Below are 57,671 nucleotides of genomic sequence, written 5' to 3'. Positions count from 1 at the left end.
GCATCGGTGCGGGCCAGCGCCGCCAGGCCGAGCCGGCCGAGCTTGTGCTGGACATCCTCTGCGGTGAGGGCGGCGCTGCCGGTGCCGTAGACCTCGATCCGCCGCGCGCCGGCCAGGGCGGCCACGGCGCGCTCGAACACGGCCGGGTGCAGCCGGTCGCGCAGCCCGATCAGCGCCGAGATCGAGTTGTCGAAGATCTTGCCGATCCGTTCGGCCGCAGGGTCGTCGGCGCTGACTTCGCGGTGGGCGACCTTGGTGGTGCCGGACAGGCCGGAGCCCAGGCGCAGCTTGAAGTCCCCCAGTCCCTTGAAGCCCAGCGAGCGGCAGAAGCGCATCACCGTCGGTGTGCTCACGCCGCAGCGCTCGGCGATGCGGGAGATCGAGTCGCTCATCCATGCCCGCGGCGCCGAGAGCAGGTCCTGCGCGACCAGGCGCTCGGAGGCCGAGAGCTTGTCCATGGACGCCCGGATGTCCACCAGCAGCGGGCCGGCGCCGTGGTCGGCGGTGAGGTGGTCGTCGAGCATGGCCGAGGCGCCGCGCAGCCCCGCCCGCGGCGCCGTGACGATCCACGTCGGCACACGGGCCAGCCAGGACTGGAAGCGACCCTTCTCCTCGAAGCGGGCGCGGAACGCCGATTGCGCGAAGAATCCGGCGATCTGCGGCACGATGCCGCCGCCGATGTAGACCCCGCCCTGGGCGCCCAGCGTCAGCGCCAGATTGCCCGCCGCCGTGCCCAGCATGGCGCAGAACATCGACAGCGCCTGCCGCGCCACCGGGTCCGGTTCGGCGGCCAGCGCGGCGGCCGAGATCTCGGGCGCGCTGCGGCGTGCAGGCTGGTGGCCGATGCGCAATGCGAGCGCCTCGTAGGTCAGCTCCAGCCCCGACGCCGAGATCAGCCGCTCGCCGGAGACATGGCCGTAGCGCTGGTGGGCGTAGGCGACGACAAGTGCTTCATCGGCATCCTGTGCCGGGTAGCTGGCATGGCCACCTTCGGTGGTGAGGCTGACGTTGCGGTCCTGGAACGGCACCAGTGCCGACACGCCCAGGCCCGTGCCGGGTCCGATCACGCCGATCACGGCACCGGGCAGCGGATCACCGCCGCCGATCTGGATGCGCTCGTGGGGATCGAGGCGTGTCAGGCCCATGGCCAGCGCGGTGTAGTCGTTGATGGCCAGCAGGGTTTGCAGGCCCAGTGCACGCCGCAGTGTCTCGACCGAGAACTCCCACGGGTGGTTGGTCAGCTTGATCTGGTCGCCGGAGATCGGGTTGGGCAGCGAGAGTGCTGCGTGCCGCACGCTGGCGAGGTTCTGGCTCTGAAGGAACGCGCGGATGGCCGCTGCCAGGCTGTCGTGCGCTGCGCATGGCAACACGGCCGTGCTGCCGAAACATGCCGGCGCCATCTCTAGCGCGAATCGGATGTTGCTGGCCCCGACGTCGGCCAGCAGGCGCGGGCCGTCGGGATAGGGCAGGGCGGCTGGATTGGGATTCATGGTGATGAATGGTAATGAAATTACATTGAAACTCAAGAGCCATGCGATTCCTGAGTTCGTGTTCATTTGACGCATCCCGAGGAGTGCAACCGAACGCAAACGATACCGATGTCACCGAAAACGATTGAGGTGCTTAATTTTTGAGCGTCAAATCTGAGGGTTTTCACCAGTTTTAGGATTGCTGTAAGAAAATTACATTGTTGTCCGTGGCGTGAATTGCCACGGACAACAGGAGACAGGCCATCATGTCCATCACTTACAAGCAAGTTGCCGCGGGCATCGCCCTGGCGTTCGGCGGGCTGGTCAGCGCACACGCTGCCACCATCACGATCTCGTGCGGCAACAACGCTGCCGACGTCGAGTTCTGCGGCAAGTTCGCCGAGGACTGGGGCAAGAAGAACGGCCACACGGTCAAGATGTACACCCCGCCGGCCAGCACGACCGACAACCTGGCCCTGCTGCGCCAGCAGTTCGCGGCCAAGTCGTCGGACCTCGACGTGATCATGATCGACGTGGTGTGGCCCGGTGTCATCAAGGACCACCTGGTCGACCTGAAGAAGTATTCCAAGGGCGTCGAGAAGGAGCACTTCCCGGCGATCGTGGCCAACAACACCGTCGACGGCAAGCTGCTGGGCATGCCCTGGTTCACCGACGCCGGCCTGCTGTTCTACCGCAAGGATCTGCTGGCCAAGAACGGCCTGAAGGTACCGCAGACGTGGGAAGAGCTGGCCGTTGCGGCCAAGAAGATCCAGGACGGCGAGCGCGCCACCGACAAGGACTTCCAGGGCTTCGTGTTCCAGGCCAAGGCGTATGAGGGCCTGACCTGCGACGCGCTGGAATGGGTCTACAGCTATGGCGGCGGCACCATCGTCGACGGCAAGGGTGACATCACCATCAACAACGCACAGGCGGCCAAGGCGCTCGACGCCGCTGCCTCGTGGATCGGCACCATCGCTCCGCAGGGCGTGATGAACTACGGCGAAGAAGACGCCCGTGGCGTGTGGCAGAACGGCAAGGCCGCGTTCATGCGCAACTGGCCGTACGCCTGGTCGCTGGGTCAGGCCGCCGACAGCCCGATCAAGGACAAGATCGGTGTGGCCGCACTGCCTGCCGGCACCGGCCCGGGCGCCAAGAAGGCCGCCACCCTGGGTGGCTGGCAGCTGGCCGTCAACAAGTACTCCAAGAACGTCGACGCCGCCGCTTCGCTGGCGCTGTACATGACCAGCGCCGACATCCAGAAGAAGCGCGCCGTGGGTGGTTCGTACAACCCGACGATCCCGGCCCTGTACAAGGACGGCGACATCGCCAAGGCGAACCCGTTCATGGTCGAGCTGCTGGACGTCTTCACCAACGCAGCCGCCCGTCCGGCCACCGCCACCGGTCTGAAGTACCCGGAGGTCTCCAATGCGTTCTGGGACGCAGCGCACGACGTGCTGGAGAAGAAGTCCACCGGCGCCGAAGCGGTCAAGAAGCTGGAAGGCAAGCTCAAGCAGATCAAGAAGGCCAAGTGGTGATCTGGTGACCCGGTGATCTCGGTCTGACCGAGACACCGTGCCCCGCCAGGGGCAAAGCTCCCGACGGGGCGTCTGCCATGGCTGCCGGCGCCCCGTTCCTGTTTATCCGGTCTGGACACTCCTGGACACCCCATGAAAAACCGCACCCGCATTGCCTGGACCTTCCTGGCGCCGATGCTGATCCTGATGGTGCTGGTGGCCGGCTGGCCGCTGGCGCGGTCGATCTGGTTCAGTTTCACGGACACGAACATCAACAACATCGCCGAGTACAACTACGTCGGCTTTGACAACTACTTCTCCGAATACGGACTCTTCGGTTTCTCGGTCTTTTCGGCGGATTTCTGGGCGACCGACTGGGGTGTGTCGATCAAGAACACCTTCCAGTTCTCGTTTTTCTCGGTGATCCTGGAGACACTGGCCGGCCTGGGCGTGGCGATGCTGCTGAACCAGGAGTTCAAGGGCCGCACGCTGGTGCGCACCGCCGTGCTGGTGCCCTGGGCCATCCCGACCATCGTGTCGGCCAAGATGTGGGGCTGGATCCTGCATGACCAGTTCGGGCTGATCAATCAGCTGCTGGTCGACTGGGGCTTCATCGCCCACAAGATCGCCTTCACCGCCGACCCCGCCTATGCGCTGTGGACAGTCGTGGCCGTGGACGTGTGGAAGACCACGCCTTTCATGGCCCTGCTGATCCTGGCCGCGCTGCAGACGCTGCCCAAGGACTGCTATGAGGCCGCGCGCGTCGATGGGGTCCATCCGCTGCGCCTGTTCTGGAAGGTGACGCTGCCACTGATCAAGCACCCGCTGATGGTCGCGGTGATCTTCCGCCTGCTCGACGCGCTGCGCATCTTCGACCTGATCTACGTGCTGACGTCCAACAGCGGCTCCACCATCAGCATGTCCGGCTTCGTGCGCCGCGACATGGTCGACAACGGCAACCTGGGCTCCGGCTCGGCGGCCTCGACCTCGCTGACGATCATCATCTTCCTGGCCGCGCTGCTCTTCATGCGCGCCGCCCGCGTCAAGCTCAACGAGGAGTCGAACTAATGAACCAGCGTCCACTCTGGGGCTCGATCGTCCTGTACCTGTTTGCAGGGCTGGTCGTCGTGATGTCGGTCTACCCCTTCCTCTATACCGTCACCACCTCGCTGAAAACCGGCACCGCGCTGTTCAGCACCAGTCTGCTGCCTGATGCGCCGACGCTCAGCAACTACGTCGCGCTGTTCAACGGCAAGCAGCCCTTCGGCACGCAGCTCGGCAACTCGATCATGGTGGCCACGGTCACCGTCGTGATCTCGATGCTGATGGCCATCACCGGTGCTTACGCCCTCGGCCGGATCGAGTTCAAGGGCAAGAGCGCGCTGCTGCTGGCGATCCTGGCGGTGTCGATGTTCCCGCAGGTGGCGGTGCTGTCGGGCATGTTCGAGCTGATGCAGATGCTGGGCCTGTACAACCGCTCGATCGGTCTGGTCGTGCCGTACACGGTGTTCACGCTGCCGTTCACGGTCTGGATGCTGACCACCTTCATGCGCGGCCTGCCCAAGGAGCTGGAAGAGGCGGCGATCATGGATGGCTGCGGCCCGCTGCGCATCATCTTCGAGGTCTTCATGCCGCTGCTGGCGCCGGCGCTGGTCTCGACCGGGCTGCTGGCCTTCATCGGCGCGTGGAACGAGTTCCTGTTCGCGCTGACCTTCGTGACCGACGACTTCAAGCGCACCGTGCCGGTCGGCATCTCGATGATCTCGGGCGCCACCGCCTACGAGATTCCCTGGGGCAGCATCATGGCCGCGTCGGTGATCGTCACCGTGCCGCTGGTGTTGCTGGTGCTGGTGTTCCAGAAGAAGATCGTCTCGGGTCTGACGGCTGGGGCCATCAAGGGTTGACGCGATGAAGGCATCCAACAGCAACTGGTGGCGCGGCGGGGTGATCTACCAGATCTACCCACGCAGTTACCAGGACAGCAACGGCGACGGCGTGGGCGACCTGCCGGGCATCACGCGCCGGCTTGACCACATCGCCGCACTGGGTGCAGACGGCATCTGGTTGTCGCCGTTCTTCAAGTCGCCGATGAAGGACTTCGGCTACGACATCAGCGACTACTGCGATGTCGATCCGCTGTTCGGCACGCTGGCGGACTTCCGGGTGCTGGTGGATCGGGCGCATGCGCTCGGCCTGAAGGTGATGATCGACCAGGTGTATTCGCACACGGCCGACCAGCACCCTTGGTTCCAGGAAAGTCGCACCAGCCGCGACAACGCCAAGGCCGACTGGTACGTCTGGGCCGACGCGAAGGACGACGGCAATCCGCCGAACAACTGGCTGTCGATCTTCGGCGGCTCGGCGTGGCAGTGGGACACGCGCCGTCGCCAGTACTACCTGCACAACTTCCTGACCAGCCAGCCGGACCTGAATTTCCATTGCCCGGACGTCCAGGACGCGGTGCTCGGCTGCGTGAAGTTCTGGCTCGATTTCGGCGTCGATGGCTACCGGCTGGACGTGGTGAATTTCTACTTCCACGACCGCCAGTTGCGCGACAACCCGGGCCGCGGCATGCCCGACGGCAGCGACCCGGCGGTGAGCCCCGTCAACCCGTATGCCTGGCAGTGGCACCACTTCGACAAGAGCCAGCCGGAGAACCTCGTGTTCCTGCAGCGGCTGCGTGCGCTGGTCGATCAGTACCCCGACACGACGATGGTCGGCGAGATCGGCGACGACGACGGGCTGGCGCGGGTCGCCGAGTACACCGGCGGCGGCGACAAGCTGCACATGGCCTACTGCTTCGACCTGCTCGGCGAGCCGCACGGCGCGCCGTATCTGCACGGTGTCTTCACCCGCTTCAATGACGTGGTCGGCAGCGGCTGGCCCTGCTGGGCGATCACGAACCACGACATTCCCCGCGTGGCGACGCGCTGGGGTGGGGCGAATCCGCCTGCTGGCCTGCTGCGGGCGGCGGCGGCGCTGCAGCTGAGCCTGCGCGGTACGGCGTGCATCTACCAAGGTGACGAACTCGGCCTGCCGGAAGCGCAGGTCGCGTTCGAGGATCTGCAAGACCCCTACGGCATCACGATGTGGCCGGAGTACAAGGGCCGCGACGGCTGCCGCACCCCGATGGCATGGGAAGCCGACGCGCCCGACCTGGGTTTCGGTGCGGCCGGCGCCACGGTCAAGCCTTGGCTGCCGGTGTCCGAAAGCCACCGCGCACTGGCCGCCAATCGGCAGGACAGCGATCCCGCGTCGCTGCTGTCGCACTACCGGCAGTTGCTGGCGTGGCGGCGTGGCGTGCCGGCGCTGGTTCACGGCGACATGACGCTGCTGCCGGTGCATCCGCAGGTGCTGGCCTTCGTGCGCGAACACGAGGGCGAGCGGGTGCTGTGCGCCTTCAACCTCAGCGACCAGTGGGCCGCGCTGGAGCTGTCGGTTGTCGGCCAAGTGGCCGAGGTCTGCACCGACAGTGGCGTGCAGGGCGCAGTGGCCGCCTATGCGCGGGCGAGTTTTGAACCCTGGGGTGTTCTGTTCGCCCGCTTGAAACCCCTTTTCCCATGAGCCGCATCCAGTCTTCCGACAAGGCCCCCAACAGCGGCTGGTGGCGCAGCGGCGTGATCTACCAGATCTACCCGCGCAGCTACCAGGACAGCAACGGCGACGGCATCGGCGACCTGCCGGGCATCACCCGCCGCCTCGATCACATCGCCCGCCTTGGCGCCGACGCAGTCTGGTTGTCGCCGATTTTCAAGAGTCCGATGAAGGACTTCGGCTACGACGTCAGCGACTACAACGACATCGACCCGATGTTCGGCACGCTCGCCGACTTCCGGGCGCTGGTCGATCGGGCGCACGCACTCGGCCTGAAGGTCATCATCGACCAGGTGCTGTCGCATTCGTCGGACCAGCACCCGTGGTTCAAGGAAAGCCGCCAGAGCCGCGATCCCCACATCAACCCGAAAGCCGACTGGTACGTCTGGGCCGATGCCAAGGACGATGGCAACCCGCCCAACAACTGGCTGAGCGTGTTTGGTGGAAGTTCATGGCAGTGGGACACCCGGCGCCGCCAGTACTACCTGCACAACTTCCTGACCAGCCAGCCGGACCTGAACTTCCACAACCCCGAGGTGCAGCAAGCCTTGCTGGATTCGGTGAAGTTCTGGCTCGACTTTGGCGTCGATGGTTACCGGCTGGACGCGATCAACTTCTGTTTCCACGACGCCGAGCTGCGCAGCAACCCCGGCGCCGGCATGCCCGACGGCAGCAACCCGACGGTGGCGGCGAGCAACCCGTATGCGTGGCAGCACCATGTGTACGACCGCAGCCGCCCGGACGCGCTCGGTTTCCTCGAACGCCTGCGCGCACTGACCGACCAGTACCCCGACACGATGATGGTCGGCGAGATTGGCGACGAGTCCGGCATGGCGATGGTGGCGCAGTACAGCAGTCCCTCCGCCGACGGCGCCGAGCGGCTGCACATGGGCTACTGCTTCGACTTGCTGGCCGATCGGCATGACGCGCCTTACCTGCACGAGGTGATCGCCAAGTTCGAGCGCGTCGCCGCTGAAGCGGGTGGCGGCTGGGCCTGCTGGGCGCTGTCGAACCACGACTGCAAGCGCATCGCCACCCGCTGGGGCGGCGAACACCCGAACCCGGCGCTGCTGCGGCTGGCTCCGGCGCTGCAGCTCAGCCTGCGCGGTGCGGTGTGCCTGTACCAGGGCGAGGAACTCGGGCTGCCCGAAGCCGACATCGCCTACGAGGATCTGCAAGACCCCTACGGCATCACGATGTGGCCCGAGTTCAAGGGCCGCGACGGTTGCCGCACGCCGTTCCCCTGGGACTCGGCCGCGCCGGACCTGGGCTTCGGTGCGCTGGCCACGGACGGCAGTCAAGTTCGCCCGTGGCTGCCCGTGGCCGAGTCGCACCGCGCGCTGGCGGTGGATGCGCAAGAGGCGGATCCGGCCGCGCTGCTGCACCACTACCGCCATCTGCTGCAATGGCGCCGCACCCAGCCTGCGCTGGTGCTGGGCGACCTGACGCTGTTGCCCGTCGATCCGCAGGTGCTGGCCTTCGTGCGCCGCCACGGCGACGCGCGGCTGCTGTGCGCGTTCAACCTCAGCGCCGAACCGGCGACGCTGACGCTGCCCGACGGAGACCGGGTCGATGCGCAATCGACCTTGTCCTTCGACCCTTTTGGCGTGCTGTTTGCGCGTCTGACCCGAGTCTGACCCCCTCGACTCTCTTCCTTCGCAAGGGACCGCCATGTCACGCATCGATTTCAAGAACATCGGCAAACGCTACGCCCCCGGCTTGCCGCTGACGATCAACAACGCCAACATCACCATCGGCAAGGGCGAGTTCTGCGTCTTTGTCGGCCCGTCGGGCTGCGGCAAATCGACGCTGCTGCGCATGGTCGCAGGGCTGGAGGACATCACCTCCGGTGACCTGTCGATCGGCGGCGTGCGCGTCAACGATCTGCCGCCGGCCAAGCGCGGCGTGGCGATGGTGTTCCAGAGCTACGCGCTCTATCCGCACATGACGGTGGCCGAAAACATGGCCTTCGGCCTGCGCGTGCTCGGCGCCGACAAGGCGGCGATCGAGCAGAAGGTCAAGAAAGCCGCCGACATCCTGCAACTCACGCCCCTGCTGGACCGTTTGCCCAAGGCGCTCTCCGGCGGTCAGCGCCAGCGGGTGGCCATCGGCCGCGCCATCGTCAAGGAGCCGGAGGTGTTCCTGTTCGACGAGCCGCTGTCGAACCTGGACGCTGCGCTGCGCGTGCAGACCCGTCTGGAGATCGCCAAGCTGCACCACGACATCGGCACCGCCAGCATGATCTACGTCACCCACGACCAGGTCGAGGCGATGACGCTGGCCGACAAGATCGTGCTGCTGCGCTCGGGCCAGGGCGTGCAGGACCACGGCAGCGTGGCGCAGTTCGGTTCGCCGATGGACCTCTACCATCGCCCGGAAAACCTCTTCGTCGCCGAGTTCATCGGCAGCCCGAAGATGAACGTGCTGCCCGGTCGCCTTGTGCGCGCCGAGGCCGACCACGCGGTGGTCGAGGTGCATGGCGAGCAGATCACCGTCGCGGTGGACGCCCGCCGCGCCAAGGCCGGCGACCCGGTGTCGCTGGGCATTCGCCCCGAGCATCTGCTGGCAGGGGACACCGGCGTCGGCTCGCCGCTGCACGCCAAGGTGCGCCAGATGGAGCGGCTGGGCGATTCGTCGATGCTCTATCTCGACATCGCACCCGATGCACCGATGGTGACGCTGCGCCTCGAAGGCTACGCGGGTCACTCGGCGGGTGACCGCATCACGCTGCGGATCCGCCCGGAACACGGCTACCTCTTCGACGCGGCCGGATTGGCCTTTGCGCGCACCGTGCAACTGCCCGCCTGAACCCCCGACACGCCCGCCGACCATGACCGCACGCCCCGACCGCGACTGGTGGAAACAGTCCGTCGTCTACCAGATCTACCCGCGCAGCTTCTGCGACAGCAATGGCGACGGGGTGGGCGATCTGCCCGGCATCACGTCGAAGCTGGACCACCTGCAGGCGCTCGGCGTCGATGTGGTCTGGCTGTCGCCGGTCTACGCCTCGCCGCAGGACGACAACGGCTACGACATCAGCGACTACCGCGCCATCGCGCCCGAGTTCGGGACGATGGCCGAGTTCGACGAGATGCTGGCGCAGATGCACGCGCGGGGCATCCGGCTGATGATGGACCTCGTGGTCAACCACAGTTCGGACGAGCACGCCTGGTTCCGCGAGGCCCGTAAAAGCCGCGACAACCCGTACCACGACCACTACATCTGGCGTGAACCCCAGCCCGATGGCTCGCCGCCGACCAACTGGGAAGCGGCGTTCAATGGCTCGGTCTGGGAGTGGAACGCGCCGACCGGCGAGTACTACCTGCACATGTTCAGCCCCAAGCAGCCGGACCTGAACTGGGAGAACCCGGCGCTGCGCGCCGAGGTGCACGAGGCGATGCGCTTCTGGCTCGACAAGGGCGTGGACGGTTTTCGCATGGACGTGATCAACATGATCTCGAAGCCTTGGAATGCCGATGGCAGCCTGCCGGATGCGTCGGTCGTGCGCGAGGGCTTCCTGCAGCCGGGGTTTGCGCTGACCTGCAACGGGCCGCGGCTGCTGGAGTTCCTGCGCGAGATGCGCGAGCAGGTGCTCGACCACTACGACACCATCACGGTGGGCGAGGCGCCGCTGGCCACCATCACGCAGGGCCGCGAACTGACGAATCCGCAGACCGGCGCGCTGAGCATGCTGTTCCAGTTCGAGCACATGGACCTCGACAGCGTCGGTGGTCACATGAACGGCAAGTGGGCGCTGAAGCCGCTGGACCTGCGCGACCTGAAGGCGACGATGACGCGCTGGCAGGACGCGCTCTACCAGCAGGGGTGGAACAGCCTCTACCTGAACAACCACGACCAGCCGCGGCCGGTGTCGCGCTTCGGCGATGACGGGGCGCACCGGGTCGTGTCGGCCAAGATGCTCGGCACCTTCCTGCACGGGATGCAGGGCACGCCCTACGTCTACCAGGGCGAAGAACTCGGCATGACCAACGTGGGCTTCGAGTCGATCGAGGACTACCAGGACATCGAGATCCGCAACATGTACCGCGTCGCCACCGAGGAGCGCGGACAGGATCCCGCCGAGGTGATGCGCTCGATCCACGCCAAGGGCCGTGACAACGCGCGCACGCCGATGCCCTGGGATGGCTCGCCCAACGCCGGCTTCACGACCGGCACGCCCTGGCTCAAGCTGAATCCGAACTTTCCGCAGATCAATGCCGCGCAGGCGGTGGCCGATCCGGACTCGGTGTTCCACCACTACCAGCGCCTGATCGCGCTGCGCCGCGCCCATCCGGTGCTGGTGCATGGCCGGTATGACCTGCTGCTGCCTGACCATGCCCAGATCTACGCCTACACGCGGACCCTGGACCTCGAACGGTGGTTGATCGTCTGCAATTTCGGCGGGGAGACGCCCGTGTTCGACCTGCCTGCCGAGGCTGCGGCCAGCGGCTGCGACTGGATGCTCGGCAACTGTCCGCCGTGTGAGGGTGATCCGCTGCACGGCTCGCCCCTGCGGCCGTGGGAGGCGCGGATGCTGCGTCTGCATGCCTGATCCCTACTGTCCCCAGAACCGACTCACTGACAAGGAGGCCGCCGTGGCCACCGACACGATTTCCGGCCCGCGGGTGACCGGACGCCCCATCCCCGCCTGGGTCACGCACGACGAGCAGCTCGGCCGCCTCTGGCAGACGCTGCACAGGACGCTGGCGGGCGAAGCCCACTGGCCCGCGTTCGACCAGCGCGTCCGCACCCACCTGCAGACGCTGCGCAGCGAGCTGCTGCCGCTCTACGGCGACCGCGCCGACTTCGAGGACTTCCTGGTTCGCCTGCTGCAGACCACCTTCGAGGCCTGGCGCGACCGTGCCGACGACCTGAAGGCGCTCGACGCCCAGCGCGAGCACGACCCGGACTGGTTCCAGTCGCAGCGCATGCTCGGCGGTGTCTGCTACGTCGATCTGTTCGCAGGCAACTTCAGCGGCATCGAGGCGCAGATCCCGTACTTCCAGGAACTCGGCCTGACCTACCTGCACCTGATGCCGCCCTACCTGTGCCCCGAGCCGCACAGCGATGGTGGTTACGCGGTCAGCAGCTACCGGGCCACCAAGCCGTCGCTGGGCACCATCGACGAGCTGCGCCACCTGTCGGAAAAGCTGCGCGAGGCGGGCATCTCGCTGGTGCTGGACTTCGTGTTCAACCACACCTCGGACGAACACGACTGGGCGGTCGGCGCGCGGGCGAACGATCCCGCTTACCAGGACTACTTCTACCTCTTCCCGGACCGCACCCAGCCCGACGCCTACGAGCGCACCGTGCGCGAGATCTTCCCGGACGAGCACCCGGGCGCTTTCTCGCAACTGCCCGACGGCCGCTGGGTCTGGACCACCTTCCACAGCTACCAGTGGGACTTGAACTACAGCAACCCCGAGGTCTTCCGCGCGATGGCCGGCGAGATGCTGTTCATCGCCAACCTGGGCGTCGAGTTCCTGCGCATGGACGCGGTGGCCTTCATCTGGAAGCGGCTGGGCACGTCCTGTGAAAACCTGCCCGAGGCGCACCACCTGCTGCGCGCCTACAACGCGGTCTCGCGCATCGCGGCGCCGGCGCTGCTGTTCAAGAGCGAGGCCATCGTCCATCCGGACGACGTGGTGGCCTACATCGCGCCCACCGAGTGCCAGATCTCCTACAACCCGCTGCAGATGGCGCTGCTGTGGAACACGCTGGCCACGCGCCAGGTGGACCTGCTGCAAAAAGCCCTGGCCGAGCGCCACCACATCGCCCCCGGCACCGCCTGGGTCAACTACGTGCGCAGCCACGACGACATCGGCTGGACCTTCGCCGACGAGGACGCGCTGCAGCTCGGCATCAACGGCTTCCACCACCGCCAGTTCCTCAACCGCTTCTACGTCAACCGCTTCCCTGGCAGCTTCGCCCGCGGCGTGCCGTTCCAGGACAACCCGGCCACGGGCGACTGCCGCATCTCCGGGACGGCCGCCTCGCTGTGCGGGCTGGAACAAGGCGACGCCCATGCGGTGGCGCGCATCCTGCTGCTGTACGGGGTGGCGCTGTCCTCGGGCGGCATTCCGCTGATCTACCTCGGCGACGAGGTGGGCACGCTCGACGACCATGGGTACGTCAACGACCCCGGCAAGGTCAGCGACAGCCGCTGGGTGCACCGCCCGGCGCGTGACGAGCGCCGCTACGCCGAGCGCCGTGACCCGAGCACCGACGCAGGGCGCCTGCACGCCGGGATGCGCCACCTGATCTCCCTGCGCCGCCATCTGCCGGCGCTGGCGGGCGGTCACCTGGTGCCGTTCTTCACCAAGAACCCTGCCGTGCTCGGCTATCTGCGCGACGGGACACGCATCGGGCAGGGCAGCGTGCTGGTGCTGGGCAACTTCAGCGAGTTCCCCCAAACCATCGCCGCCGACGTGATGTCGGCCATGCCCGCCAAGCTGGTGGACCTCATCGGCCAATCGGCCTTCGATGCACGGTCGGCTGTCACGCTGGCGCCGTACCAGATGGTGTGGCTGGTGCCGCGCGGCATGTGAATTGCTAAAGTGGAGTGACCGTTCGGGTGGATCCCCTCCTGCGCGGGGATGACAGACGACATGAGCACACACCCAAATTCCAGGACCGCACCGCGCCTTGAGGCACTCCAGGCCCTCACGCAGCAGGCGCGCACCGTCATCCTGTCGCGGCAGGATCCGATCACCGGCCTGCTGCCCGCCAGCACCGCCATCACGGTGCACGGTGACTACACCCACGCCTGGGTGCGCGACAACGTCTACAGCATCCTGGCGGTCTGGGCGCTCGGCCGTGCCTGGCGTGCCACCGATCCGGCGCAGGCCGATGACCTCGACGCCGCCACGACCCGCCTGATGCGCGGCTTGCTCCTGGCGATGATGCGGCAGTCGCACAAGGTCGAGCGCTTCAAGCGCACCCAGCACCCGCACGACGCGCTGCACGCCAAGTACTCGACGCAGACCGGTGAATCGGTGGTGGGCGACGCTGCCTGGGGCCACCTGCAGATCGACGCGACCGCGATCTTCCTGCTGATGCTCACGCAGATGAGCGCCGGCGGCCTGTCGATCGTGCGCGACCGCGACGAGCTGAACTTCGTGCAGAACCTGGTTTGGTACCTCGCGCACGCCTGGCGCACGCCCGACTACGGCATCTGGGAGCGCGGCCACAAGCGCAACGACGGCCAGGCGGAGGTCAACGCCAGCTCGGTCGGCATGGCCAAGGCGGCGCTGGAGGTGGTCAATGGCGCGCAGCTCATGCCCGGTGCGGACAGCCCGCGCATCCACGTCCCGGCCGACGCCATCGCGCAGGCCCGCCACACGCTGGAAGGCCTGCTGCCGCGCGAGTCGGAATCCAAGGAGACCGACGCTGCGCTGCTGTCGATCATCGGCTTCCCGGCGTTCGCGGTCGGCGATGCGGTGCTGGTCGAGCGCACCCGCGCCGAGATCATCGGCAAGCTGCAGGGCCGCTATGGCTGCAAGCGTTTCCTGCGCGACGGCCACCAGACCGTCACCGAAGACCACAGCCGCCTGCACTACGAGCCGGGCGAGCTGAAGCAGTTCGAGCACATCGAGTCCGAGTGGCCGCTGTTCTTCTGTTACCTGCTGATCGACGCGGCATTGCGCGGTGATCAGATGGCAGCCCGCGACTACCGCACGCGGCTGGACGCACTGATGGTGGAGCAGGACGGTGTACGCCTGCTGCCAGAGCTGTACTTCGTTCCGGCCGGGCTGGTGGACGCCGAGCGGCTGGAACCCCGCAGCCAGCGCCGCGAACCCAACGACAACGTGCCGCTGGTCTGGGCGCAGAGCCTGTACCTCGTGGGCGTGCTGGTGCACGACCGCTACGTGACGGCGCGCGAACTGCTGCCCCGCGGCCGCGGTCCGAGCGATGCCGCGTCCAAAGCCATGATCGAGGCCGCGCGCGAGCAGGTGCGGGTGCAGGTGGCCGTGCTGGGCGCGGACCGGCTGGTGCAGGCGCGGCTGGCCTCGCACGGCATCGCCTGCGAGACCCCCGAACAGGTGCAGCCGCTGCAGGTGCGCTATGCCGACGATCTGGCGCTGGCGCTGGCCGAGCTGGGGCGGGTGGACCGCCTCGGGCTGACCGGCCGGCCGATCGAGCGCCTCGACAGCCTCGTCACCAGCCAGGTGTTCACGCTGGCCGCTGCAGGCGGTGCCGGGGAGCAGACGATCGTTTTCCTGCCGTCGTTCTACAGCCGCCAGGGCTTCTACCTGACGCTGGACAACCGGCTGCTGGTCGACGAGATCCGCGCCGAGATCGCCGGCCTGCGGCGCCATTGGCAGGTGCGTGACCAGCAGGGGCAGCCGCTGCTGCTGCTGCTCATCGGCGAGCCGATGCTGGGCGCCAACAGCGCCGAGGTGCTGCTGAATTTCCTGAAGGAACTCGGGCGCGACGCCACGGCTGGGGTCGAAGTCGGGCCGCTGGCCACGCTGCTGCCGCGTGTGCGCACCACGCGCATGGACTGGCTCGACGCGGCGCCCTGGGCAGCGACGGCCGAGCTGCCCGCCACCGCGGACACCCGCTTGCCGCCTGATCTGCGCTGGGAAGAAGGCTCGACCCGACCCCTGACGCCCGCGCGCGCTGCCGCGCTGGAGCACGAGGTCGATCCGCAAGTGCTGCTCCACCGGCTCGACCGCAGCCGCAATCCCTACGAGCAGATCGAGATCCTGGGTCTCCTGGTGCGCCGGGGTGGCGCGCAGTGGGGCACCGACCGGGGCTGCTCGGTCGCACAGACGGTGCTGGATTTCCACGCCCGCGCCTGCCATGGACGCAAGTGGGGCCTGATCCGCCGCTCGGCCGGCGTGCTCGACCTGCACGACGACGCGCTTGAAGAGGCGGTGACCCAGATTGTCGTCCGGCAAAAGCGTGTCGCTGTCGGCCGTGCCTACGGCGAAGGCGCCGTGATCGGCCGACCGATGGGCAGCGCCGATATCCACGCACGCATCAGCCGCTACGGCGGCGACGATCCGCGGGCGCGGGTGCTGCTGCAGGAGATCGTGTTGCTGCTGGGCGTGCTGATCAAGGCGGACGCCGCGCTGTTCAAGGGCACGCTGACGCTGCGCGCCTGGTACCTGATCCTGCTCATCACCGGCTGGCTGGCGCGCGAACACGCGCTGACGCAGGCCGAGGCCTTCGACTTCCTGCTCAGCCTGAGCCCGCACGCCATCCTCACCCGCCTGCGTGAGGTCATCGCCCACGAGCAGGACATGAACCGCAACCTGCTGCGCCTGCAGTCGCTGCATGGCCGCATCAGCCACGACGGCAGTGGCAGCGCCGCCGGGCTGGCGACGGTGCATTTCCCCGCGTCGGCTGACCCGGTGCTCGACCAGAGCGTCGGTGGCTGGCTGGCCTGGCGCGAAGTGCAGGGCGTCATCACGCGCTTGCCCGAAGACTTCTACGCCCGCGTCTGGCAGGTGCTGCGGCACTTCCCTGGTCTGGTCATTGGCGACCAGCTCGACAGCCGCAACCAGATGGACAGCCGCGTGGCGCGGGCCGACATGACGCCGTCCGAGCGCGGCTTTGCCCTGCAGGTGGAGGATCTGCTCAACAAGATCCAGGCGCCCGAGTACCGCCAGCTCACGATCGAGGCGCTGGTGGCGGTGTCCGACATCTGCCGCGCCAATCCACAGTTGCGTGCCGAGCGGCTGCTGGTGATGGATGTCCTGGTGGGGGTGGCCGTGCGCGTGGGCTGGACGCAGACGCTGCCGGTGCGTGAACCCGATGTGCCGGCACCGGACTACAACGAGCACCGGGGGGCGGCGTGGTCCGCGTTCTACGCCAGTCCGCCGCACGCCGTGGCGCAGTGGGTGATGGCGGCGCTGGCCTTCCTGATGACGCCGGAGCCGGTCGGGGTGGAGTGAGCCGAGCCGGCTCAGGTCGGCGAGAAGCGCAGCGTGCGGCCCTCGGCGGCGCTGCGCATCGCGCAGTCCATCACCGCCATGACGTGCAAGGCCTCGGTGGCCGGTACCGGATTCGGGCCATTCCCGCGCAGCGCATCGCGGATGCCCAGGTAGTACTGGCGGTAGTCGCCCCGCGGTCGCGGCACGGGGACCGGTTCGGCCGTGCCGATCACCAGCAGCGCGGGGCGGCTGTCGTCGCCCCAGCCCGGTGCGCCCGGGGTCATGCCGGCCTTCAGCTGGTCTTCCTGCGTGTCCAGCCCGGTGGAGAGCCAGCTCCCGGCCGTGCCGTGCAACTCGAAGCGTGGCGAGGCCCAGGCTGCCAGCCGCGTGACATGCAGCGTCACCCGGCGTTGCACCCCCTCAGCCTCGTAGCCGAGCACCACTTGCGCCCAGTCCACCACGCCGACTGCACCGTCACGCAAGCCCGCCATGTCCGCCATGACCGTCTGCGGTGGCCCGAACAGGCACAGCGCCTGGTCGACCACATGCGGCCCCAGGTCGAACCACAGGCCTGAGCCGGGTCCGGGACGCTCGCGCCAGCGGTCCCGCGGGACGGGGGCAAATCGGTCAAAGCGTGAGATGCATTCGCGCACGTCGCCCAGCGCGCCGCTGTGCAAGGCCGCCTGCGCGCCGAGGAAATCGCCATCCCAGCGCCGGTTGTGGAACACCGAGAGCAGACGCCCCCGTGTCTCCGCCAGTTCCACCAGATCACGCGCCTCGTCCATCGAGACGGTGAACGGTTTGTCGATCACCACATGCTTGCCCGCCAGCAGCGCAGCACACGCTAGCGGGTAGTGGCTGTCGTTGGGGCTGGCAATGACGACGAGGTCGATCGCCGGGTCGGTGGCGGCGGCCAGGTAGTCGGCGGTGACCCGGACTTGTGGCCAGCGGGCGTGGACCTTGCCGGCATCGCTGGAGGCGATCAGCGCGAGTGACAGGCCCTCGACGCTGTCGATCAGCGGGGCATGGAAGGTCTGGCCGACATAGCCGAATCCGATCAGCGCGACATGCAGCGTGGAAGGTGTGGGCGACATGGACGGGATGGTTCGTTCAGGCATAAAAAAAGGTGAGCCCCCATCGGGAGCCCACCAAGAAAGGGTGGCAGCACTCTATGCCACCCCCTCAGGACCACTAGAACCGTGGACCCCGAAATCGCTGATTCCACTGCCGCAAGGGCAGCAGGGATCAGAAAGCGTAGTTGACGCGGACGCGCAGACCAATGCGCTTGGCTTCGCCGTCGGCCTTGCTGTACGAAGCAGCCGGGGTGACGGTGGCGCCCGTGTCGAACAGCGGCAGGCTGTAGGCGGCGTAGAAAATGTTTTCCTTGGCCGAGCCGGTCTTGTCCATGATGTAGCCGAGACCAGCTGCACCCATCGTGGCGTTCAGGCCCAGGCTGGAGCCCTTGACCGAAGCGGAACCAGCGGCAGCAGCGGTGGTCTTGCCCGAGCCGTAGCTCAGGTTCAGGCCAGCACCAGCCATCGTGGTGCCGACGGTGATGCCAGCGCCGCTGACCTTGGCGCCAGCAGAGTTCTTGCCGTTTTCGAAGCCGACCTTGGCGGTGAAGCCGTCCACGCCGAAGCTGACGACCGGGCGGATGCCGGTGTTCTTGGCAGCGGCCATCAGGCCCAGTTCGAAGCCGACGCCACCACCAGCGTTCAGGGTCAGCGCAGCGTGTGCATCGCTGGTACGGCCTCGGAAGGCGTTGGTGCGGTAGCCGCTCGGAGCGCCGCCGTCTTCAACGATGGTGTCCTTGCCGGTGGGGAACAGGTCCGCAGCTTCGAAGCGGCCCAGCTTGACATCGCCAGCGGCATTGCCGATCTGGACCCACATGTCGTCGATGGCAGCGGTGCCGCCCTTGGTGGCCAGGTAGCTGGCGCGGCCAGCGACAAAACCGCCGCCCTTGTCGGTCTTCGAGAAGGCGTTCAGTTCAACGCGACCACCTTGGCTGGCGCCACGGTTGTTGTTCTGGTAGGTGGTGTCCATTTCGACGTTGGCATCAAAGGCCACGGCGGCGAAAGCCGGAGCGGAGATCAGGGCGGCGATGGCCAGGGCCAGTTGGGATTTGCGGATCATGGTCAGACTCCTCTTTCGTTGCGGGAAGATGGCCGAATGCTCGACCTTGGGTGATGCTTGGTGATGAACAGTAGCGACTATTCAATTCCAATTTACCTGAGGATGACCCTTGGTAAACCAGTGTGTCGCGCCGGTGCAACATTCGCTCGGTGCCTGAATTGTGTGCTGCACCGTCGTTGAGAGGTAGTGCAGCGCGTTCAGACAACAGACCGGTTACGTCGGGTTTCTTGCCTGTGAATTTATGCCAAAACACAGCTTCACAGTAGCGCCGTAAACGTTTGCGTTTTTACCGCACCCTGATTTAGGCGAAAACCTAGGGAACATCCTTGTCGCAATTACGCGACGTTACAGCGCCACCATCCATTCGTGGGCTGGATCGTTCTTGAAATGCCAGAGCCTTCCCGGACCTGCCATGACATTCAGGTAGTACAGGTCGTAGCCATGCGGCGCGACGCAGGGGTGATACCCGCGAGGAACCATCACGACGTCGTGGTTTTCCACGGCGCAGGCCTCGTCAATACTGCGGTCGTCGGTATAGACACGCTGAAACGCAAAACCCTGCGGCGGATTCAGTCGGTGGTAATAAGTTTCTTCGAGCAGGGTTTCTTCCGGGGGCACGTCGCGGTCGTGCTTGTGCGGCGGATAGCTGCTGGAATGGCCGGCAGGAGTGATCACCTCGACCACCAGCAGGTGGTCCGCCCCCGGATCGTCCTGGGGCAGGATGTCGCACACATAGCGCGTGTTGGAGCCTTTTCCGCGCACGCTGCGGCGCAGGGTGCTGCCATCGATGCGCCGCACGGCGTGGCCGCCCTTGCTGGGTGCGCTGCACAGCGCGACTTCGGCATTTCGTGTGGCCGTGACCGTCAGCGTCTGGCCGCCGGGCACATACAGCGCGTCCGGTGACTGTTCGGCGAACACGCTGTCGCGCGAACCCAGCCCCGCGAACACGGTATCGCCGACCCGCACTTCGACGGTGCCGGTCAGCACCACGAGGCACAGTTCGCGTGCGCCGGTGTCGAGCGTTTCATGGTCGCCCGCCGCCAGCCGCAGCGCACGGAAGCCGACGTGCGTCCAGCCGGCCCGCTCGGGCGTGATTTCGCAGATTTCCCGCCCGGAGGCGGCCTTGACGAGCAGGCCCATGGTGTTCAGCTTCCCAGTCGGTTGACGATGGCCCGCAGCGTGTCGTGGCCCTTCTTGGCGTAGGCGTAGCTCGGGGCCACGGCGGGATCCTGTTCGGCCTCGACGACCAGCCAACCCTCGTAACCCGCGTCCTTCAGCGTCGTGAGCACGGCGTCGTAGTCGATCACGCCGTCGCCGGGCACGGTGAAGGTGCCGTTGATGACGCCGTTCAGGAAGCTCCAGCTGTCGTTGCGCGCCTGCGCGATGACGGCCGGGCGCACGTCCTTGCAATGCACGTGGACGACGCGGCTCAGGTGCTTCTTCAGTGGCACGAGCGGGTCAGTGGCACCCCCGAAATAGGCGTGGCCGGTGTCATAGAGCAGGAAGACCTTGGCCGGATCGGTCAGCGCCATGAGCTGGTCGATGTCGGCGGGTGACTCCACATACGCGCCCATGTGGTGGTGGTAGGCGAGCTTGATGCCGTAGGTGTCGATCAGGTGCTGGCCGAAGGCGTTCAGGCGCTCGGCGTAGGCCTGCCAGGCGGCGGCGTCGCGGAAGGTCGGGCGCTTGCTGACGGGCGTGTCGATCTGGCCTTGCACGGTGCCCGCGCACTCACCGTAGACGACCACGTTCGCGCCGTTGAACTGCAGCTTGGCCATGTGCGCGACGCAGCGGGCCACCTCGGCTTCCACCGTGTCTTCGGCCAGGAAACCCGAGTACCAGCCTGAGACACAGGCCACGCCGAACTCGTCGAGTTTTGCCTTCAGGCCGGGGCCGTCCTTGGGGAACTTGTTGCCGAGTTCGAAGCCTTCGTAGCCGATCTCGGCGCCTTCGGAGAGGGCGGTTTCGAGCAGGGTTTCGCCGCCGAGGGCGGGCAGGTCATCGTTCATCCAGGAGATGGGGTTGATGCCGATGCGGACGTTCCAGGTCATGTGCGGTTCCAGTGATTCGGGTTCAGTCGGGGTCAGTGAAATTGTTTCTTCTTGGCTTCGACATAGCGGGCCTGCGCTGCCATCGCCTCGGGGCGCGGTGACACCTCGGGCAGCGCCACTTCCCACCAGGTGCCGCCGTCGTTCGTCGTCCGGCGGTGCGTCGTGTCGATCACGAGCACCTGCGATTTCGTCGCGGCGCGGGCGCGGGCCAGCTCGCGGCGCAGCTCGGCCACGTCCTGGACATGCACCGCGTCCGCGCCCATCGAACGGCCGTGCATCGCGAAGTCGATCGACGACGGCTGGCCCCCTTCCGGGATACAGTCGTCGAGCATGTTGTTGAAGCTCGCGCCCCCCGAATTCACCTGCAACCGCTCGATGCAGCCATAGCCGCGGTTGTCGAGGAGGACGACGATGATCTTCTTGCCGAGCATCACCGAGGTGGCGAGTTCGGCGTTGAGCATCATGTAGGAGCCGTCGCCGACGAGGACGAAGACCTCGCGCTCGGGGCGGGCCAGCTTGGCGCCCAGGCCACCTGCGACCTCGTAGCCCATGGTCGAGAAGGCGTAGTCCATGTGGTAGTTGCCGGGCAGGCCGCTGCGCCAGAGCTTGTGCAGCTCGGCGGGCAGCGTGCCGGCGGCGCAGACCACCAGATCCTTCGTGCCGCTGTCCAGCCCGACATCCGCCGCCGATTCGCGCACCGCGCCGATCACCTCGGCGTCATAGGGCAGCGTGTCGGTCGGCACGTTCAGCGTCAGCTCGGTCACGCGGGCAACCCACGCGGCGGCGCGGGTACGGCACAGCACGGTCCAGTCCGTGTCGGCGCGCCAGTCCCCCAGCGCGGCCGACAACTGCGCGAGTCCGGCGCGTGCATCGGCGACCAGCGCCTGACCACGTTTCTTGCCGGCGTCGAAGGGCTGCACGTTCAGGCTCAGCAACTTGGCGTGGCTGAACAGCGCATGCGAGCCGGTGGTGAAGTCCTGCAAGCGCGTGCCGACGGCGAACACCACGTCGCACTCGGCCGCCGCCGCGTTGGCTGCGGGCGAGCCGGTGACGCCGATCGCGCCGAGGTTGAGCGGGTGGTCCCAGGCGAGGCTGCCCTTGCCGGCCTGCGACTCGACGACGGGGATGCCATGCGCCTCCGCGAAGTCGCGCAGCGCCGCCCACGCCTGGCTGTAGAGCACGCCACCGCCCGCCACCAGCACCGGCTTGCTTGCCGACTGCAGCAGCGCCACGGCCTCGTCCAGCTCGCGCTGTTCGGCGGGCGGGCGGCGGAAGCGGATCACCGCCGGCTCGAAAAACTCCGCCGGCCAGTCGAACGCGAAGGTCTGCACGTCCTGCGGCAGCGCCAGACACACCGGCCCGCACTGCGCCGGATCGGTCAGCACCTGGATCGCCCGCGGCAGCGCCACCAGCAACTGCTCGGGGCGGGTGATGCGGTCGAAGTAGCGCGTCACCGGGCGGAAGCAGTCGTTGGCGCTGACATCGCCTTGCTCGAAGCTCTCGACCTGCTGCAGCACCGGGTCCGGCAGCCGCGTCACGAACACGTCGCCCGGCAGCAGCAGCACCGGCAGCCGCCCGACATGCGCCAGCGCCGCCGAGGTCACCAGGTTGGTGGCGCCGGGGCCGATGCTGGAGGTGACGGCCATGATGCGCTGGCGGAAGTTCGCCTTGGCGTAGGCGATGGCCGCGTTGGCCATGCCCTGTTCGTTGTGGGCGCGGTAGGTCGGCAACTGGTCGCGCACCTGGTGCAGCGACTCGCCCAGGCCGGTGACATTGCCGTGGCCGAAGATGGCGAAGGCGCCGCCCACGTAGGGCAGGACTTCGGTGGAGCCGTCCACGTGGGTGACTTCCACGCGCAGCGCAGCCAAGTAGCGCACCAAGGCTTGGCTGACGGTGAGTCGGAGGGTGTTGTGCATAGGGGCAGGGGGTTCGTTCAGGCGGCCTTGCGGCGCTTCCAGGCGTCCACGAGGGTGGCGAAATTCTGCGCCACGGTGTCGATGAAGGCGTCGTCACCGAGTTCGCCCTTGAACCACTGCAGCGAGGCGTCCACCCACAGCGTGCGGCCGACCATGAAGCCCTTGACGATCGGGTTGGTGGCGTGGACGAAGCTGTCGGCGAGGTATTGCAGCGGCTGGTTCAGGCCGAGGATCACGGCACCGCGGCAGTGCGGGTCGCGCTCGGCCACCAGCGCGGCGAGCTGCGTCCAGCCGTCTGCGCTCATCGAGGCGAGCTTCCACCATTCGGGCTTGACGCCCAGGTTGTAGAAGCGCTTGACGGCGCGCAGCACGGCGTCGTCTTCGGTGCCAGCCGGCGTCATGGCCTTCGGCGGGATGATTTCCAGCAGCAGCTCGTTGCCGCTCTCGCGGGTGGCTTCCCAGAGTTCGAGCACGGTCTGCTCCTGCGCCACGCGCAGCGCGGGGGTGTCGTCCGGGTGGTAATGCACGAGGCACTTGACCACCTGTTCGGTCGGCCAGTGGATCAGCGACGTGCCGACCGAGCGCGTGCCGTCGAAGCGCAGCGGGCGCGAACCCGGCAGCTCCACTGGCCGCCCGACCCACCAGCCACGCCCCGTGGCACTCGCCAGCGCGTCGCGGCCGTAATCGCCGCCGTCGATCAGCACGCCGACGTGGCCCTGCAACTGGTGGCTGCGCTCGACCTGCTCGGCGGCGCGCACCAGCAGCTTCTTGAGCGCGGGGATGCGGCTTTCCTCGGCGCCCGCTTCGCGGGCGAGGTCGTAGAACTGGCTGCGGTGGTCGAAGGCCATCACGCACAGCTCGCTCCACACCGGGCGGGCGGGGGCGGTGACGCGGTGCAGGTGCGCCAGTTGGGCATCCGCATCGACCTTGGGATTGCGGCTGCCGCTGAACCAGTGCTCCAGCTCCGCCGGCGTCGGCATTGCGGCCGAACAGGCGTGGCGCGAGACGACGATGGCACCGCAGGCGTTGGCCATGCGGGTGGCGCCAGCCCAGTCCTTGCCCTGCAGCAGCCCGGTCATCAGGCCCGACAGGAAGGCATCGCCTGCGCCCAGCACGTTCAGCACCTCGACCCGCTCGCCGCGGAAGGTCGGCGCGTCCTCGATCGCCGCGGGAATCGGGCCTTCGATGACGCAGCAGCCGGCCGCGCCGCGCTTGACCACCAGTTGCGCGCTCGACACTTCGCGCACGGCCCGCAGCGACGCCATCAGGTCGTCCGGGTGGCCGCCCGCGATGAAGAACTCTTCCTCGGTGCCGACCAGCAGGTCGAACTCGCCGAGCACCTGCTGGAGCTGGCGCGTCACGTTGGCGTCGTCCACGAAGCGGTTCTCGCCCGCGCCGCGGCTGGTCAGGCCCCACAGCACCGGGCGGTAGTCGATGTCGAGCACGCGCATCGCCCCGTGCCGCTTGGCGAAGCTCAGCGCGGTGAGGGCGGCTTCGCGGGTGGTGGGCGTGGACAGGTGTGTGCCGGTGATGGCCAGGGCGCGGCAGCCGGCGACAAAGTCTTCGGAAATCTCGTCGGCGCGGATCGCCATGTCGGCGCAGTTCTCGCGCACGAACAGCAGCGGGAAGGTGTCGCGGTCCTTCAGGCCGAGCAGCACGAGGGCGGTGAGGCGCTCGGGGTCGGTCTGGAGCTGGCTCACGTCGCAGCCCTCGCGCTGCAGCGATTCACGCAGGAAGTTCCCGATCTGCTCATTGCCAACCCGCGAAATCATCGCGCTGCGCAGCCCGAGCCGGGCCACGCCGAAGGCCAGGTTGCCGGAGGATCCACCGAGGTACATCGCCATGCTGCGGGCGTCTTCCAGGCGACTGCCGAACTGCTGCGCATAGAAATCGACCGCAACCCGACCCAGACAGGCCAGGTCGATGCGGCGACCGGAGGGGAAATTCAAGGTGCTCATCGGAGGATCCGGCCCGGGCGGGCGTGTGCGTAGGTTGGCGTCGAGTCTAGGAGGTTCGGAAATGAAATTCCCTAGGTGTATTTCCTTAGAAATGTATTTCCATTTCCAAGGTGCCACCCACCGGCGCTCCTGCCCCGGCTGGCTCGGCGCCTTGTCCTTCGCGGGTCGGCGCCTCGTCTGACAGACACGCCCCGGGGCGGGCCGCACCATCGGCTCTCACCCTGTTTTGCCTGTTTCGGAGCGTCTCATGAGCACACCCTTCCAATCCGGCCCGCACTGGAGCACCGCCTCGTTCGGCGAGACCGCCGACACCTCGCCGATGGAGCTGTCGGCCCTGGGTGACCACCTGGACCTGTGCCGCGGCCTGCGGGGGCGGCTGTTTGCCGCGCGCTGCCGCGCCGAGGTGGTGCACGGCTTCGTGGCCTCGCACTTGGTGACCACGGCGCTGGGTGTGGTGGCGCTGGTCGTGGCGGTCTGGCTGGTCCTGTAAGGCATGGCGCCACAGGAACTGCTGCGCCTGGTCCCGGACGCTTCGCCGGCACTCCAGGACATCCTCGGCGCTTCATCGGACGCGGTGCAGCCGCCGATCCGCGCCGAGATTTTCGGCCCGCAGCGCTTCGCGCAGCATGGCCGCAGTCTGGGCGAGACCCACCGTGCCGAGCGCGCGCATTCCCACGCGCAGACCTTCTTTCCGCGCCTGCGCAGCAACATCGACGCGCTGCGCCACGCCCACCGCTACATCGGCGTGCAGGCGGCCACCGGCTACGACATCAGCCCGGCCGCCGAATGGCTGCTCGACAACTTTCACCTGATCGAGGCGCAGCTCAAGGAGATCCACGACGGCCTGCCGCGGCGCTATTTCCGCGCCTTGCCGGTGCTGGTGGACGAGCCACTGGCCGGGCTGCCGCGCATCTACAGCGTCGCGTGGGCGTTTGTCGCCCACACGGACGGTGCCTTCGATGACGACCTGCTGGTGCAGTTCCTGTGTGCCTACCAGGAGGCACGCGAGCTGAACCTGAGCGAGCTGTGGGCGCTGCCGACGACGCTGCGCGTGGTGCTGATCGAGAACCTGCGTCGACTGGCCGAGCGGGTGGCCACCAACAAGGCCGCCCGGGAGGTGGCCAACCTGTGCTGTGACCGCATCGACACCTGCCCGCTGGAGGACCTGGGCCGCTTGCTGGAGGTGCTGACGCAGCGGGGTGTCGGGCCGGTGTTCCTGGCCCAGATGGCCATGCGGCTGCAGGACCGCTGGGCCAGCGAAGCGACCGACGCGCAGGCCCGGGTGCTCGCCTGGCTGCACGCCGCACTGCCCGATCTGGCCGCGCTGCAGACCCAGCAGCGTGCCGACCAGGCGGCCGACAACCTGAGCGTCAGCAACGCCGTCACGGCCCTGCGCGCCATTGGCGATGCCGACTGGTCCGACATCGTCAGCCGCACCAGCGCACTGATGCAGCGCATGCTGGCCTCGCCCGTGTTCGCCGCCGAACAGGCGATCACCCGCGACCAGACGCTGCACGGCGTCGAGCTGCTCGCCCGGCGCTGCGGCCGCAGCGAGGCCGCGGTCGCCAACACGCTGCTGGAGCAGATGCACACGGCCACCGGCGCCGATGACCCGGCTGCCGTCGCCAGCCACTGGCTGTTCGGTGCAGGCCGGCCGGCGCTGCTGGCCGCGCTCGGGCTGCACGAGCGTGTGGCGCTGGTCTGCCGGGCCGCCGCGCGCCGGCTGGCGTTGCCGGTCTACCTGGGCGCGCTGCTGGTGGGGACCGGCGGGGTGATCGCGTGGCTGATGCGGCGCCACGGCGTCGAGGCGCTCAGCGACTGGAGCCGGCTTGGCGGCGTGCTGGGGGTCGTGCTGATGCTGTTTCCGGTGTCCGAGGCGGTGGTGGCGGTCATCAACCGGCTCATCAGCGAGTCGGCCCGGCCGCAGCACCTGCCCCGGCTGGCGCTGGCCGAGGGCATCCCGGCCGAGCACCGCGTCCTGGTGGTGATCCCGGGCATGCTCACCGACGCGGTGGCGACCCGCGCGCTGGTGCACCGGCTGCAGTTGCACTACCTCGCCAACCCCGAGCGCCACACGCAGTTCGCGCTGCTGACCGACTGGGCCGACGCCGACACGGCGCAGTGCGCTGCGGACGCGGCACTGCTGGACGACGCCGTCCAGCAGATCCGCGCGCTCAATGCCCGCCATCCTCCGGATGCCGTTGCGGACCCTGCGGCTCCCGCGCCGCGCTTCCTCGTGCTGCACCGCGCACGCACCTTCAGCCCCACCGAGCAGCGCTGGATCGGCTGGGAGCGCAAGCGTGGCAAGCTGGAGCAGCTGGTCGAGGTGGTCAACGCCTGCGCGCCGTCCGCGTCCGCGTCCGGCCCGTTCCTGGACCTGGGCGCGGAGTCGCGCCTTGCGCCGGGTACGCGCTACCTCGTCACGCTCGACAGCGACACCCGCCTGCCGCCCGGCCGGCTGCGGGAGCTGGTTGGCGTGGCGGCGCATCCGCACAACCAGCCGCGCTTCGACGCCACTGGCCGCGCCGTCCTCAGTGGCTACGGCATCCTGCAGCCGCGCATCGTCACGCCGCTGCCTGCGCCGAAGGACGTCACCGTCTACCACTGGCTGTTCGCCGGCCAGTGCGGCATCGATCCCTACAGCGCCGCCAGTTCCGAGGTCTACCAGGACCTCTTCGGTGAAGGCACCTTCACCGGCAAGGGCCTGCTGAACGTGCAGGCGATGCATGCCGTGCTGGCCGGCCGCCTGCCCGAAGGCCGGGTGCTGAGCCACGACCTGCTCGAAGGCTCGATGGTCCGCTGCGCTGCGGTGACCGACATCGCGCTGGTCGAGGACGCACCGTTCCACGCCGATGTGGCCGCCTCGCGCGTGCACCGCTGGACCCGCGGCGACTGGCAGTTGCTGCCCTTCCTGCTGCAGCCGCGCCGCTACGGGCTGCGTGCGGTGAACGGCTGGAAGCTGTTCGACAACCTGCGCCGCTCGCTGGTGGCGCCCATGTCGCTGGGGCTGGTGCTGCTGTCGCTGAGCGGGGCAGGGGTGTCGCCGTGGGTGGCGCTGGGGCTGGTGCTGGCCGCGTTTTCGGCCGGGCCGACGATGGGCGCAGTCGCCGGCTTCCTGCCGGGCCGCGAGGATATCGCCCGGGGCTACTTTTTCCGCGCCGCGGCACGCGACGTGGGCCGTGCGCTGGGCGGCGGGCTGTTCCATCTGGCGCAACTGCTGCAATTGGCGCTGATGGCGGTGGACGCGATCGCGCGGGCGCTGTACCGGATGCTGGTCAGCCGGCGGCACCTGCTGCAGTGGACCACCGCGGCCACGGCGCAGGCCGCCGCGTCGGTGCATCTGCGGGTGGTGGCGCGCGGCCATGCCTCGGAGCCGCTGGTGGCGCTGGCGCTGCTCGGTGTCTTGCTGGCGGTCGGCACGCCGCATCCGGCCCTGTCCGTGGTGCTGTGCCTGCTGTGGGCGGCGTCGCCGCTGACCACCTGGTGGGTCAGCCGACCGCGTCCGGCGCGCAAGGACGCCGAGCTGCCGCGGCCCGAGCAGGTCCGTCTGGAGGCCATCGCCCGCGATACCTGGCGGCTGTTCGAGCGGGTCATCGGCCCGGAAGACCGCTTCCTGCCGCCCGACAACCTGCAGACCCTGCCGAACGATCTGGTCGCGCACCGCACCTCGCCGACCAACATCGGCCTGTACCTGCTCAGTGCCGCCTGTGCGCGTGCCTTCGGCTGGATCGGCACGCCCGAACTGGTGACGCGTCTGGAGGCAACGCTGGCCACACTCGCCACGCTGGAGCGCCACCGCGGGCACTTTCTCAACTGGTACGACACGCAGACCGGCACGCCGCTGCTGCCGCGCTACGTCTCCACCGTGGACAGCGGCAACCTCAGCGGGCACCTGCTCGCGGTCGCACAGGCCTGCCTGGCGCTGGCCGAGGCGCCCGTGGCGGCCGACGAGGGCGACACCACCGAGGCCGTGCTGCGCCTGCGCGCACTGGCCTCGGCCTGCGAACAGCTCGCGTGGGACGCCGATTTCAGCTTCCTTTACCACCGCAAGCGCCACCTGCTGCACATCGGCTACCGCGTCGCCGAGCAGCAGCTCGACGCCGGGTTCTACGACCTGCTGGCCTCCGAGTCGCGCCTGACCAGCCTGCTGGCCATCGCCAAGGGCGACGTGCCGGTGCGCCACTGGTCGGCGCTCGGCCGACCGTTCTATGCCGTCGGCGCCCATGCGGGGCTGCGCTCATGGTCCGGCTCGATGTTCGAGTACCTGATGCCCAGCCTCGTCCTCGACGAGCCACATGGCAGCGTGCTGCGCGAGGCCTGCCACGCCGCGCTGCGCGAACAGATCGACTTTGCCACCGAGCGGGGCGTGCCCTGGGGCATTTCGGAATCGGCCTACGCCGGGCGTGACCACACGCTGGCCTACCAGTACGCGCCACAGGGCGTGCCGCGGCTGGCGCTGCGCCGCACGCCGCCGGGCGAGCTGGTGATCGCGCCCTACGCGACCGCGCTGGCGGCCCTGATCGCGCCGAGGCGGGCTGCGGCGAATTTCACGGCGCTGGAGGCGCTGGGTGCGCGCGGGCCGTACGGCTTTCTGGAGGCGCTCGACTTCTCGGCCGCCCGCCAGGTCGACGGCGAAACCTTCACGCCCGTCAGCACCTTCATGGCCCACCACCAGGGCATGACCCTCGTGGCGCTGGCCAATGTGCTGCTGGGCGGGGTCGCGCAACGCTGGGGCATGGCGAATCCGCACATCGAAGCGGTCGATTCGCTGCTGCACGAACGCGCGCCGCGCGCGGTGTCGGTGCTGCTTGCGCCGCTGGCCGGGCCGCCCCTGCAGACGCTGCAGCGCCGCGCGCCGGGGCTGCTGCGCGAGGTGGTGCCGGGCGTGGCTGCGGTCGAGCCGACGCACGTGCTCTCGAACGGCCGCTACAACGTCTCGCTGCGCGCCAACGGCGCCGGCTGGAGCCGCTGGGGCGCCACCGGCATCACCCGCTGGCGCGACGACGCGCTGCGCGACGCCTTCGGCAGCTTCTTCTACCTGCGCTGGGACCGCCAGCCGACCCCGGTGTCCATCACCCAGCACCCCGCGCCCGACCCTGCCGCGCACTACCACAGCACCTTCCACGCCGACCGTGTCTGCCTGGACGCCCACTGGCCCGAGTTGCAGGCGCACACCACCGTCTGGGTCAGCCCGGAGGACGACATCGAGTTCCGCCAGATCGCGCTGCACAACCTGAGCGACCGGACGATCGACATCGAGCTGCTCTCGGCCTTCGACATCACGCTGTCCGATGCGCGGGCCGACGAGGCGCACCCGGCCTTCACCAACCTGTTCGTGCGTGCCGAGTGGCAGGCCTCGCAGCAGGCGCTGGTGTTCGCCCGCCAGCCCCGGCTGCCGACCGAACACGGCCTGCAGGCGGCGCACTTCCTCGCCGACGCCGATCCGCAGATCACTGAAGTGCGCCTGCAGACCGACCGCCAGCGCTGGCTCGGCCGCAACCGGGCAGTCGGCGATCCGCTGGCGGCGTTCGACGCCGCGCCAGCGGGCACGGGCGACGAGCGTGTGCGGCTTGGCACCGGGCTCGACCCCGTCTGTGCGCTGGCGGTGCGGCTGCGGCTGGCGCCGCACTCGGTGTCGCAGCTCACCTTCGCCACCGCCGCGTCCGACAACGGCGGCACGCTGCACGCGGTGATCGACAAGTACCGCCAGCCCAGCCACGTCAAGCGCGCCTCGCTGATGTCGGCGACGCTGACTGGCATCCGGCTGCGCGCGCTGCGCATCAGCCCGGAGAACTTTGCCGCAGTGCAGCTCCTGTCCACCGCGCTGCTGTTCAGCCTGACCCGCACGCCGACACGGATGGTTGCGCTGGAAGATCTCGGCGTCTGCGACCGTCGCCTGCTGTGGCGCTTCGGCCTGTCGGGCGAGCGGCCGCTGGTGCTGGTGCAGGTCGGCGTGGTGCAGGACCTGGGGCTGCTGCGCTCGCTGGCGCAGGCGCTGCGGCTGTGGTCATGGGGCGAGGTGGCCTGCGACCTGGTGGTGGTGAACGCGGAGCCGGCGTCCTACCTGATGCCCCTGCAGCGCGAGATCCAGACCTTGCGCGAACGCCACGCCGCGGACAGCGCGGCGGAGCGCCGCCTGGCCGGTGCGGCCACTACGGCGCTGCACGCGCTGCGCGCCGAGGAGCTGAGCGCGGACGAGCTGTCCACGCTGAAAACGCTGGCTCGGGTGCGTTTTCACGGTGACGGCCGGCCGCTGTTGCACCACGTGCAGACCTGGAGCGCCTGGCACGAGCAAGCGCTCGCATCGCGCCAGGAGGTGTCGACCGCCGTGGTGGCGACCAGTGACGTGCCCGGGCAGGTGGCGACCACGCAGGGCGTGTTCGACGCCGTCTCGGGCGACTTCCGCTTTCCCGTCAGTGCGGCGCGTCGGCCGGCGCGGCCGTGGATCAACGTGCTCTCCAACGCTGCGTTTGGCGCGCAGGTGTCCGAGGCGGGCGGGGGCTACACCTGGGCCGTGAACAGCCGCATGAACCAGCTCACCGCCTGGTCCAACGACCCGGTGGCCGATCCGCCTTCGGAGTGGTTCCTGCTGCAGGACCGCAAGACGCTGCAGGTCTGGAGCGTCTCGCCTTCGGCCTGGGGAGCGGCAGGCGAGGACGGCGGCGATTACCGCATCGCGCACGGCCAGGGCCTGAGCGTCATTCGCCACCAGCGCGGCGATCTGGCGGTGACCGCAGCCTGGTGCGTCGATGCGGGCACGGCGGTCAAGCAGGTCCGGTTGCACCTGGTCAACCACGGCCCGCGCACGCTGCACCTGCGCGTGATCGGCGTGGCCGAGTGGCTGATGGGGGCGAACCGCACCGACCGCAGCACCGTCCACACCGCGCAGCACCGCCAACGCCTGCCGGGCCAGCGCCTCACCGCGCTGCTGGCGACGCAGCGCGAACGCGCCGGTGGTTTCGGCAACGGCACGGCCTTCCTCGCGCTGGCCGGCCCGGACATCGACGACGAGGGCGAAGACTGGACCTGCGACCGGCGTGAGTGGTTCGATGCCCGTGGATGCCCGGTGCTGCCCGACCACTTCAGTCGGCAGCAGGGCATCGGCTTCGATCCCTGCGCGGCGCTGTCGAGCCGGTTGACGCTGGCCGGCGGGGAGCAGGGGGAGCGGGTGTTTCTGCTTGGCTATGCGGAAAGCCCTGGCGCGGCGCGGCGCATCGCCACCGTGGCGGCCACCAAGTCGGCGGCGCAGCGGGTGGACGAGGTGCGCCAGCACTGGGACCACCTGCTTGGCGCCACGGCGGTGCAGACGCCCGACCCGCTGTTCGACGCGATGGTCAACCGCTGGCTGCTCTACCAGACGGTGTCGTGCCGCCTGTGGGCCAAGGCGGGCTTCTACCAGGCGGGCGGTGCCACGGGCTTCCGCGACCAGTTGCAGGATGCGATGGCGCTGGCCTGGGCGGCGCCGCAGATGCTGCGCGACCAGATCGTGCTGTGCGCGTCGCGGCAGTTTGTCGAGGGCGACGTGCAGCACTGGTGGCACGCCCCGCAGGGGGCCGGGGTGCGCACGCATTTTTCCGACGACCTGCTGTGGCTGCCGCACGCCTGCGTCCGCTACCTGCATGCGACGGGGGACACGACCCTGCTCGACGAGCCGGTGGCCTTCCTCGCCGGAGCGCCGATCCCCGACGGCGCCGAGGACGCGTACTACACGCCGACCCTCAGCGACGAGACCGCCACGGTCTACGAACATGCCGCCCGCACCATCGACCGCAGCCTGCGCGTGGGCGCCCACGGCCTGCCGCTGATGGGCAGCGGCGACTGGAACGACGGCATGAACCGCGTCGGCATTGGCGGCCGCGGCGAGTCGGTCTGGCTGGGCTGGTTCCTGTGCAAGCTGGTGGCGGATTTCGCACCGCTGGCGCACGCCCGCGGTGACGGGGACCGCACCCGGCGCTGGGAGCACGCCGCGCAGGGCTGGACACTGGCGCTGCTCGGCCCGGCGTGGGATGGGCAGTGGTTCAAGCGCGCCTTCTTCGATGATGGACAGGCGCTCGGCTCGCAGGCCAATCCCGAGGCGAAGATCGACCTGATCGCACAGGCGTGGGCGGTCTTGTCGACGGTGGCCCCGCCGACCTGGCAGCACCTGGCGCTGGCGGCGGTGGAAACCCACCTCGTCGACCACGACGCGGGACTGGTCCGGTTGCTGGACCCGCCGCTCGTCCACGCCGAGCCGAGCGCGGGGTACATCCAGGCCTATCCGCCGGGTGTGCGCGAGAACGGCGGCCAGTATGCGCACGCGGGCGTCTGGGCGCTGATGGCCGAGGCGCAGGCCCAGCATCCGCGCCAGCCGGTCACCGGCGCCGCCAGCGCAGGCGACACGGTCTACCGCTATTTCACCTATCTCAGCCCCGCGCACCGGTCGAGCCACCCGACCCGCGGTGCCGTGTATGGCCTCGAACCCTATGTGATGGCCGGCGATGTCTACAGCCAGCCGCCCTATGTCGGTCGTGGTGGCTGGAGCTGGTACACCGGCGCGGCGGCGTGGCTGCACCGGGCGGCGATCGAGTCGATGTTCGGTCTGCACCTGGGTGCGACCGACCTGTGCTGCACACCCTGCCTGCCGTCGGACTGGCCGAAGGCCGAGCTGACCCTGCGACGCGAGGGGCGCACGCTGCGCTTCCTGCTGGTGCGGGCGAGGGCGGCCGACGTGGTGCTCCAGCCCGGAGATCGCTTGCTGCGTCCCGGCGAGCGGCTGGAGTGGGTCGGGCTGCCGATGGACAACCGCTTCGTGGTGCCCTGGCTGGTGGACGCGGTGTGAGCCGCGCCGCCCGCGGGGATCACCGCGGCGGGATGTTCCCGCTGTCGTCCGACAGGACGATCTCCACCCGCCGGTTGAACTGGCGCCCGGCCGCGCTGGTGTTGCTCGCCACCGGATAGGCCTCGCCGTGGCCGTGGGTGCTGATCTGCGCGTCGGCCACGCCCATGTCGACCATCGCACCACGCACGGCGTCGGCCCGGCGGGTCGAGAGCGCTTCGTTGGCGCTGTCACTGCCGACGCTGTCGGTGAAGCCTTCGACCAGCACCTTGCGCTGCGGGTATTGCTTGAGGAAGCCGGCGAGCTTCTCGACGCTGCGCGTGCCGCCCGGCTTGAGCTGCGCCCGGTTGTTGTCGAACAGCACGTCGCCAAGCGTGATCACCAGGCCGCGGTCGGTCTTCTTCGCGTTCAGCGCGTTGATCTGGACTTCGAGCGCCGTCGTGCGCGCCTGCGACTCGCTGGCCTGCTGCTGGGCGGTGCGGGTGTCGCGCTCGGCGGACTGGGCCTTGCGCTGGGCGAGTTCGGCGTTCTGCCGTTCGGCTTCCGCCTGGCGCTGGGCCATCTGGGCGCTGCGCTGGGCGGCATCGGCCTCGTCGGTGCGTGCGGCCAGGCGCACCTTGTCGCGGTCGGCGTCGGCCGTGGCGATGGCATGCTCGGCGACCTTCTGGCGGCTCATCTCCTGCGCGATCGCCACCCGTTGCCGGGTCAGGTAAGCGAGGTGGTCGACCTCCTCGCTGCTGTCGCGGTTGGCCCATGCCTTGTCAGCCATCACCAGCGCGTCGCCGGCCTGCTGGAGTTCGGCGGCGGCCAGTGTGCGGGCCTGCGGGTTGTTCTGTGCGGCGCGGTATTCGATGCGTGCGACCTCCAGGCGTTCATTGCGCAGTGGCGGATTGCTGCAGCCCGTGATCGCGGCGCTGGCGGCCAGCGCGGTCAGGGTCACGGGGAAGAAACGGGGGAGGGGCGCTCGGGTCATGGTGTTGTCCTTTGGGGGTCAGTTCAAGCGGTTCCGGTTCATTGGGTCTTGCGGTTCATTTCTTCGCGCAGGACGCGGCGCGCTTCGTCGACCTCGTCAGCGCCCCGCTGGGCCTTGGCCGAGCGGGCGCGCACCTCCGCCAGCCGGGCGTCGGCCTCGGCCTCCATCGCCAGTGCGCGGGCGAGGTCATAGTTCCGGGCGGTCATCGCGGCGGCGGCGCGGTCGAGCTTGTCACGGGCGGTTTTCAGGTCGGCGGGGGCGAGATCACCGGCGCCGGCGCTGACGGCACTGGCCAGTGCGGCGGTCGACACCGCCATCTGGTCGCTGGGCACCGGTGCGGAGGTGCAGGCCGCCAGGAAGAAGACGGTTCCGGCGACCAGACCAAGCAGCGGCGTGTGGTGGGCAGAGTGGCGGGAGGTGTACATGAGAGGGTCCGTCCATGGAGTCGAGGGTTGGGCCGGAGCCCATGGGTCCAGCGTGGCGCCAATCCGCTGGTCGGTCGGTGCGCCAGCGCACCCATTCACACCACAGCACCTGGCTTCGGAAATGTAATTCCCTAGGTGTATTTCCTTAGAAATCTATTTCCAAAATTTTAACCCGCGGCGCTACAGTGGCGTCGTGTTGAGCAGTGCTGCACGGCGCGATCAACCAAACCACCCTGGGTGGCGCCAAGGCGCCCCGTCTGTTACACATAGAGGAGACCGAGATCATGAAGAAACTGCTGATTGCCGCCGCTGTCGCGGGTTCCCTGGCATCCCCCATGGCCCACGCGCAGAAGATCGGTCTGGCGATGGCCCAGCTCGACACCTTCCTGACGATCCTGAAGAACGGCACGCTCGACGCGGGCAAGAAGGCCGGCGCCAGCGTGCAGGTCGAAGACGCTGGCAACGACGTGGGCAAGCAGCTCAGCCAGATCCAGAACCTGATCGCCCAGAAGGTGGACGCCATCATCGTCAACCCGGTGGACACCGACGCGACCCCGAAGATCACCAAGATGGTGACCGACGCCAAGATCCCGCTGGTCTACGTCAACCGCAAGCCGGTGGACTTCGACAAGCTGCCCGCCGGTGTCGCCTTCGTGGCGTCCGACGAGAAGATCTCGGGCACCGTGCAGACGCAGGAAGTCTGCCGCCTGCTCAAGGGCAAGGGCGAAGTGCTGGTGCTGATGGGCGAGCTGTCCAACGAAGCCGCGCGCACCCGCACCAAGGACATCGAGGAAGTCATCGCCACCAAGGAATGCTCGGGCATCAAGATCGTGGACAAGCGCGAAGGCGCCTGGGACCGCACCAAGGGCCAGGACATCACCACCAACTGGCTGTCGTCGGGCGTGAAGTTCGACGCCATCATCGCCAACAACGATGAAATGGCCATCGGCGCGATCAACGCCCTGAAGGCCGCCAAGAAGTGGACCCCGGGTTCGCTGGTGGCGGGCATCGACGCTTCGCCGGACGCGCTGGCCTCGATGAAGGCCGGTGACCTGAAGGTGACCGTGTTCCAGAACGCCGCCGGTCAAGGCACGGGCGCCATCGACGCCGCGATCAAGCTGATCAAGAAGCAGCCGGTCGAGCGTTTTGTCAATGTGCCGTTCGAGCTGGTGACGCCGTCGAACCTCAGCAAGTACATGGGCAAGAACTGAGCAAACACTGAGCTGAGGTGCCCGAGGATGTCTGAGACTGTATTGCTTGAAATCGAGGGCATCCGAAAGGCCTTCCCCGGCGTGGTCGCGCTGGACAATGTTCGATTCCGTCTGCGCGCGGGCACTGTCCACGCGCTGATGGGCGAGAACGGCGCCGGCAAGTCCACGCTGATGAAGATCATTGCCGGCATCTACACGCCCGACCAGGGCGAGATCCGGGTGAAGGGTCGGCCGTTGGTCCTCGACGGCCCGCTCGACGCGCTGAACCAGGGCATCGCGATGATCCATCAGGAACTCAACCTGATGCCCTTCATGACCGTGGCGGAGAACATCTGGATCCGCCGCGAGCCGCTCAACCGCTTCGGCTTCGTTGATCACACTGCCTTGCGCCAGCAGACGCAGGCGCTGTTCGACCGGCTGGGCATCGACATCGACCCCGAGGCCGAGGTGCGCAGCCTCTCCATCGCCAGCCGGCAGATGGTGGAGATCGCCAAGGCGGTGTCCTTCGATTCGGACGTCCTGATCATGGACGAGCCGACCTCCGCGCTGACCGAGAACGAAGTGGGGCACCTGTTCCGCATCATTCGACAGTTGCGGGCGCAGGGCAAAGGCATCGTCTACATCACGCACAAGATGAACGAGCTGTTCGAGATCGCCGACGAGGTGTCGGTGTTCCGCGATGGCAAGTACATCGACACCAAGCTGTCCACCGAGGTCACCCGCGACGACATCATCAAGATGATGGTCGGGCGCGAGGTGACGCAGATGTTCCCCAAGGAAACCGTGCCGATCGGCGATGTCGTCCTGTCGGTGAAGAATCTGGGCGTACACGGCATTTTCAGCGGTGTCACCTTCGACCTGCGCGCTGGCGAGATCCTGGGGCTGGCCGGACTGGTCGGCTCTGGTCGCTCGAATGTGGCCGAGGCCTTGTTCGGCGTCGTGCCAGCCACCGAAGGCGAGATCCACATCGGCGGCCAGAAGGCGGTGGTCGGCACACCGGCTGTCGCGATGCAGCACGGCATGGCCTTCCTCACCGAAGACCGCAAGGACACCGGCTGCTTCCTGATCCTCGACGTCCTGTCGAACCTGGAGTCGGCGGTGCTGAGCCAGCGTTACGTCAAATACGGTTTTGTCCAGCAGGGCGAGCTGCAGCGCGACTGCGTAGCGATGAGCCAGTCGCTGCGCGTGAAGACACCCGGCATGAGCGAGGTGATCCAGAACCTGTCGGGCGGCAACCAGCAGAAGGTGCTGATCGGCCGCTGGCTGCTGACCAAGCCGAAGATCCTGATCCTCGACGAGCCGACCCGCGGCATCGACGTGGGCGCCAAGGCCGAGATCCACCGCCTGGTCAGCCAGTTGGCGGGGCAGGGCGTGGCGGTGCTGATGATCTCGTCGGAGATGCCCGAGGTGCTGGGCATGAGCGACCGGGTGATGGTGATGCACGAGGGCCGCCTGACCGGCATCGTGGACCGCGCCCAGGCCGACCAGGTCACGATCATGGAACTGGCTTCGAGCTGATCCAACCCATCCCTTTCGATTCAGATTCCGCTACGGAGACACGATGTCAAGCAACGCGACGGTGGGCGCGCAGTCCATGACCTTCAAGCCGGCCAAGCGCAAGTGGCCGCCCGAACTCGGCATCTTCCTGGTGCTGGTCGGCATTTCCCTGTTCTTCGAGGCCCTGGGCTGGTGGGTCAACGGCCAGAGCTTCCTGATGAACCCGGAGCGGCTGCAGATCATCATCCTGCAGATGGCGGTGATCGGCATCATTGCCATCGGCGTCAACCTGGTCATCATCACCAGCGGCATCGACCTGTCCTCAGGCTCGGTGGTGGCGGCGGCGGCGGTCGTCTCGGCGAGTCTGGCGCAGGTGTCGGACTTCCCGCGTGCCGTCTTCCCGCACCTGACCGACCTGCCGATGGTGTGGCCGCTGCTGGCGGGCACCACGATCGGGCTGCTGATCGGGCTGCTCAACGGCTCGCTGATCGCCTTCACCGCGATCCCGCCGTTCATCGCCACGCTGGGCACGATGGTGGCCGCCCGCGGCTTCGCCAAGTGGTTCACGGGCGGGATGCCGGTGTCGATGCTGACCGACAATTTCGCCTGGATCGGCTCGGGCGCGGTCCCGGTGTTCATCTTCCTGGTGGCGGCGGCGATCTTCCATGTGGTGCTGCGCTACACCCGTTTCGGCAAGTTCACCTACGCCATCGGGGCCAACCGGCAGGCAGCTGTCGTCTCCGGCATCAATGTCAACCGCCACCTGATCTGGATCTACACGATCGCGGGTCTGCTCAGCGGCATCGCCGGCAGCGTGACGGCGGCGCGGGCCATCTCGGGCCAGTCCGGCATGGGCGTGATGTACGAGCTGGACGCGATCGCCGCGGTCGTCATCGGCGGCACCTCGCTGTCGGGCGGCATCGGCCGGGTCACGGGCACGGTGATCGGCGTGCTGATCCTCGGCGTGATGACCTCGGGCTTCACCTTCATCCGCATCGACGCCTACTACCAGGAGATGGTCAAGGGCGCGATCATCGTCGCGGCGGTGGTGGTCGATCAGTACCGTCAGCGCAAGCGCCGCGGCGCCTGAATCTCCAGTGGTGTGGTGATTCGCCGCCGGCCGAGGCCAGGCGGCGTGTGGCGCGCAGCCTGGGTTGCGCGCCTTTTTTCGTTCAGAGCGATTCCTTGACCACGCGGCCGTTCAGCGGCTGGATCGGGCGCGCGTTGAACGAGAACATCTGGCGGAACCGCTTGACCTGCTGCGCCGAGAGCTTCACCGGCTGCTTCAGCACCATCCAGTTCACGTCCTCCGAGCACGGCGGCGTGGTCAGCGAGCCTTCGAAGCTGTAGTAGCCCTTCTCGGTGGGCAGCAGCGCGGCGAGGTCGAGCGTCAGGTCATCGGCCGTGATCGTCTCGCCGGCCTTGGCGGGCAGGTGCTCGAAGACCGGGGCGTAGAGGGCGTTGGCCTTGCCGAAGTCGAACAGCACGGCGACGACCCCGAGCTGGCCCGCGGCGCTGCGGTGGACGAAGTGCGCGACCAGCGGCTTGCGCTTGCCGTTGAGGGCCTCTTCGCTGGGCGTGTGGAAGTGGAACTGCAGCAGCTCGTACCGCTGGTCGCCCACCGTCAGGGTATTGCCCGCCGGCAGGTTCACCTGGATGGTGTGGCCGTTGTTGACCACCGCGCCCTTGGTCGGGCTGTAGCCGAAGTCCAGCGACGGCAGCGCGACCTTTTCCGTCGCCTTGATGTCGATCGGGCTCTGGCGCTTGCCGGCCGAGCAACCCTCGAAGGACGTGTCCAGGTGGGCCCAGTGTTCGGGGTTGTGCTTGCCTTTGTATTCCCAGTGCGGGGTGGCGTTGGCGGCTTGGGCAGACCAGGCGCTCAGCAGCAGAGCCGACACGAGGGCGAGGCGCGGGAACGGTTTTGCAATCAGCATGGCAGGAGACATGACCAGAATGACCGGATGGATCTTGGGTGAATGGGAATGAGAATTTACCGGATCGGGCGTGTCTTCAATCGTGCCGTGACGGCAAGAAATCAGATGTTCTCCGGCGTGCAGACCTCCACCGGCAACGTCCGCTGCATCGCCTGCGGCAGCGCATCGGGCCGGTCGAGCGCGTCGTGCACCGCGGCCACCACCGTCTGCGCGATGCGCTCGATCGGCGTGACCAGGACCAGATCGACGATGCCGTCGATCAAGGCGTTGCGGTGTTCGGCGTGCAACTCGTTGCAGACGGTGACGACGTGGCCGAGCGGGTGGCCGGGCGGGCGCTCCAGCCGCAGCGCGCGGATCATCCCGCTGGCGCCACCTCCGGCCGCCTCGTAGATGCCGGCCAGGTCCGGGTGGCGCCGCAGCAGCTCCAGCGTCGCCTCGTGGCCGATCTGCGCGTCCTCCAGATTGACGATCGGGTCGAGCACGCGGAAGGCCGGTGCGTGTTCCCGCAGATAGGCCCGGAAGCTCATCTCGCACGCCTCATGCCCCAGGTAGCGGTGGCTGCCGACGAACACCGCCACCGGTCCCGGCGCTTTCGCCAGCCGGCTGATCGCCCACGCTGCCGTGCGCCCGCTCTTGCGCGGATCGACGCCGACATACCCCGCCCGCAGCGGCGCGCTCAGGTCCGACAGCAGCGTGAATACCGGCTTGCCCGCGGCGTGCAGCGTCTCGATCGCCGCGGTGACATGGGGGTGATCGACCGCCACGACCGCCAGCGCATCGACCTCGCGGCCCAGTTCGAGCAACTGCTGCGCGATGGCGGCCGGCTCGACCGCGGCCATGTACTCGATCACCGCGACACCCGGCGACGGGTGCCGCGCCACGGCCGCGTTCAGCTCGCGGCCGAGCACCTGGTAGAACGCCTCGTGCCGCCGCAGCAGGCAGAAACCCAGTGTGCGCACCGTGCGGTCGGCGCGTTCCTGCAGCCGGGCGCGCATCAGGTGGGCGCCGTGGTAGCCGATGCGCTCGGCGGCTTCGATCACGCGCAGCGCGGTTGCTTCGCGCACCGGCAAGCGGCTGTTGAGCACCCGGTCCACCGTCGCGGTGCTCACGCCGGCCGCCGCCGCCACGGCGGTGAGAGTGGGGCGGCTGCTCATGATGGAAATGCAATGATGCAGTGCCGCATGGTTGATGCTTTCTGATAGAAAATGATGGTTTCGCATTGTGGTGCAGGAACAGTGTCCCTAGCATCCGCGCATCCAACGGAATTCCAGCGGAAATCCAACGAAACGAACCACGCCATGCGCAGCGACACGATGACCGACCCGGCTCCCCACCTCGACGACTACCGATTGATCGGCGGCGCGGGCGACCGTGCAGCGGCGGCCGGGCTGGTCAACGGCGACTGGTACAAGTGCGCCGTGCCGCGTCCGCTGATGAAGCAGTTGATGCAGCGCGACGACGCCCACGCGATCCGCGACACCGCGCTGTGGTTCGCGCTGGTGATCGGGGCGGGGGCGCTGATGGCGTGGGCCTGGGGCACGGGGTGGTTCGTGCCGGCGTTTTTCCTCTACGCCACGCTGTATTGCGGCCCGGCCGACTCGCGCTGGCACGAAGCCGGCCACGGCACCTGCTTCAAGACCCGCTGGATGAGCGAGGCGCTGTACCAGGTGGCGTGTTTCATGGTGCTGCGACGCCCGACCCGCTGGCGCTGGAGCCACGCCCGCCACCACACCGACACGCTGGTCGTCGGCCGTGACCCGGAAATCGCCGCGCCGGTGCCGACCGACCTGCTGACGATGGCGCTGAACTGCTTCGCGGCCAAGAACGCCCCGACCGAGTACGCCCGGATCATCGCCAATGCCTTCGGGCGGCTCGACGAGGCGGAGAAGACCTTCGTGCCCGAGATGGAGTGGCCGAAGATGGTGCGCGAGGCGCGGATCTGGGTGGCGATCTACGCGGCGGTGATCGGCCTGGCGGTGGTCGCCCAGAGCTGGCTGCCGCTGTTCTACATCGGCCTGCCGTCGATGGCCGGGGCATGGCTCTACAACTTCTTCGGCCTGACGCAGCACGCCGGCCTGCCCGAGAACGTGCTCGACCACCGCCGCAACTGCCGCACGGTGAAGATGAACCCGGTGTTCCGTTTCCTCTACTGGAACATGAACTACCACGTCGAGCACCACATGTTCCCGATGGTGCCGTACCACGCGCTGCCGAAGCTGCACGACGCCATCCAGGCCGACTGCCCGCCCGCCTACAGTGGCACCGCCGAGGCGTACCGCGAGATACTGCCGGCCCTGTGGCGCCAGCGCCGCGAGCCGGCGTGGCACATCGTGCGCCCGGTGCCCGCCCGCGCGGTCTGATTTCCCCATCGTCATGCCCGCGCAGGCGGGCACCTACCCGGAGCTTCTTCCATGCCCACCTGGATCAACGTCTGCCCCCTCGATGACATCGACGACGAGGACGTGTCCCGCTTCGACCACGCCGGCCAGACCTACGCCGTCTACCGCGTCGATGGCGCCGTCTATGCCACCGACGGCCTGTGTACCCACGAGAAGGTGCATCTCTGCGACGGCCTCGTGATGGAGCACGTCATCGAGTGCCCCAAGCACAACGGCCGCTTCGACATCCGCAACGGCCGGCCTCTCGGCGCGCCGGTGTGCGTGGCGCTGAAGACCTACCCGGCCAAGGTCGAGGACGGTCGCATCTTCATCGAAGTCTGAGGACGGTCCGAGCATGCCTACTCCCCGCGCCATGGTGATCGTCGGTGCCGGCCACGTCGGCGGTCGGGCTGCGCAGGCATTGCGCGCCTTCGGCTGGACCGGCCCGATCGTGCTGATCGGCGCCGAACCGCACCTGCCCTACGAACGCCCGCCGCTGTCCAAGGGCCTGCTGACCGGCGCGCAGGACGCGGCCTCGTGCGCGCTGCGCCCCGCCGCAGACTACGACGCCGACCAGATCAGCCACGTCGTCGCCTGGGTGGAGTCGATCGACCCGGTGCAGCGCGAGGTGGTCATCACCGGCGGGCCGCAGCGGGCCGAGCGGCGCATCGCCTACGAGGCGCTGCTGCTGGCGACCGGCGGGCACCTGCGCCGGCTCGACATCCCCGGCGCGGACCTGCCCGGCATCCTCGGCCTGCGCACGCTCGACGACGCCGCCCAGATCGCCGCACAGTTGCAACCCGGCGCCCGCGTGGTCATCGTCGGCGGTGGCTTCATCGGGCTGGAGGTGGCCGCGTCCGCCTGGCAGCGGGGCTGCGAGGTCACGGTGATCGAGGGGGCGCCGCGCCTGCTCGGTCGCGCGGTGCCCGAGGCCATCGGTGCGCAGGTGCTTGCGCTGCACCGGGCGCGGGGTGTCGAGGTTCGCCTCGGGACGCTGCCGACGGCGTTCGAACGCCAGCCCGACGGCTCGACGCAGGTCACGCTGAACGACGGCACGGCGCTCGTGGCCGACACCGTCCTCGTCGGCATCGGCATCGCGCCGGCCACCGAGCTGGCGGCGCAGGCGGGTCTGGCACTCGGCCGCAGCGGCATCGCCGTGGACGCGCAGCTCGCCACCAGCGCCCCCGGCGTCTTCGCGGCCGGCGACGTGGCCGAATTCCCCAGCCCGCTCGGCGGCCAGCCGATCCGACAGGAAACCTGGCAGAACGCCGAGACGCAGGCCCGCGTCGCGGCGGCCAACATGCTCGGCCAGGGCATGGCCTTCGACGCCTCACCGTGGTTCTGGTCCGACCAGTTCGACCACCAGATCCAGGTCAGCGGCGAGCCGGCGCTCGGCGCCTCGGTCGTCACGCGCCCGCTCGCTGGCGGTGCGTCGATCGACTTCCACCTTGACGCCGCCGGTCGGCTGGTCGGCGCCAGCGGCTTCGGGCCTGTGTCGGCGCTCGCCAAGGAATTCAAGCTGGCGTGCATGCTCGTCGAGCGGCGCCGCCAACCCTCACCCGAGGCGCTGGCGGATGTCGGCGTCAAGCTCAAGTCCCTGCTCTGAGAGCCCCCATGAAAAAGCCCCAACGCCCGACGATCGCCGACCTGCGCGCCCTCAAGGGCCAGCGCCAACTCAGCATGCTGCGCATCGAGACGCTCGACGAGGCGGCGGCTGCGCAGCAGGCCGGGGTGGACCTGGTCTCGGTGCCGCCCGCGCTGCTTGGCCCTGCCTTCCGCGAAGCAGCGCCGACGCTGTTCGCCTTTCCCGGCCTCGAATACGGCGACTTTGTCAGCGCCGAGGAGTACCTGCGTGCGGCCTTCGCTGCCATGAAGGCCGGCGGCGACGCGGTCTACTGCGCCGCGAGCATGGGCATCGTGCGCCGGCTGCGCGACGAGGGCATCCCCGTCTGCGGCCACACGGGGTTGATCCCCTCTCAATGCACCTGGACGGGTGGTTTCAAGGCCGTTGGCAAGACGCTGGAAACGGCGCAGCTCGTGTACCGCCAGGTCAAGGCGCTCGAAGAAGCGGGCGCCTTCGCCGCGGAGATCGAAGTCGTGCCAGCCGACATCGCCGCGGCGATTTCGACGCGCACCAGCCTGCTGCTGATCTCGATGGGCGCCGGTGCCGGCGGTGATGCGCAATACCTCTTCGCCAGCGACGTGCTCGGCGCCAACACCGGCCACATCCCCCGCCACGCCAAGGTCTACCGCAACTTCGCCGCCGAACACGCCCGCCTGCAGGCCGAGCGCGTGGCCGCGTTCTCCGAGTTCCGCACGGACGTGGACAGCGGCGCCTACCCCGCGACCCAGCACAATGTCGGCGTCGCGCCCGAGGTGCTGGCCCAGTTCACGCAGTTCCTCGACCAGCAGCCCTGAGTTCTTCTCACACCACCATGACCACTGCCGCCGCTTACGTCCTCACGCTCTCCTGCCCCGACCAGCCGGGCATTGTCCACGCGGTTTCAGGCCGGCTGTTCGAGCACGGCGCCAACATCCAGGAAGCCGCGCAATACAACGACCAGCAGACGGGCCTGTTCTTCATGCGCGTGCAGTTTGTGTGCGCACAGGCCAGTCGTGAGCAGCTGGATGCGGCGCTGCAGGATCTGGCGGCGCAGTGGACGATGACCGTCGATCTGCACCGCGCCGACCAGCGCATGCCCACCGTCATCTTCGTCAGCCAGCACGGGCACTGCATCAACGACCTGCTGTTCCGCTGCAAGAGTGGCGCGCTGCCGATCGAGGTCAAGGCGATCGTCTCGAACCACCGCGACTTCTACCAGCTCGCCGCCAGCTACAACATCCCCTTCCACCACCTGCCGATGACCGCGTCCACCAAGCAGGAAGTCGAAGCCCGCCAGCTCGACATCGTGCGGGCGGAAGGGGCGGAGCTGGTGATCCTGGCGCGCTACATGCAAATCCTGTCGGACCCGATGTGCCGGGCGCTGAGCGGGCGGGCGATCAACATCCACCACAGTTTCCTGCCGAGCTTCAAGGGCGCGAAGCCGTATTACCAGGCGCACGACCGCGGCGTGAAGCTGATCGGCGCCACCGCGCACTACGTGACGGCGGATCTGGATGAAGGCCCGATCATCGAGCAGGACGTGGCCCGCGTGGACCACAGCCTGACGGTGGACGACCTGACGGCGATCGGGCGGGACACCGAGAGCCAGGTGCTGGCGCGGGCGGTGAAGTGGCACAGCGAGCGGCGTGTGCTGCTCAATGGGCACAAGACCGTCGTGTTCAAGTGAGCGCCAATCGCACTGGCGTCAGAGAGAAAAAGGAATTGGCATGACGACACTGCTGCGTTGGGGAATTCTCGGGACCGGCTGGATCGCCGATCTGTTTGTCAAGGATCTGCTGCTCACCGGGCACCAGGTCAGCAGCGTGGGGTCGCGGACGCAGGAAAACGCGGAGCGTTTCGCCGCCCGTTTCGGCATCCCGAACGCCCACGGCAGCTACGAAAGTCTGGTGGCCGATCCGCAGGTCGATATCGTCTACGTGGCGACACCACACCCGATGCATGCGGGCAATGCAATGGCCGCACTGAACGCTGGCAAGCATGTTCTGATCGAAAAACCGATCACCGTCAATGCCGCCGAGGCGCGCGAGATCGTCGATCTGGCGAAGGCCAGGAAGCTTGTCGTGCTGGAGGCGATGTGGACACGGTTCCTCCCGCACATGGTCCGCATCCGCGAACTGATCGCCTCGGGGGCGCTCGGCACCGTCCATTCGGTCGTCGCCGACCACACGCGCGATCTGCCCGATGATCCCCTGCACCGGCTCAATGCGCTCGAACTCGGCGGCGGGGCGCTGCTCGATCTGGGCATCTACCCGGTGTCGTTCGCCTGGGACATCCTGGGCCAGCCGGAGGAGATCCTGTCCATGGCGCGGTTCAAGGCCACGGGCGCCGACGCCGAGGTGGCCACCCTCTTCCGCCACGGCGGCGGCGCCCTCTCGACGACGATCTCCTCCAGCGACAACGCCGGGCGCAACGTCGCGTCCATCCTGGGCACCGAGGCCCGCATCGACATCGACGCGACCTGGTACGCGCCAACCTCGTTCCGCCTCCTCGACAGCGAAGACAAGGTGATCGAGACCTACGTGTCCGATGTGCCGGGGCGCGGCATGCAGTTCCAGGCCGACGAGATCGAAAGGCTGGTGGCCGCTGGAATGCTGGCCGGCGACATCCTGCCCCCGGAGGAAAGTGTCGCGATCATGCAGACGCTGGACACGATCCGGGCACAGATCGGGCTGCGCTATCCAGGGGAGTAAGGGCGCGACGTTGCGGTGGTGAGCGCGGGCGCGCAGGTCGGCCATCCGTCAGCAATGCCGTCGCGCCAGGTGTCGCGGGTGACTCATGTCCACATAGGCCCGGTCGATCAACTGCGCCGGTTCGATGCCGAGTTGCTGCATCAGGTCGTGTGCCTCCCGCTCGCCCGCTTCGACGGGCTCACCATCGCGCAGCACGACCTCCAGCTCCATGAACGTCCCAAGTCCCTCGACCCGGTCCAGATGCACCCGCGTGCGGCCGACGAGGTAGAGCGTGCGCTGCTTGACGACGCGGCCGGTCTGGCCGTGCGCGAGCGTCAGCACCTCGCGCAGCGTGTCGGGCGATCCGGTGGGCGTGATGGCGTAGAACGAGGTCTTCGGGCCGGTCTGGTCGGCGCGCTGGTAGAAGATCAGCTCGCCGCGTCCGTCGCCGAAGTCGCGCAGCTTCAGGCGGCCGTGCGGGCAGGCGAAGAAGGTGTCGTCCTGGGCGATCTCGGTCGGCCCGGTGGTGGCCAGCGGAGCGACGCGGCGGGCGAGGGCGTCGAGGTCGGCGATGCGGGCCTTGATTTCGGTGTTGCGGGCCATGTCGGCGCTCCGGTGATGGACAAGATGCTCAAGCATTGTGCAAGCCGTCCGTGGGCGGTGCGGGCAGGCGGCATTGTCATGGGAAGCGCAGCCCGTGCCGCCATCGTCACGTCCCCATCGCGGAGGACATCCAGCCTGTGGCGCAGTCGTCAGACTGCGGATGAACTTCAGGAGCGATCCATGCCCGACACCCGCCGCCGACAATTGCTGGCCGCCGCCTCCGCTGCCGTTCTGGCGCCTCTGCCGCTGATCGGCCGCGCCGAGACCTATCCCGACAAGCCTGTGCGCCTGGTGGTCGGCTACGCACCCGGGACCGCGCCCGATGTCCTGGCCCGCCTGCTGGCCACGCGGCTCGGCGAATTGCTCAAGCAGCAGGTCGTGGTAGACAACCGGGCCGGCGCGGGCGGGCAGATCGCCGCGCAGAACGTGGCCAAGAGTCCCGCCGATGGCTACAGCCTCCTGCTCGGCGAGGTCGGGTCCATCGCGATCGCGCCGGCCGCCTTCAGCAAACTGCCCTACGACCCGGCCCGAGAGCTGGTCGGGGTCAGCGAGGTGGGCAAGGTCGATTTCCTGCTGGCGGTGCCGATGAAGTCGCCTCACCAGACCGTGGCGGACTTTGCCAGGGCCTACAAGGGCAAGCCAGACAAGGTCAACTTCGGGACGTTTGGCGCCGGCACCTCGGGACATTTCGGTGCGGAGATGTTCGGCGAGGCCGCGGGGTTTTCTGTCGAGCCGATCCACTACCGCGCCACGGGCGATGCCCTGACCGGCCTGCTGGCGGGGGATGTGGCGGGGGCCTTCGTGTCCACCGCGCTGGGGGTGGCGCAGATCAAGGGCGGCAAGCTGCGGGCGCTGGCGACCACGGCCCCTGTGCGTTCCACGCTGCTGCCGGAGGTTCCGACCTTCGCGGAAGTCGGCTTTCCCAGGATCGATTTCTCCGCCTGGTTTGCCGTTCTGGCGCCGACCGGGGCACCGTCGGTGATCCTGGACCTGCTGAACCGGCAGACCGTGGCCGCCGTGCAGGCACCCGACAGCCGGTCGCGCATTGTCGAAGCGGGGTTCAGTGCTTCCGGTACGTCGCGAGCCGATACGGAACGCATGCTCAAGGCCGAGGCTCAACGCTGGGCCGCCATCGTCAAGGCCACCGGCTTCAAGGGCGACTGAGACGCAGGAGGCACTGGCCTGCCTTGGCGGCCTGTTCACTGTCCCCGGTAGACCGGCGGGCGCTTTTCCATGAAGGCGTGCGGGCCTTCGCGGGCGTCCTCGGTGGACAGCACCTGCCGCTTGGCTTCGTTTTCCATCTGAAAACCCGCGTCGAGTGGCTGGCCGCTGGCCTGGCGCACGGTGCGCTTGACCGCCTGCACGGCCAGCGGTCCGTTGCGTGCGATGCGTTCGGCCATCCCCATTGCGACAGGCATGACCCGGTCGGCCGCCACGACGCGGTTGACCAGACCGATGCGCCAGGCCTCGGCTGCCGAGATCGGCTCACCGGTCAGCAGCAGCTCCATCGCCAGCGCCTGGGGAATCTGGCGCGGCAGGCGCACCATCGAACCGGCAAACGGCAGCACGGCCCGCTGCACCTCGGGCAAGCCGAAGGTAGCGTGTTCGGCGGCGATGCGAATGTCCGTGCCCAGCATCAGCTCGAATCCGGCGGCCATGCAGGCCCCGTTGATGGCCGCGATCACGGGCTTGTCGAGTGCGAAGTCCCGCAACCCGGAGGCGGCCAGCACCTGCGGATCGTCCAGCACGCGCCGATCCCAGTCGTCCTCTGGCGGGCGACTGCCGGTCATGAGCGGCAAGGTGCGCGCCAGATCGCCTCCGGCGCAGAAAGCGCGGTAGCCGACGCCCGTGATGACCGCCACCCGAAGATCCGGGTCCGCCGCGAAGGCCAGGACCGCATCCGCCAGCCGACACAGCATCTCGGGGGTCAGCGCGTTGCGGCGCTCCGGTGCATCAAGGGTGATGGTCAGGATGGCCTCGCGGACCTCGACTCGAACGGGCGTGTTCATGCGGTCCTCGTCATGAACCAGTCACGGTGAAGGCCAGCGGAAAGGGCGCCATCATGTGACGGACCCGGACCTCTGCGGCAGCGTCGTCCCCGGCCTGGGTCAGGCGGAACTCGATGGCCAGACCGCCAGGGCTTTCCTGCACCAGTGCCTGCACCTGCGCGGTCAGCCCGTTCGAGGCCAGCAGTTCGTCGATCACCCGCCGCGTGGCCAGCACCCGCAGCGCCGGCTTGTAGACCTTGCCGACGGCGGTCATCGGAATCGCCGGGACGATGTCGATGCGCTTGGGCACGGCGGGACGCTCCGCGATGTGGGGTGCTGCAAAGGCGGCCAGGGTCTCGGCGCTGAGCTGTGCCCCCGGCTTGAGCGAGACGAAGGCCACGGGCAACTCGCCCGCGTAGGCGTCGGGTGCGCCGACCGCTGCAGCCATGAGAACGTCCGGGTGGCGCAGCAGCGCACTTTCGATCAGGCCGGGATCGATGTTGTGCGCGCCGCGGATGATGACGTCCTTGGCCCGTCCGGTGATGAAGAGGCGACCGGCCGCATCGACATGGCCGATGTCGCCGCTGACGAGCCAGCCGTCTTCGAAGGTGCCCGCGTCGCGTGCGGCCTCGGTGTAGCCGGGGCTGACGTTGGGGCCGCGCACGCGCACGATGCCGGGTTCTCCCAGGGCCGCCAGCGTGCCGTCGCCGCGCAGCACCCGCACTTCGGTGAAGGGCAGGGGCAGGCCGCAGGAGCCGGGCGTTCGCGGGCCGGCCAGCGGCTCGATGCTGATGACACCCGCACTCTCGGTCATGCCGAGGATGTTGCGCACCGGGATGTGGTGGCGCTGCTCGAAGCGGGCCGCCAGTTCGTCCGGCAGCGGTGAGCCTCCGGTCAGCAGGGCACGCACCGAGCGCAGTGGCGCGTTGTCCAGATTCAGCGACAGCAGGCCCGCGATCACCGTCGGCACGGCAGCGAGCAAGGTGATGCCGCGCTGCTCGATCACCTTGCCGAGGCGCGCCATCAGGCCGGCATGGCGCAGCCCCAGGCGCGTGGGCAGCACCACCTCGCCGCCCGCGAGCAGGGTGGACAGGCCGAAGACGAACGCGCCGGCCACATGGAACAAGGGGAAGCCATTGAGGATGACATCCTGCTCACGGGTGCTGAACATCTGCGCCGCGCCCCAGGCAGCGTGTAGCTGGTTCTGGTGGGTGTGGCGGGTGAGTTTGGGGGCGCCCGTCGTTCCGCCGGTGTGGAACAGTGCGGCCAGTGTCTGGGGGGAAGGGTCGAAGTCGAGGGCGTCACCCCGCTGCTGCGACAGCTCCGACAGGAAGCTGCGCACGCCAGCCGGCAGCGCGTCCTGCGGATCGGCGGGCACGGCCAGTACATGCTGCACACCAGGGCATTCGGCGAGGATGGCGTCCACCCGCGGCCAGATGTCCAGGTCAGGCGCCGGGCCCAGCGCCACCAGGATCTCCGCGCCAGACGCACGGACGATGGCGGCGATGTGCTCGGTGTTCAACTGGAAATTGATCGGGCAGACGGTGCCGGCCGTCTCGGCCCCCCACAGCGCGAGGTGGGCTTCCGGTATCGGCGGCAGCAGCAGGGCGATGCAAGGCGTGCGACCGGAACACAAGGCCCGGAACAGGTTGGCCGTGCGCCGCACGTCGGCCAGCAGTTCTTCATGGGTCCATTGGCGCACATGGACCACCGACGCCGGGTCGTCAATGGCGGTCAGGGCGGTGCGCCTGGGGTACCTAGCCGCCACCTGCTCCAGGGCGGCATGGACCGTGGTGTGCGCCATGAAGGCGGCGTAAGGCCCCTGTTCGACATCTCGAACATCGGCGATCGATGCAATCTGGAATGGGGTCATGGGAGGGCGTCGTTTATAGGACAGTAGCCCGTTTGGATCGCGTCGGCTGTCCTCCTGAATGAGGACGGGCGGACGCAGCGGATGGCTAGCCGAGGCGCCCGCTGACCAGCGCGAACAGCTCGTTGCGGTGGTGGACGCCCAGCCGTTCGAAGGCCCGGTCGCGGTAGGTCTTCACCGTGGACGCCGACACACCCAGGTCGGCGGCAATCCCCTCGTGGGTCCAGCCCTTGAGCATGCGTTCGCAGACCTCGCGCTCGCGCAGCGTCAGCTCGTTCAGCACATCCCGGCGGTGGCTGCCCAGGTGCTGGCGCACACAGGCCAGCAGCAGCCGTGCGCTGCGGCCCAGGGCGTCCAGCTCCTCGTCCTGAAACTGGGGCTGTGCTTCGTGGCGGTAGAAATTGACGGCCAGCAAGGCGCCGCTGTCCCCTTGGCTGGACACGATGGACACCCGCTCGCGCAGGCCGTGGCGGGTGTAGATCTGCTCGCGGTGCGCCGTTGAAAACTCGTGCGCGTGCCAGTGCATCAGCAGTGGCTGACAGTCCCGCAAGGCTTCGTGCGCCATCGCGAACGTGGCATCACGGCGGTACAGCGACGTCCGGTAAGCCTTCCAGGAGGCGTGTGTGCCGTCCTCCACCCCGTGGCTGCCGGACAGGTGCATGGCGGGAGGCTGGTCGCTGAAGAGCTGGTACACCGACCACCAGCACAGCGGCATCCACCGATTCAGTTGCGCCAGGGCTTCGGTGCCGAAACGGGGATCGCCCATGGCCCCGACCACGCCAGCCAAAGCGTCCTGGGCTTGCCACGACGGATCCAGGTCCGGCGCAACCTTGGCGGGCATCGGGATGATTTGCATGGCCGCATGTTCAGCCAGAACCGGTTGTCGCGCCATCGGGACTTGCCTGCCTCCCGGGTGCCGTCCTTGTCCCCATCGCAGATGACAGGCCAATCGAAAGGAGGCGCTTAGTCTGCGGCCACTCAGACTTGAAGCATTGGAGACAACCCATGAACCAGACCAAGACCTACTTCCCTGGTGCGCTGTCGCTGGTGGCCATCGGGGCGCTTTCGGCTTGCGGCGGCGGGGATGGCGATGTCGCCACACCGCCCGTGCAAATGGCGTGCGCCAGCGTCACCACGGCCGCCTTGAACCTGTCCGGGCTGGCGGTGGCCTCGGCCGTGTCCACCGCCGCCAGCGGCGCGGGGGGTTTGGCCAGCAGCTATCCGGCGCACTGCCAGGTCAAGGGCGCGGTCAACCAGCGCACGGGCATCGACGGCAAGTCCTATGCGATCGGGTACGACATTCGCCTGCCGGCTTCCGGCTGGAACGGCAAGTTCTTTTACTCCGGTGACGGCGGCCTGGATGGCGCCATCAATGATCCGCTGGGCACTTCCGCGCTCGGTGGCAAGACCAACGCGCTGAGCCTGGGTTACGCCGTGGTCAGCAGCGATGGCGGCCACACCGACGGGGCGGGCGGCCTGGACGGCAGTTTCGGCCTCGATCCCCAGGCGCGCGCCGACTACGGCTACAACGCACTGGGCACCCTGACACCGCTGGCCAAGAAGATCGTCACGCAGTTCTACGGCGTGGCGCCCAGCCGCGCGTACTACACCGGCTGTTCCAAGGGTGGGCACTCCGGTCTGATGGCGGCGTCCCGGTTCGCGGACCAGTTCGACGGCATCATCGCCGGCAATCCCGGCATGGACCTGCCGAAGGCCAGCATCGCGCAGATCCACGACACCCAGCAGTTCGCCACGGTCAACGCCAACATCGCCAATGCATTTGCCGCCAAGGATCTGGCGCTCGTCGCGTCGAAGATCCTGGCCAAGTGCGACGCGCTCGACGGCGCGGCGGACGGCATCGTCACCGACCAGGCCGGCTGCAAAACAGCGTTCAACTTCAGCACCGACGTGCCCCAATGCGCCACGGGCGTGACGCCGGACGGCACCTGCCTGAGCGCGGTGCAGAAAACCGCGCTGGCCGCCGTCTTCGCCGGGCCGAAGACCAGCGCCGGCGATGTGCTCTATGCGGACTGGGCGTGGGATCCGGGTCTGGTGGGCGGTGGCTGGTCGTTCTGGAAAACCTTCCTCAACCCGAACCTCGGCGCCATCGCGATGGGCAACGTCTGGGCCACTCCGCCGGTCGCCCCGATCGGGCCGATGTCGGCTGCAGCCACCAGCTACTGGCAGAACTTCAAGATGGACACGGCCTACACCGCCATCTACGGCACCAACGCCACCTTCACGCAGTCCGCGATGGACTTCATGGGCATGCCGGACCCGCTGAACCTGCCGGCGCTGAAAGCCAAGGGCAAGTTGCTGGTCTACCACGGCACGGCCGACCCGGTGTTCTCGTCCAACCACACGGCCTCGTGGTACAGCCGTCTGCAGGCCAAGGACACGGCGGCGGCGAGCTATGCACGCCTGTTCCTGGTCCCCGGCATGAACCACTGCGGCGGCGGGACCGCGACGGACAGTTTCGATGCGTTCACGCCGCTGGTGGACTGGGTCGAGAAGGGCAGTGCGCCCGACACCATCGTCGCCACGGTCGGTGCTGGCAACGCCGACAAGCCGGCGGCATGGTCCAGCACGCGCAGTCGCCCGCTGTGCGCGTATCCGAAGCACGCGGTCCTCAGGAGCGGGGCGACGGATCTGGAGAGTGCGGCCAGCTTCGTGTGCCAATGACCGCGTGAGTCACTGTGCGGCTGCCCAGTTTTCCAGCCGCAGCCCTGGGTAGTCGCGGAAATCCGCCTCGTTGTTGGTGACCAGCACGCAATCCGCCGCCAGCGCGTGGGCGGCGATGAGGCGGTCCAGTGCGTCGCGGCGGCGGTCGCGCACCGCCTTGTAGAGCTGTGCATACTGGTCGGCCGCATCCTCGTCCAGCGCCAGGGGCGGCACCAGACCCGTCAGCCGCTCGATGGTGGCCGCCACCCGCGATCGGTCCTCGCCGCGTTCGCTGACGCCGCATTTCAGTTCCGCCAGTGTCACCACCGACATGACCACATCCCCATAGACGCAGCGGGCGAAACGCTCGGCCACTTCGGGCGGCTGGTGGCGCATCAGGTAGATGCAGATGTTGGTGTCGAGCATGTAGCGCATGGGTCAATCCGCCGTGGGCTGGTCATCGGACAGCCCTGACCAGTCGCGCGCCTTCTGCTCGTGGAACTCGCGGCCCTCCGCCATGAAATCGGCTGGAAAAGCGCGGAACACGTCCATCAACCCTGCCAGCGACTGCCGGTGCAGCGGGCGGATGGTCCACACACCCTGGTGCCACTCGATCTGGGCTTCCTCGGGAATCTCCGCAGGCAGCATGTCCTTGGGGATGCGAACGGCCAGTGAATTGCCGCTCTTGAAGATGCGTGTCGTCGTGGTGCGCATGCGGTGCTCCTGGCAGACTGTGTGATGACAGTGTATACATTGCAGGTGACCCTGTCGCGCTTCAGTGCCACATCCACAGCAGCAGGTTCAGCGTCACGAACGACCCCAGCGTCGTCCCCAGCAGCGCCGCCGCACTGAAGCCCTCGTGCCCATGCCGTTGCGCCAGGATCGGGTAGATGCCCATGATCGGCATCGCGGCGCTCATCACCAGTGCGGTGCGCAACTCGGGCGCGAGCGCGGGCAGGCCGACCGCCGCGCCGAGCGCCAGCGCGGCGAGGATGAACAGCGGGTGCAGCACCAGCTTGCCGAACACGATCGGCCCGATCTGGCGGCCCATGCCAGCGAGCGGCAGGCCGTGCAGCGCGCCGCCGATGACAAACAGCGACAGCGCGCTGCTGGCCTGCGCGAACAGCGTCACCGTGCGCGCCAGCGGCCCCGGCAACTGCCAGCCGATCGCCGAGGCCAGGAAGCCCAGCACCAGCCCAATGATCATCGGGTTCGTCGCCAGCCGCGCCAGTGACTGACCGACGACGCGCCACCAGGGCAGATGGTGCGAGTCGCCCCGGTCGGCCAGCGCCAGCAGCAGCGGCAGCACGATCAGGTTCTCGACCAGCATGTTCAGCGCGAGCGCCACCCCCGCCACCGCCGGCAGCAGCAGCACCATGATCGGATAGCCGACGAAGCCGCTGTTCGAACACGCCATGCCCATCGTGCTGATGGCGCTCTCCGACCACGACTTGCCGGCCACCCGCCGCGCCCAGACCATCGCCGCCACGACCAGCGCCAGCGTGCCGGCCGCGTAGACCAGCAGGTAGCTGACGTTGAGCACATCGGCGATGCGCCGCTGGCTCAGGGCGTTGAACAGCAGCGCCGGAAGGGCCGCGTTGATGACGAACTTGCCGTAGGCGCGCAGCTCGGTTTTCTCGAAGACGCCACGGCGGGCGCAGAAGTAGCCGATGGCGATGATGAGATAGATGGGGCCGGTGATGGACAGGATGTCGAGCATCCGGGCAGTCTATCGCCGCACCGGCGGCACGCTGCGGGCGACATAGAATCGAAGCCGATGAACGCGAATGCCCCCAGGATGACCGTCGATCTGCTGCTCAAGCGGATTTCCGACGAATACGAGTCGCTCAGCCGCCAGCTCAAGCTGATCGGCCGCTACGTCGAGCAGCACCGCGACCACCTCGGGCTGGAGGGCATCCAGGACGTGGCCGCCCACTGCGGCGTGCAACCTTCGGCGGTGGTGCGCTTCGCCAAGCACTTCGGTTTCACCGGCTTCACCGAGCTGCAGCGCGTTTTCCGCGATGGTTTGTCGCAGCAGATTGCACCCGGTCGCAATTACAGCGCCCGCATCCGCGACGTGATCGAGTCCGGCGCGCCCAACCTGAACGCGGCGCAGATCGCCCACGAATTCCTCGGCGGCAGCCTCGCGGGGATGCAGGAGCTGCAGAACACGCTGGACGAGGTGGCGTTCGGGCGGGCGGTCGATCTGCTTGCCGACACGCAGGCGATCTGGATCATGGGCTCGCGGCGCTCGTTCCCGGTGGCGGTCTACCTCGACTACGCGCTGCAGCACACGGACAAGCGCATCGGCCTCGTCACGGCGATGGGCAGCATGCACGAGGGCCAGATGCGCTCGGTGCGCACCGACGACGTGATGATCGCGATCTCGTTTTCCCCCTACGCCGAAGAGACCGTCACCGTCGCGCAGCAGGCCGTGCAACGCGGCGCCCGCCTGATCGCGCTCACCGACAGCCGCATGAGTCCGCTGGCACGGGAAGCGGACGTGGCGCTGATCGTGCAAGACAGCGCGACCTTCGGGTTCCGTTCGCTGACGGCCACGATGGGGCTGGCGCAGAGCCTGTTCATCGCGCTGGCCTACCGGCTGGAGCTGCCCTACCGGCCGACGCAGGCTGCGGCGGTCAGTCGGTGATGTAGTCCGGGTGGCGCTGGCGGATCGCGTCGGCGACGAGGAGCGTGCCGCTGAGGTGATCGCGCAGGGCCTGCCGCGCGGCGGGGGCGTCGTGGTCGGCGATGGCGGCGACGATGCGGCGGTGGTCGGCCAGGATCGCCTGCATCTTGCCTTGGGCTGGCAGGTGCAGCAGCCGCAGCCGGTCCACCTGTCCGCTGCGCTGGTGGATCAGGTCGGCCAGTTCCGCCACGCCAGCCGCTGCCAGCATCGCGGCGTGAAAGGCCCGGTCGGCGCGCACGAACAGCGGCCCGTCTTCGGCCTGCATCGCCTGCGCTTGCTGGGCGATCAGCGTGTGCAGCTTGGGGACCAGCGCGGCCACCGCGTCGTTGTCCTGCGCGGCCAGCGTGGCGACCGCCTCCAGCTCGATGGCGCGCCGCAGGAAATGCGCCTGCCGCGCAGCAGACAAGCCGATGCGGCTGACGACGGTTGCGTGCTGCGGGTAGATGTCCACCAGTCCTTCCTCGCCGAGCTTGATCAACGCCTCGCGCACGGGCGTCTGGCTCACGCCGAAGGACGCGGCCAGCTCGGCGCGTGACAGCACCGTGCCGGGGGTGAGCGCCAGGGTCAGGATCTGCTCGCGCAGGCGCTCGAAGACCTGGGGGGTGGCCTGGCGGGTGCGGTCGAGGCGGAAGGGCGGGTGGGTATCAGTCGGGGTTGGCATACGGCTCTTGGCAGCGGGTGGGATTCTCGCTTACCTGCTTGCAGTTGCTGGATGTTCCCAGGCGATGGCCGTATCGTCGCCTTCGTTGCTGAACTCACCCATGACCAGGGTGTCCTCGCCTCGTTCGGCGATGGTGCGGGCGGCTTCGGCCCAGCCTTCGCGTACCGGGTGGGGTTGGTCGTCGAGCACCGGCTCCAGCGGGTTGTCGTAGCGCAGCACGCTGCCGCGCAGTCGTGTGCGTGCATCGCGGATGGGTGCTGTGTCGGTGTCGTGTGCCGACTCGATCTGGGCTTCTTCCTCGATCCGGACAGTGACCAGACCGTGGGTCATCCCCTCGCTGGACAAACGCTCTTGCCACGCGGGCGGAAGCGCCGAGAGGGGGACGTGCTGGATCACGATGGCGTTCATGGACGACATCCTTCCGATGTGGCGTCAATGGTAGTGGCGCGGTGATAGATTTCGGTCATTCTTGACCGATCGTTGGGCGCCATGAAGGCCAGCCAAGTGTCCTTCAGGTCAATGGACACAAGACGGTCGTAAGCGACCTTCACGACTGACCCGGAGCTGATCCATGACGATGCGTACCTACGAATACCCGGTTCTTTTCACGCCCGCCGAAGAAGGTGGCTGGGTGCTGACCTGCCGCGATGTGCCCGAGGCGATCTCGCAGGCCGACGCGCACGAGGACCGCGAGGAGGTGGCGGCCGGGTGCTTGCAGGCGGCCATCGAGTCGCGGATGCAGGATGGGGAGGATCTGCCCCGCGCCAGCCGGGTCCGGGCGGGCGAGCTGAAGGTGGCTCTGCCGATCGACACGGCGGCCAAGGCGGCGCTCTATGAGGCGATGCGCGAGGCGCAGATCAGCAAGTCGGATCTGGCGCGGCGGCTCGGGGTGGACGAGAAGGAGGTGCGGCGGATGCTCGATCCGGGGCATCCGTCGAAGATTCCGAGGATTGCGCAGGCGTTGAAGGTGCTGGGGAAGCGGGTGCAGTTGGGGGTTGTGTGAGCGTGGCGTCTCTGACAACCCGAGGCCCCCACCCAACCCTCCCCCGCTGGGGGAGGGCTTCAGGTCGCTGACGATGACTGTCCTGATCTAATGATTTCGCACACACCGATAGGTGGAAATCACCTGGGCAACGAACGTGACGAACACGAAACGA

General features: G+C 68.2%; 44 protein-coding genes (1 of these 44 running past the window's edge). 24 read left to right on the top strand and 20 right to left on the bottom strand.

The window, feature by feature from the left end; genetic code table 11:
• Positions 1-1,490: the 5' portion of a glucokinase gene (gene glk, locus RMP06_RS13615; RefSeq protein WP_310462322.1), read on the bottom strand. Its footprint begins 361 nt before the window's first position; the window shows 1,490 of its 1,851 coding nt (coding positions 1-1,490); it begins with the start codon at positions 1,488-1,490; its stop codon lies beyond the left edge, outside the window.
• A gap of 245 nt (positions 1,491-1,735) precedes the next feature.
• Between glk and RMP06_RS13610 the strand changes: the two genes are divergently transcribed.
• From RMP06_RS13610 to RMP06_RS13570, 9 genes are all read left to right on the top strand, one after another.
• Positions 1,736-3,004, top strand: coding sequence for an ABC transporter substrate-binding protein (locus RMP06_RS13610; protein ID WP_310462321.1), 1,269 nt, complete (start codon positions 1,736-1,738; stop codon positions 3,002-3,004).
• Positions 3,005-3,136: 132 nt separating this feature from the next.
• The gene (locus RMP06_RS13605; protein ID WP_310462320.1) at positions 3,137-4,051 is read left to right on the top strand and encodes a carbohydrate ABC transporter permease; all 915 of its coding nucleotides are present in this window, start codon (positions 3,137-3,139) and stop codon (positions 4,049-4,051) included.
• Positions 4,051-4,887 (top strand): carbohydrate ABC transporter permease, encoded by an 837-nt coding sequence (locus tag RMP06_RS13600; protein ID WP_310462319.1) that lies wholly within the window; start codon positions 4,051-4,053, stop codon positions 4,885-4,887. Before RMP06_RS13605 ends, RMP06_RS13600 begins: the two co-directional genes overlap by 1 nt.
• 4 nt (positions 4,888-4,891) lie before the next feature.
• Positions 4,892-6,547, top strand: coding sequence for an alpha-glucosidase family protein (locus RMP06_RS13595; RefSeq protein ID WP_310462318.1), 1,656 nt, complete (start codon positions 4,892-4,894; stop codon positions 6,545-6,547).
• Positions 6,544-8,214, top strand: coding sequence for an alpha-glucosidase family protein (locus RMP06_RS13590; RefSeq protein ID WP_310462317.1), 1,671 nt, complete (start codon positions 6,544-6,546; stop codon positions 8,212-8,214). Before RMP06_RS13595 ends, RMP06_RS13590 begins: the two co-directional genes overlap by 4 nt.
• A gap of 34 nt (positions 8,215-8,248) precedes the next feature.
• On the top strand, positions 8,249-9,385 hold the full coding sequence (locus tag RMP06_RS13585; RefSeq protein ID WP_310462316.1) for an ABC transporter ATP-binding protein: 1,137 nt from the start codon (positions 8,249-8,251) through the stop codon (positions 9,383-9,385).
• A 22-nt stretch (positions 9,386-9,407) separates the two neighbouring features.
• Positions 9,408-11,129: a glycoside hydrolase family 13 protein gene (locus RMP06_RS13580; RefSeq protein ID WP_310462315.1), complete on the top strand. Its 1,722-nt coding sequence runs from the start codon at positions 9,408-9,410 to the stop codon at positions 11,127-11,129.
• A gap of 43 nt (positions 11,130-11,172) precedes the next feature.
• Entirely contained in the window at positions 11,173-13,125 is a 1,953-nt protein-coding gene (locus RMP06_RS13575) for an alpha-amylase family protein (RefSeq protein WP_310462314.1), read from the top strand.
• A 60-nt stretch (positions 13,126-13,185) separates the two neighbouring features.
• Entirely contained in the window at positions 13,186-16,479 is a 3,294-nt protein-coding gene (locus RMP06_RS13570) for a glycoside hydrolase family 15 protein (RefSeq protein WP_310462313.1), read from the top strand.
• Positions 16,480-16,490: 11 nt separating this feature from the next.
• On the opposite strand, the gene RMP06_RS13565 is transcribed toward RMP06_RS13570, so the two are convergent.
• From RMP06_RS13565 to RMP06_RS13540, 6 genes are all read right to left on the bottom strand, one after another.
• On the bottom strand, positions 16,491-17,552 hold the full coding sequence (locus tag RMP06_RS13565) for an oxidoreductase (RefSeq protein ID WP_310462312.1): 1,062 nt from the start codon (positions 17,550-17,552) through the stop codon (positions 16,491-16,493).
• A gap of 151 nt (positions 17,553-17,703) precedes the next feature.
• On the bottom strand, positions 17,704-18,591 hold the full coding sequence (locus RMP06_RS13560; RefSeq protein WP_310462311.1) for a carbohydrate porin: 888 nt from the start codon (positions 18,589-18,591) through the stop codon (positions 17,704-17,706).
• A gap of 345 nt (positions 18,592-18,936) precedes the next feature.
• Positions 18,937-19,731, bottom strand: coding sequence for a 5-deoxy-glucuronate isomerase (iolB, locus tag RMP06_RS13555; protein ID WP_310462310.1), 795 nt, complete (start codon positions 19,729-19,731; stop codon positions 18,937-18,939).
• Between the two features lie 5 nt (positions 19,732-19,736).
• Positions 19,737-20,642 (bottom strand): myo-inosose-2 dehydratase, encoded by a 906-nt coding sequence (iolE, locus tag RMP06_RS13550; protein ID WP_310462309.1) that lies wholly within the window; start codon positions 20,640-20,642, stop codon positions 19,737-19,739.
• Positions 20,643-20,674: 32 nt separating this feature from the next.
• Positions 20,675-22,558, bottom strand: a complete 1,884-nt coding sequence (gene iolD / locus RMP06_RS13545) for a 3D-(3,5/4)-trihydroxycyclohexane-1,2-dione acylhydrolase (decyclizing) (RefSeq protein WP_310462308.1) — start codon at positions 22,556-22,558, stop codon at positions 20,675-20,677.
• A gap of 17 nt (positions 22,559-22,575) precedes the next feature.
• Positions 22,576-24,516: a bifunctional 5-dehydro-2-deoxygluconokinase/5-dehydro-2-deoxyphosphogluconate aldolase gene (locus tag RMP06_RS13540; RefSeq protein ID WP_310462307.1), complete on the bottom strand. Its 1,941-nt coding sequence runs from the start codon at positions 24,514-24,516 to the stop codon at positions 22,576-22,578.
• A gap of 247 nt (positions 24,517-24,763) precedes the next feature.
• Between RMP06_RS13540 and RMP06_RS13535 the strand changes: the two genes are divergently transcribed.
• Both RMP06_RS13535 and RMP06_RS13530 read left to right on the top strand, forming a co-directional pair.
• The gene (locus tag RMP06_RS13535) at positions 24,764-25,006 is read left to right on the top strand and encodes a hypothetical protein (protein WP_310462306.1); all 243 of its coding nucleotides are present in this window, start codon (positions 24,764-24,766) and stop codon (positions 25,004-25,006) included.
• Positions 25,007-25,009: 3 nt separating this feature from the next.
• Positions 25,010-33,334, top strand: a complete 8,325-nt coding sequence (locus tag RMP06_RS13530) for a GH36-type glycosyl hydrolase domain-containing protein (protein WP_310462305.1) — start codon at positions 25,010-25,012, stop codon at positions 33,332-33,334.
• A 19-nt stretch (positions 33,335-33,353) separates the two neighbouring features.
• Here RMP06_RS13530 and RMP06_RS13525 read toward each other — a convergent pair whose 3' ends face one another.
• Both RMP06_RS13525 and RMP06_RS13520 read right to left on the bottom strand, forming a co-directional pair.
• The gene (locus RMP06_RS13525) at positions 33,354-34,304 is read right to left on the bottom strand and encodes an OmpA family protein (protein ID WP_310462304.1); all 951 of its coding nucleotides are present in this window, start codon (positions 34,302-34,304) and stop codon (positions 33,354-33,356) included.
• 38 nt (positions 34,305-34,342) lie between these two features.
• The gene (locus RMP06_RS13520) at positions 34,343-34,729 is read right to left on the bottom strand and encodes a DUF4398 domain-containing protein (RefSeq protein ID WP_310462303.1); all 387 of its coding nucleotides are present in this window, start codon (positions 34,727-34,729) and stop codon (positions 34,343-34,345) included.
• A 284-nt stretch (positions 34,730-35,013) separates the two neighbouring features.
• On the opposite strand from RMP06_RS13520, the gene RMP06_RS13515 reads away from it, so the two are divergent.
• Genes RMP06_RS13515 through RMP06_RS13505 form a run of 3 tightly spaced genes read left to right on the top strand, consistent with a single transcriptional unit; the run spans position 35,014 to position 38,527 of the window.
• Positions 35,014-35,940, top strand: coding sequence for a sugar ABC transporter substrate-binding protein (locus RMP06_RS13515; RefSeq protein ID WP_310462302.1), 927 nt, complete (start codon positions 35,014-35,016; stop codon positions 35,938-35,940).
• A 27-nt stretch (positions 35,941-35,967) separates the two neighbouring features.
• On the top strand, positions 35,968-37,458 hold the full coding sequence (locus RMP06_RS13510) for a sugar ABC transporter ATP-binding protein (RefSeq protein ID WP_310462301.1): 1,491 nt from the start codon (positions 35,968-35,970) through the stop codon (positions 37,456-37,458).
• A 43-nt stretch (positions 37,459-37,501) separates the two neighbouring features.
• Positions 37,502-38,527, top strand: a complete 1,026-nt coding sequence (locus RMP06_RS13505) for an ABC transporter permease (RefSeq protein WP_310462300.1) — start codon at positions 37,502-37,504, stop codon at positions 38,525-38,527.
• An 82-nt stretch (positions 38,528-38,609) separates the two neighbouring features.
• Here RMP06_RS13505 and RMP06_RS13500 read toward each other — a convergent pair whose 3' ends face one another.
• Both RMP06_RS13500 and RMP06_RS13495 read right to left on the bottom strand, forming a co-directional pair.
• Positions 38,610-39,371, bottom strand: a complete 762-nt coding sequence (locus tag RMP06_RS13500; RefSeq protein ID WP_310462299.1) for a carbonic anhydrase — start codon at positions 39,369-39,371, stop codon at positions 38,610-38,612.
• A 101-nt stretch (positions 39,372-39,472) separates the two neighbouring features.
• On the bottom strand, positions 39,473-40,525 hold the full coding sequence (locus tag RMP06_RS13495) for a LacI family DNA-binding transcriptional regulator (RefSeq protein ID WP_310462298.1): 1,053 nt from the start codon (positions 40,523-40,525) through the stop codon (positions 39,473-39,475).
• 144 nt (positions 40,526-40,669) lie between these two features.
• Here RMP06_RS13495 and RMP06_RS13490 point away from each other — a divergent pair, with 144 nt between their 5' ends.
• The 6 genes from RMP06_RS13490 to RMP06_RS13465 are packed head-to-tail and all read left to right on the top strand — an operon-like array spanning position 40,670 to position 46,063.
• The gene (locus tag RMP06_RS13490; protein WP_310462297.1) at positions 40,670-41,731 is read left to right on the top strand and encodes a fatty acid desaturase family protein; all 1,062 of its coding nucleotides are present in this window, start codon (positions 40,670-40,672) and stop codon (positions 41,729-41,731) included.
• A gap of 51 nt (positions 41,732-41,782) precedes the next feature.
• Positions 41,783-42,091 carry a MocE family 2Fe-2S type ferredoxin gene (locus RMP06_RS13485; RefSeq protein WP_310462296.1) on the top strand — a complete coding sequence of 103 codons (309 nt, stop codon included), beginning with the start codon at positions 41,783-41,785 and terminating at the stop codon, positions 42,089-42,091.
• 13 nt (positions 42,092-42,104) lie between these two features.
• Positions 42,105-43,355 (top strand): NAD(P)/FAD-dependent oxidoreductase, encoded by a 1,251-nt coding sequence (locus RMP06_RS13480; protein ID WP_310462295.1) that lies wholly within the window; start codon positions 42,105-42,107, stop codon positions 43,353-43,355.
• Between the two features lie 8 nt (positions 43,356-43,363).
• Entirely contained in the window at positions 43,364-44,167 is an 804-nt protein-coding gene (locus RMP06_RS13475; RefSeq protein WP_310462294.1) for a 3-methyl-2-oxobutanoate hydroxymethyltransferase, read from the top strand.
• Positions 44,168-44,184: 17 nt separating this feature from the next.
• Entirely contained in the window at positions 44,185-45,039 is an 855-nt protein-coding gene (gene purU, locus RMP06_RS13470) for a formyltetrahydrofolate deformylase (RefSeq protein WP_310462293.1), read from the top strand.
• A gap of 40 nt (positions 45,040-45,079) precedes the next feature.
• Positions 45,080-46,063, top strand: coding sequence for a Gfo/Idh/MocA family protein (locus RMP06_RS13465; protein ID WP_310462292.1), 984 nt, complete (start codon positions 45,080-45,082; stop codon positions 46,061-46,063).
• A gap of 48 nt (positions 46,064-46,111) precedes the next feature.
• Here the strand turns inward: RMP06_RS13465 and RMP06_RS13460 are convergent, their stop codons facing one another.
• The gene (locus RMP06_RS13460; RefSeq protein ID WP_310462291.1) at positions 46,112-46,645 is read right to left on the bottom strand and encodes a class IV adenylate cyclase; all 534 of its coding nucleotides are present in this window, start codon (positions 46,643-46,645) and stop codon (positions 46,112-46,114) included.
• Between the two features lie 180 nt (positions 46,646-46,825).
• On the opposite strand from RMP06_RS13460, the gene RMP06_RS13455 reads away from it, so the two are divergent.
• Positions 46,826-47,809 carry a Bug family tripartite tricarboxylate transporter substrate binding protein gene (locus RMP06_RS13455; RefSeq protein ID WP_310462290.1) on the top strand — a complete coding sequence of 328 codons (984 nt, stop codon included), beginning with the start codon at positions 46,826-46,828 and terminating at the stop codon, positions 47,807-47,809.
• 35 nt (positions 47,810-47,844) lie between these two features.
• Here RMP06_RS13455 and RMP06_RS13450 read toward each other — a convergent pair whose 3' ends face one another.
• The 3 genes from RMP06_RS13450 to RMP06_RS13440 form a co-directional block, all read right to left on the bottom strand.
• Positions 47,845-48,654: an enoyl-CoA hydratase/isomerase family protein gene (locus RMP06_RS13450; protein WP_310462289.1), complete on the bottom strand. Its 810-nt coding sequence runs from the start codon at positions 48,652-48,654 to the stop codon at positions 47,845-47,847.
• 10 nt (positions 48,655-48,664) lie between these two features.
• Complete coding sequence (locus RMP06_RS13445; RefSeq protein ID WP_310462288.1) at positions 48,665-50,506, bottom strand: AMP-binding protein; 1,842 nt, start codon at positions 50,504-50,506, stop codon at positions 48,665-48,667.
• A gap of 85 nt (positions 50,507-50,591) precedes the next feature.
• On the bottom strand, positions 50,592-51,359 hold the full coding sequence (locus tag RMP06_RS13440) for a helix-turn-helix transcriptional regulator (RefSeq protein WP_310462287.1): 768 nt from the start codon (positions 51,357-51,359) through the stop codon (positions 50,592-50,594).
• A 149-nt stretch (positions 51,360-51,508) separates the two neighbouring features.
• On the opposite strand from RMP06_RS13440, the gene RMP06_RS13435 reads away from it, so the two are divergent.
• Positions 51,509-53,185, top strand: coding sequence for a tannase/feruloyl esterase family alpha/beta hydrolase (locus tag RMP06_RS13435; RefSeq protein ID WP_310462286.1), 1,677 nt, complete (start codon positions 51,509-51,511; stop codon positions 53,183-53,185).
• Positions 53,186-53,194: 9 nt separating this feature from the next.
• Here the strand turns inward: RMP06_RS13435 and RMP06_RS13430 are convergent, their stop codons facing one another.
• The 3 genes from RMP06_RS13430 to RMP06_RS13420 all read right to left on the bottom strand — a co-directional run bounded on the left by RMP06_RS13430 (position 53,195) and on the right by RMP06_RS13420 (position 54,884).
• Positions 53,195-53,599, bottom strand: a complete 405-nt coding sequence (locus RMP06_RS13430; protein ID WP_310462285.1) for a type II toxin-antitoxin system VapC family toxin — start codon at positions 53,597-53,599, stop codon at positions 53,195-53,197.
• A gap of 3 nt (positions 53,600-53,602) precedes the next feature.
• A complete protein-coding gene (locus RMP06_RS13425) occupies positions 53,603-53,878 on the bottom strand; it encodes an antitoxin (protein WP_310462284.1) in 276 nt (91 codons plus the stop codon).
• 61 nt (positions 53,879-53,939) lie between these two features.
• Positions 53,940-54,884, bottom strand: a complete 945-nt coding sequence (locus RMP06_RS13420) for an AEC family transporter (protein WP_310462283.1) — start codon at positions 54,882-54,884, stop codon at positions 53,940-53,942.
• A 57-nt stretch (positions 54,885-54,941) separates the two neighbouring features.
• Here RMP06_RS13420 and RMP06_RS13415 point away from each other — a divergent pair, with 57 nt between their 5' ends.
• Positions 54,942-55,814: a MurR/RpiR family transcriptional regulator gene (locus RMP06_RS13415; RefSeq protein ID WP_310462282.1), complete on the top strand. Its 873-nt coding sequence runs from the start codon at positions 54,942-54,944 to the stop codon at positions 55,812-55,814.
• Here the strand turns inward: RMP06_RS13415 and RMP06_RS13410 are convergent.
• Positions 55,804-56,514, bottom strand: a complete 711-nt coding sequence (locus RMP06_RS13410; RefSeq protein ID WP_310462281.1) for a GntR family transcriptional regulator — start codon at positions 56,512-56,514, stop codon at positions 55,804-55,806. The two genes, RMP06_RS13415 and RMP06_RS13410, sit on opposite strands and share 11 nt — an antisense overlap.
• Positions 56,515-56,544: 30 nt before the next feature.
• On the bottom strand, positions 56,545-56,922 hold the full coding sequence (locus tag RMP06_RS13405) for a hypothetical protein (protein WP_310462280.1): 378 nt from the start codon (positions 56,920-56,922) through the stop codon (positions 56,545-56,547).
• A 163-nt stretch (positions 56,923-57,085) separates the two neighbouring features.
• Here RMP06_RS13405 and RMP06_RS13400 point away from each other — a divergent pair, with 163 nt between their 5' ends.
• Positions 57,086-57,517 (top strand): type II toxin-antitoxin system HicB family antitoxin, encoded by a 432-nt coding sequence (locus RMP06_RS13400; RefSeq protein ID WP_310462279.1) that lies wholly within the window; start codon positions 57,086-57,088, stop codon positions 57,515-57,517.
• Positions 57,518-57,671 lie beyond the last annotated feature (154 nt).

The organism is Sphaerotilus sp. (assembly GCF_031429695.1).
Lineage (GTDB): Bacteria > Pseudomonadota > Gammaproteobacteria > Burkholderiales > Burkholderiaceae_C > Sphaerotilus.
The sequence above is the reverse complement of the archived record's forward strand: the minus strand, read 5'-3'. Positions and strand labels throughout refer to the sequence as shown.

Coding starts and splice junctions, on each gene's coding strand:
- RMP06_RS13610 (WP_310462321.1), top strand. CDS start 1,736: ATGTCCATCACTTACAAGCAAGTTGCCGCGGGCATCGCCCTGGCGTTC.
- RMP06_RS13605 (WP_310462320.1), top strand. CDS start 3,137: ATGAAAAACCGCACCCGCATTGCCTGGACCTTCCTGGCGCCGATGCTG.
- RMP06_RS13600 (WP_310462319.1), top strand. CDS start 4,051: ATGAACCAGCGTCCACTCTGGGGCTCGATCGTCCTGTACCTGTTTGCA.
- RMP06_RS13595 (WP_310462318.1), top strand. CDS start 4,892: ATGAAGGCATCCAACAGCAACTGGTGGCGCGGCGGGGTGATCTACCAG.
- RMP06_RS13590 (WP_310462317.1), top strand. CDS start 6,544: ATGAGCCGCATCCAGTCTTCCGACAAGGCCCCCAACAGCGGCTGGTGG.
- RMP06_RS13585 (WP_310462316.1), top strand. CDS start 8,249: ATGTCACGCATCGATTTCAAGAACATCGGCAAACGCTACGCCCCCGGC.
- RMP06_RS13580 (WP_310462315.1), top strand. CDS start 9,408: ATGACCGCACGCCCCGACCGCGACTGGTGGAAACAGTCCGTCGTCTAC.
- RMP06_RS13570 (WP_310462313.1), top strand. CDS start 13,186: ATGAGCACACACCCAAATTCCAGGACCGCACCGCGCCTTGAGGCACTC.
- RMP06_RS13565 (WP_310462312.1), bottom strand. CDS start 17,552: ATGTCGCCCACACCTTCCACGCTGCATGTCGCGCTGATCGGATTCGGC.
- RMP06_RS13560 (WP_310462311.1), bottom strand. CDS start 18,591: ATGATCCGCAAATCCCAACTGGCCCTGGCCATCGCCGCCCTGATCTCC.
- iolB (WP_310462310.1), bottom strand. CDS start 19,731: ATGGGCCTGCTCGTCAAGGCCGCCTCCGGGCGGGAAATCTGCGAAATC.
- iolE (WP_310462309.1), bottom strand. CDS start 20,642: ATGACCTGGAACGTCCGCATCGGCATCAACCCCATCTCCTGGATGAAC.
- iolD (WP_310462308.1), bottom strand. CDS start 22,558: ATGCACAACACCCTCCGACTCACCGTCAGCCAAGCCTTGGTGCGCTAC.
- RMP06_RS13540 (WP_310462307.1), bottom strand. CDS start 24,516: ATGAGCACCTTGAATTTCCCCTCCGGTCGCCGCATCGACCTGGCCTGT.
- RMP06_RS13535 (WP_310462306.1), top strand. CDS start 24,764: ATGAGCACACCCTTCCAATCCGGCCCGCACTGGAGCACCGCCTCGTTC.
- RMP06_RS13530 (WP_310462305.1), top strand. CDS start 25,010: ATGGCGCCACAGGAACTGCTGCGCCTGGTCCCGGACGCTTCGCCGGCA.
- RMP06_RS13525 (WP_310462304.1), bottom strand. CDS start 34,304: ATGACCCGAGCGCCCCTCCCCCGTTTCTTCCCCGTGACCCTGACCGCG.
- RMP06_RS13520 (WP_310462303.1), bottom strand. CDS start 34,729: ATGTACACCTCCCGCCACTCTGCCCACCACACGCCGCTGCTTGGTCTG.
- RMP06_RS13515 (WP_310462302.1), top strand. CDS start 35,014: ATGAAGAAACTGCTGATTGCCGCCGCTGTCGCGGGTTCCCTGGCATCC.
- RMP06_RS13510 (WP_310462301.1), top strand. CDS start 35,968: ATGTCTGAGACTGTATTGCTTGAAATCGAGGGCATCCGAAAGGCCTTC.
- RMP06_RS13505 (WP_310462300.1), top strand. CDS start 37,502: ATGTCAAGCAACGCGACGGTGGGCGCGCAGTCCATGACCTTCAAGCCG.
- RMP06_RS13500 (WP_310462299.1), bottom strand. CDS start 39,371: ATGCTGATTGCAAAACCGTTCCCGCGCCTCGCCCTCGTGTCGGCTCTG.
- RMP06_RS13495 (WP_310462298.1), bottom strand. CDS start 40,525: ATGAGCAGCCGCCCCACTCTCACCGCCGTGGCGGCGGCGGCCGGCGTG.
- RMP06_RS13490 (WP_310462297.1), top strand. CDS start 40,670: ATGCGCAGCGACACGATGACCGACCCGGCTCCCCACCTCGACGACTAC.
- RMP06_RS13485 (WP_310462296.1), top strand. CDS start 41,783: ATGCCCACCTGGATCAACGTCTGCCCCCTCGATGACATCGACGACGAG.
- RMP06_RS13480 (WP_310462295.1), top strand. CDS start 42,105: ATGCCTACTCCCCGCGCCATGGTGATCGTCGGTGCCGGCCACGTCGGC.
- RMP06_RS13475 (WP_310462294.1), top strand. CDS start 43,364: ATGAAAAAGCCCCAACGCCCGACGATCGCCGACCTGCGCGCCCTCAAG.
- purU (WP_310462293.1), top strand. CDS start 44,185: ATGACCACTGCCGCCGCTTACGTCCTCACGCTCTCCTGCCCCGACCAG.
- RMP06_RS13465 (WP_310462292.1), top strand. CDS start 45,080: ATGACGACACTGCTGCGTTGGGGAATTCTCGGGACCGGCTGGATCGCC.
- RMP06_RS13460 (WP_310462291.1), bottom strand. CDS start 46,645: ATGGCCCGCAACACCGAAATCAAGGCCCGCATCGCCGACCTCGACGCC.
- RMP06_RS13455 (WP_310462290.1), top strand. CDS start 46,826: ATGCCCGACACCCGCCGCCGACAATTGCTGGCCGCCGCCTCCGCTGCC.
- RMP06_RS13450 (WP_310462289.1), bottom strand. CDS start 48,654: ATGAACACGCCCGTTCGAGTCGAGGTCCGCGAGGCCATCCTGACCATC.
- RMP06_RS13445 (WP_310462288.1), bottom strand. CDS start 50,506: ATGACCCCATTCCAGATTGCATCGATCGCCGATGTTCGAGATGTCGAA.
- RMP06_RS13440 (WP_310462287.1), bottom strand. CDS start 51,359: ATGCAAATCATCCCGATGCCCGCCAAGGTTGCGCCGGACCTGGATCCG.
- RMP06_RS13435 (WP_310462286.1), top strand. CDS start 51,509: ATGAACCAGACCAAGACCTACTTCCCTGGTGCGCTGTCGCTGGTGGCC.
- RMP06_RS13430 (WP_310462285.1), bottom strand. CDS start 53,599: ATGCGCTACATGCTCGACACCAACATCTGCATCTACCTGATGCGCCAC.
- RMP06_RS13425 (WP_310462284.1), bottom strand. CDS start 53,878: ATGCGCACCACGACGACACGCATCTTCAAGAGCGGCAATTCACTGGCC.
- RMP06_RS13420 (WP_310462283.1), bottom strand. CDS start 54,884: ATGCTCGACATCCTGTCCATCACCGGCCCCATCTATCTCATCATCGCC.
- RMP06_RS13415 (WP_310462282.1), top strand. CDS start 54,942: ATGAACGCGAATGCCCCCAGGATGACCGTCGATCTGCTGCTCAAGCGG.
- RMP06_RS13410 (WP_310462281.1), bottom strand. CDS start 56,514: ATGCCAACCCCGACTGATACCCACCCGCCCTTCCGCCTCGACCGCACC.
- RMP06_RS13405 (WP_310462280.1), bottom strand. CDS start 56,922: ATGAACGCCATCGTGATCCAGCACGTCCCCCTCTCGGCGCTTCCGCCC.
- RMP06_RS13400 (WP_310462279.1), top strand. CDS start 57,086: ATGACGATGCGTACCTACGAATACCCGGTTCTTTTCACGCCCGCCGAA.